The 57184-nt window shown below is 61.0% G+C and carries 52 protein-coding genes, 1 tRNA gene and 3 pseudogenes (2 of these 56 only partly in view); 18 read left to right on the top strand and 38 right to left on the bottom strand.

The genetic code is table 11. The features are described from left to right. Positions 1-827 carry the 5' portion of a CHASE3 domain-containing protein gene (locus JQ575_RS27810; protein ID WP_212036403.1) on the bottom strand. 667 nt of this gene lie to the left of the window's left edge, so 827 of the gene's 1494 nt are visible here — the first part of the coding sequence; the start codon lies at positions 825-827; its stop codon lies beyond the left edge, outside the window. 549 nt (positions 828-1376) lie between these two features. On the opposite strand from JQ575_RS27810, the gene JQ575_RS27805 reads away from it, so the two are divergent. From JQ575_RS27805 to JQ575_RS27800, 3 genes and pseudogenes are all read left to right on the top strand, one after another. Beyond that, positions 1377-1721: a response regulator gene (locus tag JQ575_RS27805; RefSeq protein ID WP_212036401.1), complete on the top strand. Its 345-nt coding sequence runs from the start codon at positions 1377-1379 to the stop codon at positions 1719-1721. A 224-nt stretch (positions 1722-1945) separates the two neighbouring features. Next, positions 1946-2192 (top strand): annotated as a pseudogene (locus JQ575_RS44945) (magnesium and cobalt transport protein CorA); the annotation flags it as partial. Between the two features lie 92 nt (positions 2193-2284). Beyond that, the gene (locus JQ575_RS27800; protein WP_212036399.1) at positions 2285-3220 is read left to right on the top strand and encodes a cyclase family protein; all 936 of its coding nucleotides are present in this window, start codon (positions 2285-2287) and stop codon (positions 3218-3220) included. Positions 3221-3499: 279 nt separating this feature from the next. Here the strand turns inward: JQ575_RS27800 and JQ575_RS27795 are convergent. After that, positions 3500-3817: pseudogene (locus tag JQ575_RS27795) on the bottom strand (integration host factor subunit alpha). Between JQ575_RS27795 and JQ575_RS27790 the strand changes: the two are divergent. Continuing rightward, a pseudogene (locus tag JQ575_RS27790) lies at positions 3792-4156 on the top strand (transposase); the annotation flags it as partial. The pseudogenes JQ575_RS27795 and JQ575_RS27790 overlap by 26 nt on opposite strands. Before the next feature lie 177 nt (positions 4157-4333). Here the strand turns inward: JQ575_RS27790 and pqqA are convergent. The 4 genes from pqqA to JQ575_RS27770 all read right to left on the bottom strand — a co-directional run bounded on the left by pqqA (position 4334) and on the right by JQ575_RS27770 (position 7314). Further along, positions 4334-4414: a pyrroloquinoline quinone precursor peptide PqqA gene (gene pqqA, locus JQ575_RS27785; protein ID WP_212036407.1), complete on the bottom strand. Its 81-nt coding sequence runs from the start codon at positions 4412-4414 to the stop codon at positions 4334-4336. A 187-nt stretch (positions 4415-4601) separates the two neighbouring features. Continuing rightward, positions 4602-4910 (bottom strand): c-type cytochrome, encoded by a 309-nt coding sequence (locus JQ575_RS27780; protein WP_212036398.1) that lies wholly within the window; start codon positions 4908-4910, stop codon positions 4602-4604. Between the two features lie 108 nt (positions 4911-5018). Further along, positions 5019-6299 carry a sorbosone dehydrogenase family protein gene (locus tag JQ575_RS27775; RefSeq protein WP_212036397.1) on the bottom strand — a complete coding sequence of 427 codons (1281 nt, stop codon included), beginning with the start codon at positions 6297-6299 and terminating at the stop codon, positions 5019-5021. Between the two features lie 769 nt (positions 6300-7068). Further along, entirely contained in the window at positions 7069-7314 is a 246-nt protein-coding gene (locus JQ575_RS27770; protein ID WP_212036396.1) for a hypothetical protein, read from the bottom strand. A 247-nt stretch (positions 7315-7561) separates the two neighbouring features. Here JQ575_RS27770 and JQ575_RS27765 point away from each other — a divergent pair, with 247 nt between their 5' ends. Continuing rightward, positions 7562-7807 carry a helix-turn-helix domain-containing protein gene (locus JQ575_RS27765; RefSeq protein ID WP_212036393.1) on the top strand — a complete coding sequence of 82 codons (246 nt, stop codon included), beginning with the start codon at positions 7562-7564 and terminating at the stop codon, positions 7805-7807. A gap of 58 nt (positions 7808-7865) precedes the next feature. Here JQ575_RS27765 and JQ575_RS27760 read toward each other — a convergent pair whose 3' ends face one another. The 3 genes from JQ575_RS27760 to JQ575_RS27750 form a co-directional block, all read right to left on the bottom strand. Further along, positions 7866-8423, bottom strand: coding sequence for an HD domain-containing protein (locus tag JQ575_RS27760; RefSeq protein ID WP_212036391.1), 558 nt, complete (start codon positions 8421-8423; stop codon positions 7866-7868). A gap of 328 nt (positions 8424-8751) precedes the next feature. Further along, on the bottom strand, positions 8752-9927 hold the full coding sequence (locus JQ575_RS27755) for a hypothetical protein (RefSeq protein ID WP_212036389.1): 1176 nt from the start codon (positions 9925-9927) through the stop codon (positions 8752-8754). Between the two features lie 248 nt (positions 9928-10175). Then, positions 10176-10814 carry a recombinase family protein gene (locus JQ575_RS27750; RefSeq protein WP_212036387.1) on the bottom strand — a complete coding sequence of 213 codons (639 nt, stop codon included), beginning with the start codon at positions 10812-10814 and terminating at the stop codon, positions 10176-10178. A 270-nt stretch (positions 10815-11084) separates the two neighbouring features. Here JQ575_RS27750 and JQ575_RS27745 point away from each other — a divergent pair, with 270 nt between their 5' ends. Beyond that, a complete protein-coding gene (locus tag JQ575_RS27745) occupies positions 11085-11570 on the top strand; it encodes a hypothetical protein (protein WP_212036385.1) in 486 nt (161 codons plus the stop codon). 8 nt (positions 11571-11578) lie between these two features. Continuing rightward, entirely contained in the window at positions 11579-13030 is a 1452-nt protein-coding gene (locus tag JQ575_RS27740) for an HD domain-containing protein (RefSeq protein WP_212036384.1), read from the top strand. A 242-nt stretch (positions 13031-13272) separates the two neighbouring features. Here JQ575_RS27740 and JQ575_RS27735 read toward each other — a convergent pair whose 3' ends face one another. The 8 genes from JQ575_RS27735 to JQ575_RS27700 all read right to left on the bottom strand — a co-directional run bounded on the left by JQ575_RS27735 (position 13273) and on the right by JQ575_RS27700 (position 22485). Continuing rightward, a complete protein-coding gene (locus tag JQ575_RS27735) occupies positions 13273-14046 on the bottom strand; it encodes a hypothetical protein (protein ID WP_212036382.1) in 774 nt (257 codons plus the stop codon). Positions 14047-14109: 63 nt separating this feature from the next. Next, positions 14110-14391 (bottom strand): hypothetical protein, encoded by a 282-nt coding sequence (locus JQ575_RS27730; protein WP_212036380.1) that lies wholly within the window; start codon positions 14389-14391, stop codon positions 14110-14112. A gap of 133 nt (positions 14392-14524) precedes the next feature. Beyond that, complete coding sequence (locus JQ575_RS27725) at positions 14525-17218, bottom strand: type I restriction endonuclease subunit R (protein WP_212036378.1); 2694 nt, start codon at positions 17216-17218, stop codon at positions 14525-14527. Beyond that, positions 17215-18483, bottom strand: a complete 1269-nt coding sequence (locus JQ575_RS46175) for a restriction endonuclease subunit S (RefSeq protein ID WP_312016038.1) — start codon at positions 18481-18483, stop codon at positions 17215-17217. Before JQ575_RS46175 ends, JQ575_RS27725 begins: the two co-directional genes overlap by 4 nt. 39 nt (positions 18484-18522) lie before the next feature. Continuing rightward, positions 18523-20358 carry a class I SAM-dependent DNA methyltransferase gene (locus tag JQ575_RS27715; protein ID WP_212036374.1) on the bottom strand — a complete coding sequence of 612 codons (1836 nt, stop codon included), beginning with the start codon at positions 20356-20358 and terminating at the stop codon, positions 18523-18525. Between the two features lie 112 nt (positions 20359-20470). Next, positions 20471-21406, bottom strand: a complete 936-nt coding sequence (locus JQ575_RS27710; protein ID WP_212036372.1) for a site-specific integrase — start codon at positions 21404-21406, stop codon at positions 20471-20473. A 4-nt stretch (positions 21407-21410) separates the two neighbouring features. Continuing rightward, positions 21411-22322, bottom strand: a complete 912-nt coding sequence (locus tag JQ575_RS27705) for a hypothetical protein (RefSeq protein WP_212036370.1) — start codon at positions 22320-22322, stop codon at positions 21411-21413. A 94-nt stretch (positions 22323-22416) separates the two neighbouring features. Beyond that, positions 22417-22485 (bottom strand) — tRNA-OTHER (locus JQ575_RS27700). A gap of 260 nt (positions 22486-22745) precedes the next feature. On the opposite strand from JQ575_RS27700, the gene JQ575_RS27695 reads away from it, so the two are divergent. Then, positions 22746-23210 (top strand): GNAT family N-acetyltransferase, encoded by a 465-nt coding sequence (locus tag JQ575_RS27695; RefSeq protein ID WP_212036368.1) that lies wholly within the window; start codon positions 22746-22748, stop codon positions 23208-23210. A 28-nt stretch (positions 23211-23238) separates the two neighbouring features. Here the strand turns inward: JQ575_RS27695 and JQ575_RS27690 are convergent, their stop codons facing one another. The 3 genes from JQ575_RS27690 to JQ575_RS27680 form a co-directional block, all read right to left on the bottom strand. After that, positions 23239-24885, bottom strand: coding sequence for a sensor domain-containing diguanylate cyclase (locus JQ575_RS27690; protein WP_212036366.1), 1647 nt, complete (start codon positions 24883-24885; stop codon positions 23239-23241). 277 nt (positions 24886-25162) lie between these two features. Further along, positions 25163-26620 carry an aspartate ammonia-lyase gene (aspA, locus tag JQ575_RS27685; protein ID WP_212036364.1) on the bottom strand — a complete coding sequence of 486 codons (1458 nt, stop codon included), beginning with the start codon at positions 26618-26620 and terminating at the stop codon, positions 25163-25165. A 763-nt stretch (positions 26621-27383) separates the two neighbouring features. After that, entirely contained in the window at positions 27384-28502 is a 1119-nt protein-coding gene (locus JQ575_RS27680; RefSeq protein WP_212036362.1) for a DUF6929 family protein, read from the bottom strand. Positions 28503-28806: 304 nt separating this feature from the next. Between JQ575_RS27680 and JQ575_RS27675 the strand changes: the two genes are divergently transcribed. Further along, positions 28807-29484: a response regulator transcription factor gene (locus JQ575_RS27675; RefSeq protein WP_212036360.1), complete on the top strand. Its 678-nt coding sequence runs from the start codon at positions 28807-28809 to the stop codon at positions 29482-29484. Then, positions 29481-31412, top strand: coding sequence for an ATP-binding protein (locus JQ575_RS27670; RefSeq protein WP_212036358.1), 1932 nt, complete (start codon positions 29481-29483; stop codon positions 31410-31412). The genes JQ575_RS27675 and JQ575_RS27670 overlap by 4 nt, the downstream gene beginning before the upstream one ends. Before the next feature lie 161 nt (positions 31413-31573). Here the strand turns inward: JQ575_RS27670 and JQ575_RS27665 are convergent, their stop codons facing one another. Further along, on the bottom strand, positions 31574-31855 hold the full coding sequence (locus JQ575_RS27665) for a hypothetical protein (protein WP_212036357.1): 282 nt from the start codon (positions 31853-31855) through the stop codon (positions 31574-31576). A 240-nt stretch (positions 31856-32095) separates the two neighbouring features. On the opposite strand from JQ575_RS27665, the gene JQ575_RS27660 reads away from it, so the two are divergent. Next, positions 32096-32350 (top strand): cysteine rich repeat-containing protein, encoded by a 255-nt coding sequence (locus JQ575_RS27660; RefSeq protein WP_249166926.1) that lies wholly within the window; start codon positions 32096-32098, stop codon positions 32348-32350. Between the two features lie 34 nt (positions 32351-32384). Here the strand turns inward: JQ575_RS27660 and JQ575_RS27655 are convergent, their stop codons facing one another. The 3 genes from JQ575_RS27655 to JQ575_RS27645 all read right to left on the bottom strand — a co-directional run bounded on the left by JQ575_RS27655 (position 32385) and on the right by JQ575_RS27645 (position 34281). After that, on the bottom strand, positions 32385-33044 hold the full coding sequence (locus tag JQ575_RS27655) for a hypothetical protein (protein ID WP_212036356.1): 660 nt from the start codon (positions 33042-33044) through the stop codon (positions 32385-32387). Between the two features lie 113 nt (positions 33045-33157). Beyond that, positions 33158-33829: a hypothetical protein gene (locus tag JQ575_RS27650; RefSeq protein WP_212036355.1), complete on the bottom strand. Its 672-nt coding sequence runs from the start codon at positions 33827-33829 to the stop codon at positions 33158-33160. A 206-nt stretch (positions 33830-34035) separates the two neighbouring features. Then, positions 34036-34281 carry a hypothetical protein gene (locus JQ575_RS27645; RefSeq protein ID WP_192735271.1) on the bottom strand — a complete coding sequence of 82 codons (246 nt, stop codon included), beginning with the start codon at positions 34279-34281 and terminating at the stop codon, positions 34036-34038. A gap of 123 nt (positions 34282-34404) precedes the next feature. Between JQ575_RS27645 and JQ575_RS27640 the strand changes: the two genes are divergently transcribed. Next, positions 34405-35058, top strand: a complete 654-nt coding sequence (locus JQ575_RS27640; protein ID WP_212036354.1) for a hypothetical protein — start codon at positions 34405-34407, stop codon at positions 35056-35058. On the opposite strand, the gene JQ575_RS27635 is transcribed toward JQ575_RS27640, so the two are convergent. Continuing rightward, entirely contained in the window at positions 35055-36038 is a 984-nt protein-coding gene (locus tag JQ575_RS27635) for a nitronate monooxygenase family protein (RefSeq protein WP_212036353.1), read from the bottom strand. The two genes, JQ575_RS27640 and JQ575_RS27635, sit on opposite strands and share 4 nt — an antisense overlap. 90 nt (positions 36039-36128) lie before the next feature. Here JQ575_RS27635 and JQ575_RS27630 point away from each other — a divergent pair, with 90 nt between their 5' ends. Beyond that, positions 36129-37691 (top strand): AMP-binding protein, encoded by a 1563-nt coding sequence (locus tag JQ575_RS27630; RefSeq protein WP_212036352.1) that lies wholly within the window; start codon positions 36129-36131, stop codon positions 37689-37691. Positions 37692-37700: 9 nt separating this feature from the next. Here the strand turns inward: JQ575_RS27630 and JQ575_RS27625 are convergent, their stop codons facing one another. The 8 genes from JQ575_RS27625 to JQ575_RS27590 form a co-directional block, all read right to left on the bottom strand. After that, the gene (locus JQ575_RS27625) at positions 37701-39692 is read right to left on the bottom strand and encodes an ATP-binding protein (protein WP_312016037.1); all 1992 of its coding nucleotides are present in this window, start codon (positions 39690-39692) and stop codon (positions 37701-37703) included. A gap of 59 nt (positions 39693-39751) precedes the next feature. Then, on the bottom strand, positions 39752-41269 hold the full coding sequence (locus tag JQ575_RS27620) for an ATPase domain-containing protein (protein WP_212036349.1): 1518 nt from the start codon (positions 41267-41269) through the stop codon (positions 39752-39754). Between the two features lie 210 nt (positions 41270-41479). Next, the gene (gene minE, locus JQ575_RS27615; protein ID WP_212036347.1) at positions 41480-41779 is read right to left on the bottom strand and encodes a cell division topological specificity factor MinE; all 300 of its coding nucleotides are present in this window, start codon (positions 41777-41779) and stop codon (positions 41480-41482) included. After that, complete coding sequence (minD, locus tag JQ575_RS27610; RefSeq protein WP_212036345.1) at positions 41776-42591, bottom strand: septum site-determining protein MinD; 816 nt, start codon at positions 42589-42591, stop codon at positions 41776-41778. Before minD ends, minE begins: the two co-directional genes overlap by 4 nt. Positions 42592-42610: 19 nt before the next feature. Further along, positions 42611-43318 carry a septum site-determining protein MinC gene (minC, locus tag JQ575_RS27605; RefSeq protein WP_212036344.1) on the bottom strand — a complete coding sequence of 236 codons (708 nt, stop codon included), beginning with the start codon at positions 43316-43318 and terminating at the stop codon, positions 42611-42613. Positions 43319-43538: 220 nt separating this feature from the next. After that, complete coding sequence (locus JQ575_RS27600; RefSeq protein ID WP_212036342.1) at positions 43539-44312, bottom strand: thioesterase family protein; 774 nt, start codon at positions 44310-44312, stop codon at positions 43539-43541. 121 nt (positions 44313-44433) lie between these two features. Further along, positions 44434-45171, bottom strand: a complete 738-nt coding sequence (locus JQ575_RS27595) for an SDR family NAD(P)-dependent oxidoreductase (RefSeq protein WP_212036341.1) — start codon at positions 45169-45171, stop codon at positions 44434-44436. 209 nt (positions 45172-45380) lie between these two features. Next, positions 45381-46469, bottom strand: a complete 1089-nt coding sequence (locus JQ575_RS27590) for a substrate-binding domain-containing protein (RefSeq protein ID WP_212036339.1) — start codon at positions 46467-46469, stop codon at positions 45381-45383. A 114-nt stretch (positions 46470-46583) separates the two neighbouring features. On the opposite strand from JQ575_RS27590, the gene JQ575_RS27585 reads away from it, so the two are divergent. Further along, positions 46584-48068 carry an aldehyde dehydrogenase family protein gene (locus tag JQ575_RS27585; RefSeq protein WP_212036337.1) on the top strand — a complete coding sequence of 495 codons (1485 nt, stop codon included), beginning with the start codon at positions 46584-46586 and terminating at the stop codon, positions 48066-48068. Between the two features lie 65 nt (positions 48069-48133). On the opposite strand, the gene JQ575_RS27580 is transcribed toward JQ575_RS27585, so the two are convergent. The 5 genes from JQ575_RS27580 to JQ575_RS27560 form a co-directional block, all read right to left on the bottom strand. Continuing rightward, positions 48134-49102: a nitronate monooxygenase family protein gene (locus JQ575_RS27580; RefSeq protein ID WP_212036335.1), complete on the bottom strand. Its 969-nt coding sequence runs from the start codon at positions 49100-49102 to the stop codon at positions 48134-48136. Positions 49103-49325: 223 nt separating this feature from the next. Further along, positions 49326-49928, bottom strand: a complete 603-nt coding sequence (locus JQ575_RS27575; protein WP_409364829.1) for a hypothetical protein — start codon at positions 49926-49928, stop codon at positions 49326-49328. Between the two features lie 68 nt (positions 49929-49996). Beyond that, positions 49997-50578 (bottom strand): YqaA family protein, encoded by a 582-nt coding sequence (locus JQ575_RS27570; RefSeq protein ID WP_212036333.1) that lies wholly within the window; start codon positions 50576-50578, stop codon positions 49997-49999. 63 nt (positions 50579-50641) lie between these two features. After that, positions 50642-51085, bottom strand: coding sequence for a phosphoribosyl-ATP diphosphatase (gene hisE / locus JQ575_RS27565; RefSeq protein ID WP_212036331.1), 444 nt, complete (start codon positions 51083-51085; stop codon positions 50642-50644). Positions 51086-51224: 139 nt separating this feature from the next. Beyond that, the gene (locus JQ575_RS27560) at positions 51225-51656 is read right to left on the bottom strand and encodes a hypothetical protein (protein ID WP_212036326.1); all 432 of its coding nucleotides are present in this window, start codon (positions 51654-51656) and stop codon (positions 51225-51227) included. A 257-nt stretch (positions 51657-51913) separates the two neighbouring features. Between JQ575_RS27560 and JQ575_RS27555 the strand changes: the two genes are divergently transcribed. From JQ575_RS27555 to JQ575_RS27540, 4 genes are all read left to right on the top strand, one after another. Continuing rightward, the gene (locus tag JQ575_RS27555) at positions 51914-52978 is read left to right on the top strand and encodes an ABC transporter substrate-binding protein (protein ID WP_212036324.1); all 1065 of its coding nucleotides are present in this window, start codon (positions 51914-51916) and stop codon (positions 52976-52978) included. 92 nt (positions 52979-53070) lie between these two features. Further along, a complete protein-coding gene (locus JQ575_RS27550; protein ID WP_212036323.1) occupies positions 53071-54849 on the top strand; it encodes a glucan ABC transporter ATP-binding protein/ permease in 1779 nt (592 codons plus the stop codon). A 226-nt stretch (positions 54850-55075) separates the two neighbouring features. Then, positions 55076-56539 (top strand): D-alanyl-D-alanine carboxypeptidase family protein, encoded by a 1464-nt coding sequence (locus JQ575_RS27545; RefSeq protein ID WP_212036322.1) that lies wholly within the window; start codon positions 55076-55078, stop codon positions 56537-56539. Between the two features lie 182 nt (positions 56540-56721). After that, positions 56722-57184 carry the start of a long-chain fatty acid--CoA ligase gene (locus JQ575_RS27540; RefSeq protein ID WP_212036320.1) on the top strand. The gene runs 1220 nt beyond the window's last position, so the window shows 463 of its 1683 coding nt (coding positions 1-463); its start codon is at positions 56722-56724; its stop codon lies off the right edge, out of view.

Below are 57184 nucleotides of genomic sequence, written 5' to 3'. Positions count from 1 at the left end.
TGAACGCCGTCTGCCAATTCGCTGGTGAAGCCGACGATGCTGACCAGGGGGGCTCGCATGTCGTGCGAAAGCAGATGAGCGAATTGTTGAATTTCTCCGTTGGCTCTGGCGAGTGCCGCGGTACGGGCACGAACCCTCTCCTCAAGCGAAAGATTGAGCGCCGTCACCTTGGCCTGGGTCTGCGTCAATTCCCTGGTGTACGTCAAAAGCGTTGCGGCGACCGCGCTGACGACGAGGACGATCAGCACCGCCGCCGCCACCGACGCCCAGCGCAAATTGGCCGCGTTCGTTCGCTGCTCGGCGACGCCAATGGTCAATCGATTATCCATCGACCGAACGATTCCAGACACGAACAAGTTTATTTCGTCCATCAGCGCCTTGCCGCGATTGGTGTTGATGATGGCCAGCGCTTCACTGTCCTTCCGCTCACCCTTCAGGGCGATGGTACGGTCCATCTCCTGGAACTTCTCCGCGAGAACCACGGTCAGGCGCTGTAACACAGCCTTGAACTGAGGATCGGCCCCGAGCATTCGCTTAAGATTGTCGAGCTGCCTGTTAGCAGACGCTTTCGTGGCGTCATACGGAGACAGGTAGATCTCGTTGCCCGTCAGAAGTAATCCCCGCTGGCTCGATTCAGCCGACTGAACAGCGGTACGTATTTCGACAGCGGAGACCCTGACATCTCGTGTGCTGATGACCTCATCGAAATGCTTGTTCGCGCGATCACCAAGTCTCACCGTCATTCCAACAACGGCAAGCAACGCCACGAACCCCGTGATGAGCAGGAGCAGTGAAAATGGAACAATCAAACGCTTTTCGATAAACATTCAGGGGGGACACCAATCAGTAGGATGATCCCATTAGCCGCTATCGTATCGATCCAAGTCAAGGACGAGGGGAGGGGACTGACTAAATTTTACAATACCTCCGCCCTGCTTCTAGAGGTGCGGCCGACCGCTGGTATTGACCCGGATCGAACTTGACGCGATTAGGTTTCGATCTGCGCACCTACTACAGCGCGGCCTGCGAGCATCCGAAGGCGCGATTGCGCCGGTCTGAATGCCCAAGCAAATCCTCGTGCCGGCCGGCGGAAATGCCCAACCGCACAAATGCGAGGTTTACGCAAGCAGATGCAGCACTTGGGCGACCTCACGGACAGCCCGACAATACTAGAGTTTTTACCGCTACGGATGCAACAATGTCACATCTGAGCCGGGTGAAGCCCGCATCCGAAGTAACGCGCAAAGTGAACGATCGGCTCAATTTTGTATCAATGTCAGGAACCGGACATGGCAGATGGCGTTGCATCCACTAGCATTCGGCCCCGATGGGTATGGGGTTCGAGCACAACGAACGGCCGTTCTTGAGAGGCTAATATGTTGAAGTTCATTGCACTTGTTGTGGAGGACGACCCGTTCCAGCGGTCGTTTTTGGCTGACCTTCTGAAAGATGAGGGTCTTCAAGTTGTTGAATGCGCAAGCGCTGAGGCCGCCGAACTGGTCCTCGTTTCAACAGGCAACGAACTTCGGGCGTTGATAACCGATATCAATCTCGCAGGCGACATGTCCGGCCTTGAACTTGCTCAGTTCGCCAAGCGCAGGTTTCCTGACTTGAATGTGGTGATGGTATCCGGTCGAGGTTCGCCCGATGTCCCGCACGACACCCACTTCCTCACGAAGCCTTATATGCCAGACCAGCTACTCGACGCAGTCCTGAAGTGACTTACTGACCCGCGGCGGCGCCTGGTCGTACAACCTTTTAGATATTCGAAGCCCTCAACCCCAGCATGTGCTCATCGGAGCCTCTGCCTTGGAGAAATCTTTCAACCTGCTACGGGCTTCCTGCCCTGGGTCGGCAGTGACCAGTGACGCGGACTATCATTCCATACGTAGTCATCACGTGCCGATTGCTTCCTTCATGGATTCCATTGGAACGCCACACATGAGACGCACTAAAAGCGAACCAGATGGCAAAGGTGGATGTTCATGGCGACCAACTGTTTGCAATGACACGCACGGCTCATCTTGAGCATGATCTTATTGCCTATGGTAAAACAGCAATCTTTGTCAGTTCGGCATGGCTCGGCGCGTGCGCATAGCCGGCTTCGCGCGCAACTCGAGGCGGCACCGAGCTTGCTAGGCCAAGGCCCAGACTACGTGCTCCACGCCATCCTCGACTTTATCGCTGATGGTTCTGTGTCGAAATCGTTGTCCGTTTGCTTCTGCTACGGTAGTCTAAAGGCTCTTAATACCAAACCATAACGTCAACTCTGGGAGGATCTGCGATGCGCCACGCGTTCGTGCTGTGCTGTTCGGCTGCCTTGTTGGGAACGTTTGGAACGGCAAGCGCTCAAGACTGGACGAAATCGAAATGGGGACCGAACGACGAGATCGGCGCCGCCAACTATATGACCCCGGAGCTCGTTGTGAAGGCGGCTGGCCTAGTCAAGACCGGCAAGACCTACGCGCTTGGCATTCCCGTCGACTCCACAACGCCGGCCTACCCGCCGCGCGCCTTCAAGATCACCATCGTTCAACCCGGTCAGGCCGGCATCCCGGGTCTCGGACCGAGCAAGATGACCTACAATGACGACATTATCGAAGGCTGGGTGGGCGTCGGCAGCCAGCTGGACGGTCTCGGCCATATCGGCGTCGAGCACGTCTACTACAATGGCAACAAGCTCGCCGATTTCGCCGATCCCACCGGACTGAAGAAACTTGGCGTCGAAAAAATCCCGCCGATGGTGGCCCGTGGCGTGCTTCTCGACATGGCCGCTCACTACGGTACGGACGTGGTGAAGGAAGGCACCGCCTTCAACGTCAAGGAGATCGAGGAAGTCGTCAAGAAACAAGGCGTCGAAATCCGTCAGGGCGACGTCGTGATATTCCACACCGGTTGGCTCAGCCTGATCGGCAAGGACGACAAGCGCTTTGGCGCCGGCGAACCCGGCCTTGGCGTCGAAGGTGCCAAGTACCTCACCGGCAAAGGCGTGGTCGCGGTCGGCGCCGATACCTGGGGGCTCGAAGCGGTCCCGTTCGAGACCAAGAACATCTTCGAGGTGCACCAGATCCTGCTGCCGATGAACGGCACCTACATTCTCGAAAACATGAACACCGCCGACCTCGCCAAGGACAAGGCCTATGAGTTCCTGTTCGTGCTCGGCCAGCCGCGCTTCAAGGGCGGCGTGCAGAGCATGATCAATCCCGTGGCGATCCGCTAACACCGCGTCGTGACCTGCGTGGCCTTCCTTTTTGGGACGCCACGTCGGCGGCGGTTGTATCCGAACCGGGCCAAAAGCTTCTACGGTTAGTACTGAAAATCCAAGCAGTCGGCTAAGGGGGTGTGTGGTCCGGCCGCGCTCCTGCTCCCATGCAGGGAAAGTGCGGTGCTGACGGCTCTCCATGTCGCATGTGGGTCAAAACGGACCTAAAATTGCCCTTGCTCAACGTCCGCTAGGACGTCAAGAGCGGCCGCAGAAGCGCTGAAGAGCCAAGCTCCGCTATCGTAGTGCCTTTGTTCCAGACGGATTGCCGTTGATCTGTTGTTTCAGGATCGCCGACGGTTTGAATACCACGACCCTACGGGGCGAAATTGTCGCCTCAGTTCCAGTCTTTGGATTGCGGCCGAGGCGCTGTTTCTTCTTGCGCACGATGAACGAGCCGAACGACGAGAGCTTAACGGTCGCCCTTCACCAAGGTGTCGGTGATCTCGTTGAGCATTAATTCAACCATGGCCAAACACTCGGATCGTGACAGGCCGCGGTCTGGTAAACGGCTTCGTAGAGATCGATGCGCGTGACGCGGCTGTGTGGTGAGATCGACGACAAGGTGAAGGCGTTCCTCGGCCGCCCGATTGAGGGCGATTGGCCGTATCTGTGGATCGATGCCACCTATGTGAAGGTGCGCCAGAACGCCGCATCGTCTTTGTCGCGGTGATTGTCGCGGTCGGCGTCAACAGTGACGGCCGGCGTGAAGTTCTCGTCATGGACATTGGCCCTTCCGAGGCCGAAACATTCTGGACGGCGTTCCTGCGCAAGCTTGCCCGCCGCGGCCTGCGCGGCGTCAAGCTTGTCGTCTCCGACGCCTACGAGGGCATCAAGGCCACCGTGGCCAAGGTGCTCAACGCCACTTGGCAGCGCTGCCGCGTCCACTTCATATTTATCAGAACCAGCCTACCGCAGCGCGTCGATCATACATATAAAATGAATCGTCGACCCCTGAAACCGGCGGGCCAGTGCGCGAATGCATCCTAATAGAATCGATCATTAATTCTCACAAAAAACCGCCCCGGTCAGGGGCGGCCTTCACGCGACGTTTCGTCGGCGAGCGGGGGTTTATTTACGGGCCGCGCAGGCATACATGTTGATTTCCATGCCAACCGGCAATTCAACTATCTTTGGGGTCTTCCAGGACATTTGAGCTCCTTGCTTTGGGCAAAACGGACGAATTTTTCGTCCTATGCGTTGAACTAATACAATTTATTTCAGAAGTCGAATCGAACTAGAAGCGCGGCGTGTGCAGTCTCCGTTATCGCCCAATAACAAACCGGGTAATTGCGAAAGACGCCGTGAATTGCGATGAGTCGTCGAGAAACGCGCGCGGTTATTGCAGTGATAGAATCCACTTCACCAGAGTTTCGGCTTCTGCCGGAGTGACGCTCGCTTGCGCGGGCATCGGCGTCTCACCCCAACTGCCTCCGCCGCCCTTGACCACCTTCTCACTTAGCTTAGTAACAGCCGCCTCATCCTTGGCGTATCGCTCGGCCACAGCCTTGTACGCCGGACCAATCATTTTTCTTTCCACGTGGTGGCAGGCGACACAATTTTTGCTTCTAGCCAGCTCAGGGCTGGCTAGGGCCGATGAGGACATGAGCAGAGCGAAGCCAGCAGTTATATAGCGGGTGTCAACCATCAGCAGAATTCCAATTAGGAGTGTTAAGGCCCTTGCGCTAGACCCTTGTGGAACTTCACGCACTCGGCCGCGCCGCCGAAGTGACGGCGCGGCCGACGCTGATCGCGCTCAGTTGGCCTTAAGCTGGTAAAGTTCGCCCGTGTCGGTGGACACGTACATGCTTCCGTCTGGACCTTGCACAACAGATCGGAAGCGGCCCGCTGGCATCGGGAGAGATACCGTCGTGCGGGTGGCTGACGAACCGTCCGGCGTGATGTCGAGCACGTCAAGGCGATTACCCACTGGCGTTCCGTGAATGCCGATCCCCGTAAAAGTTACCACCATTCGGCCGTTCCAGTCCTTCCACTGCGGGCCGTTCAGGAACGTGCATCCCATCATTCCCTGCGAAAGCGTGTCATTGTTCCAGGCCGGCTTCATCGCATTCGGATAGGTCTTGGTATCTGTCATCGGCATAAATGCCGCACGTTCTTTGGGGTCCATCGCGCCCAATTGATTGGGCGAGTATCCGCAGTATTTGTCAGGACAGTCACCGCGCCCACCAACGTTGGGGCGGGGATCCCATCCGGCGTTTCCGCCAGCAACAAGGGCCGTCACCTCATCGCTATGCCACGGTCCATTTTCGGACGTGAAGGGCTGATTATTACCGGGCCGGAAGCAGATTCCCTGCGGATTGCGGTGCCCGTAGGTGAAGATCCGAGGATCAAAGCCCTGAGGGGCATTATTGCCGGGCGCCGCTTTGCCGTCCCGGGTGATCCGAAGCACCTTGCCTCCCATGAGGGTTGGGCTCTGCGGCACCTCGCCGTTGTGGGTGTCCCCCGTTGTCACATACAAGAAGCCGTCCGCCGGCCCAAAGCGGAGGCGCCCCCCATTGTGCGCGCCAGGGTCGCCGAACGGATGGTCGCTCTTAAGGGGTTTGTAGGCGATGTCAGTGACAATATCCTGCCGGTCCGAAACACTGGTCAGATCGGGACTGACCGTCAGGCGCAGAACGCGGTTGCTCCCGGGGGCGGTCATGCTTGATGCCGAATACACGTAGATGAAACGGTTGGTCGCGAACTCAGGATCGATTGCCACCCCGGCCATGCCCGCCTGTCCGCTGCAAAACAGGTCCGAAGCCGTCTGAGTAAATCCTTTAGAGTCTTTGATCCCAAGGAGCGGGACAACCGTCCCAGAGGGCAACCGCACTGAAAGGCCGCCGCATCGCTCAGTGAAGAACATGGCGCGGTCAGGCAGAAACGCCATGTCCCATATCACGTTGTCTCGGTCCTTCAGCACGGTCGTGCTGCTCACGATGGGCGTTCCGCCGGAGCCTTGAGCCACCGCCGACCCGGGTAGGGCCAGTACGGCGAACAAAGCACAAGGCAACACGTAGCTCTTACGTCGCGTCATCGATGTTTCCTCCAATTATTTGAAATTCACGACCGTGCTGCGTCGGCCGCTCGCCTCGTTTTTTCCGGGCACTTAATGCTACGCCAACAACTCTGGGTGTCAATCGGCGTACAAAATGGGGCTGACGCGCAAACGCGCAAGCGGCTAGCTAGGTCGGGTTAAACAGCCTCTTCGTCTCCTGCTGGCACGGAACGGACCTGTGCGTGTAGCTTGGGGATGTGGGCTATCGGGGAGAGACCGGACGTGCCGCACCGAGGGTTCGAGGTCGCCTTTTGACTTGATGCGTAGCCCGGATTAGGGATGATCTGCGCGCCTTCGACCCGGCGACACCGCCGACCGGAGAGATGCGTCCGTCGACTAGGTAATTCACCATTTTCATCGTTCCATAGTTTAGTCAGAGAACGGTGAAACGATAGAAATGGTCTTTCGCTTCACGCTCCTTTTTTCTGCAAGCCATTCCTATGCTACAGTCAAGTCGCAAGCAATCAGAGAAGCCGCTTGACCTTCCGCCACTCTGACGGAATAGCTTTCCATCGGTCTGGCCAGGAAGCTCGCACTAAAGGCGAGGGATGATCAGATCTGAAAATGTTGAGCCCAGTGTTTAGAAGATAGGATCTCGCCTCGGCGGCTTTGCTGCCGACCAACATTACGGCGCGTAGACTGGGAAGCAAGTGAATTAATTCGACCGACCGGCTCTTACCTTCCAGCAGCTCCGATCTCTTAATCGCAAGTCTACCGTTCCACCAGGGGATGACGTTCCAGAGGATCGTCAGCTCGCGTGGTATTCCAGCCTGTCGCATGAAATTGAATACGGCTTCAGCGGTCGGATCATCATTGTCGCGGCTGATGAAGCCAGAACCTGGGCGTCGCCCTTTCCTACTGCCGCGGTCATGGGACCGGGTTTCTCGAACAAGAACAGCACCCGCGCTTCTATGCCGCCGTCTGCTGGATCGAAATCAGGAACCTCCACCCCCGGACGGCGCAGTCGCTCGGCGTAGCTCGCCAATTCAATCATGTGCGGCGATCGGAGCATCGCTCGTCGTTGTTCACGCACAGCCGGGTCGCGCATCGAACGTGGTTTAATGGCCTCAGACAACGGTAAGACCCGCTGGGCTTGCGCAGGCCATCACGGCTTCTCACGGGCGCGGGCTAGTCGCGGAAGCCAGCTTACCGATAACGTCCAAATCACATCCATTTGGCGAAATTATCAGATTTCAACAATTCCGATTATTTGTACTGCCCCTCGTTACTTCGGGCAGGCGATGTCGCGCACACTCCGGTCAAGCCGGCAAAAGAAGCTGATTGCGTTGATTATCGCTGAGAGAAAGGCGGCCGGACTGACACAGGCTGAGGTCGCCAAAAAGCTGCGCCGCTATCAATCCATTGTCGCCAACATCGAGAGTGGTGAGCGCCGGATCGACGTTGTCGAGTTTCTAGACTTAGCGGATGCGATTGGGTTCGACGCAGGAAAGATCATCGAAAATCTGCAGAGAGGACCGCGGGGCTGATCGCGTCGCACATTCGCCAACTCACTTGTCGTCTTGATGGTCAAACTACTCCGCTACATCAAACACTGGCCATCGGTGGTTCGAGTGACTTGATTGCCCTGTCGGCAGCCTCCTCGAACTGGCCTTCCAGCCAAGGCGAGGTACCCCTAAGCCCGGCCACCACCTCCGTAGCCCACGCGACATACTCTAGCCGACGTTTAACCGACCAATCGGCGGCAGGACTGAACGCAATTGTTCTGAGATTGCTGGTCTTATCGGCCAGCTTTATCAGCTTCGCCTCCCGACTTTTCTTAGGCGCGGTTTCGATCTGTTTACGTTTTCGCTCATCCTTCGGAAGTGCCTTGTCGTCTGTAACCTCCACTACGATATCGGCCACTCGCTTCCCGAATTCCCGGATGATCAACTGAATTGGCACCTCTTGGTCCTCATCAGCGTCGTGAAGCAATGCAGCAATTACCAAGTCGGGATCAGAACCACCGGTGGCTTCCGTCACTAAACTGGCGACTTCAAGTAGATGATTGATGTAAGGCTCCTGAGCAATCCCCTTCCGCCGCTGATGGGCATGCCAACGCGCCGCAGCATCCGCAGCTCTCAAGACAGATACCCATTCCTTCATGTTTATTTTCCTTTGCTGCAATAGGTCGACGTCAGAGCTCTAAGTCGTAATGTGAAATGTCGCCATCCAGGTACGCCTTTTGCGTTGGGGCAACAAATCCAGCATAGTTGTGGATTGGGCCGTCTCTATTGAATTCAACAGAGGGGCGCGGCTGGATGCAATAGCCTAGTTTCAGGCAGCGCGTAATGGGGGTGGATGTGGCCATATGTGGAACGAGCGTATCGTCGTTAGCCCATTACACCAATCTCGCAGGTCTTCAGGGTATTCTCGAAACTGGGCAACTATGGGCGTCGAATGTTGCATTCTTGAACGACCGCGAAGAGCTTCTTCACGGCGTTAACTGTGCAGGGCGCGCGCTATCCGCCATAATCAGGGACAGCAAGCTGGACTTCACCACGATGGATGAAGGAGCGGACTGCCTGCGCATCAAATCGACGATCCCCGTGCTCACGACAAGTGATGCGCGCACAGGAAAGGTGCTGCTGATGTAGATCACATTGTCGTAGTCGTACTTTGCCCCATGCACTTCTCGTGCAGCCTCAATAAACGAGCTTGTTGTACGCGGCGCATTACCCGCGCACCCACGGCAACCGGAACCACGTAAATGGTTCATGGGATTGTGCAGAAAGACCCCGTGGTCTAGATAGACTATTTCTATCCGCTCACTATTCCTCTTCGATTTGAACTTCACTCTTGAGTAATCGTATTTCTTTTCGTGAACGACTTGCGCTTCTCGAACAAATTCTTCCTGATAGATCGCAATCATATTCTTACGCGTCCTACCGCACTGCGGGCATCCATTTCCCTCGTAGTGGGCTCGCGCCTTTTGAACAAACGCGCCGTGCTCAGGGCAAACAATCGTCACGAGGTCGCTGACAGAGGTGAACCTCACATTATCGTAGTCGTATTTGCCGTTATGCCGCTTGCTGGACCGATTTATGAACTCGGCCAAGTCAACTTTTTTCGGAGCCCTTTTGCGAACTTTGGCACATGCGGAGCACCCTCGCCCCTGAAGATGACTTGCTGCATTCAGTTGGAAACGGCCATGAACCCGGCAAACGATCGTCAGTGGCTTCTGGCTGTGACCGTATTCAGTTTTGGAGTAGTCATAGGTATCCCCGTGAACGCTCTTAGCTCTCGCGATGTATTGCGCAGTGCTTAACTTGTGATTTCGAGGATTGTCCCTGTGACACGCAGGGCAACCTCGACCGGCCAAATGATTGCCGGGCATCTGCGTAAATGGACCATGTTCCCGGCAAACGATGGTTACAGGCTTGCGCTTAACTACATATACAGTCTCAGAGTAGTCATACTTCTCGCCGTGAACCGCTTTCGCGCGTGAAATGAACTCGTCTGCCGGAACCTGCGTTCTCTTTCGTTTGCTTACATAGCCACAGGAGGTGCATCCGCTTCCTCGGAGATGGTTGATAGGCTTTTGAGCTATCTCCCCGTGCTCGGAGCTCATGAAGGTAATGCGCTCGTGGCGAGATTTGTACTGCGACATGGAATAATCGTACCGGTTACCATGCACAGCCCTAGCTCGTGTTACGAATTCTTCGGTCGAAAACTTCTTGGCCATATCCGCAGTTGGTTGGGGGAATAAGCACGATGCCCCTACCGGCCTCGCTGGTCAGTAGGCGACGGAACGAAGACATCGATGTCGCATGCCACTTAGAAGGTCGCATTACAAGCCAAGCACGTGTTAAAAAACACTGATTGGGCGCGATGGATCATCATATCGTTGCGGCACCGCTATGCGGCCCAGCTTGCCAGCGCAGCTTCGGCAGATGCGCGGTCATCCCGGATGCGATAGATCGTCTGCCGACTGAGACCGGTGGTCGCCGCGATCTCACCGATACCTTTCGATAGGTCCAGCATGTTGCACACTGTCGAGAGCTGGCTTCGCGTGAAGCTGGGCTTGCGTCCACGGTACTTCGTCTTTGCATAATTCGCCTTCGCCAGCGCGATGCCGCCCCGCTGGGCCTCCTTGATGGCCTCGGCATTGGCCTGCGCTGTAGCCGCCAAGAAGCCAATCAGCGCGTCACGCACGGCTTGTTGCATCGGGTCGCTGGTTGCGCCGTCGAAGGTCAGGCCATTGATGACCGTGCGGACGACGACGCCGCGCCGCATGAACTCCTGAATGGTGTCCCGAACGTCGCTGTAGTTGCGGCCAAGACGGTCAACCCATCGCACCAGCAGCGTGTCCCCCTCGCGAAGAATGTCGAAAAGCCGCTTACCGTTTGGCCGCTCAGCGAACAACGTGCTGACGCCTGACACACCATGGTCCGCAACGACGCGGGCGATCTTGAAGCCCGCTGCTTCGGCCTGTGCCTGCTGATGTTCGATGTTCTGATCGACGGTTGAGACCCGTGCATAGAAGATGGTAGCCAACGTCCGCTCCTGTGTCCGTAAGGGTGATGACCATAGACAATCATGTCCGTTGGTCGAAGTCAACCCTAACGGACGGCATTCTTGGGCGGTTCGCGATGACCGCATGAGCATACCCATACGGACGGAGAGCCCTTGCGAGAATTTCTTATGTTTGACCGGAGCGCTCCGCGTCCGATAGACAGGGCTGCTTATTCGATTCGACTCTTAACCTGAGGTTAGAGCGAATCATGAATCGTAAGCTGGCCCCGCAAGGGCAAAAAGGACATCACCATGGATGGCCGACTCATCGTTCTAAAGCGCTTTGTTGAAGCGCTGGGCGAGCCCGCTGATATCAGCAGCATCGACAGCCGTAAGCGATTTCAGAAAGCGGTGTACTTAGGGCAATTGGCCGGTGTTGATCTCGGCTACCGGTACAGTTGGTATGTTCGAGGTCCTTACTCGACAGCCCTCACCAAAGACTATTATGCACTTGCTTCGGCACTCGCCGCGGGTGACCAACCCCCTGAAGACAAAAAACTCAAACCCGCGCTTCAGGAAAAGTTAGCGGCGCTGCGAGGTTTGTTTACGGTCCCGCCCGACGTCGGCTTGGACGAACCGGCTTGGTACGAACTCTTGGCCTCTTGGCACTATCTCTTGAAGGTCAGTGGGCTCGCTCCGCAGAAGGCGCAGGAAACGATGAGCAGTACCAAGCCTCATCTTGTCAGTTACATCAGCAAAGCTGATCAGGAGTTGCGTCAGCGGCGGCTGCTTGACTGAAAATAGGGATGGACGGTTTCCATTTCAGACGTCTCACTGATCCGGTCCACGGCACCTTTGGTATCAGTGAGCTGGAGTCGGATGTTCTATCCACTCCCGTATTCCAGCGGCTTCACAACGTGAAGCAATTGGGTCTGGCCCACTTAGTCTATCCAGGGGCTGGCTACTCGCGCTTCTCGCATTCCGTAGGTGCCTGCCATGTCGCAGGTAGGATGATGCGTGCCATCAATCAGAACTGCAAGCGCGAATGGGATGATCATGCTGTCCAACTCTACCGTCTTGCAGCTCTCTTACATGATGTCGGTCACTATCCATTCTCTCACGCCACTGAGCACGTACTGCAAAACCACTACAAAGCAGAGACCTATCTAACAGATGCTGCCGACGACGAGTTGATCGGACCAAACCCCGACATACCCGAAGATCCCGCCGCATATGATCACGAAACGCTGGGGCGAAAGATCATCGAGATAGACGATGATATCGGCTCCGTTCTGAAAAAACATGGATTCACGAGGGAAGAAATTCGGTCGGTGTTCAGTCGTGAACAGCCGGACATGCTCTCCAATCTTGTGAGTTCGGATTTGGACTGTGATCGTCTCGATTATCTGATGAGAACAGCGCATGGGGCAGGTATCCCGTACGGCGGGGTCGATGTGGAGTACCTCACTACACAGACGTGCGTGGATTCTGAAGGCAACCTGTGCCTCACAAGTAAGGCGCTCAGGGCCGCTGATCATTTCCTTGTTTCGCGATACTACGACTACACCCAGGTCGCTTATCACAAAACCGTCGTCGGCTTGGAAGAGGTACTGAAAGACGTCATTGCCGGGCTGGTCCGACGAGGGCTCGATTGCTCTGGGCGCGCCATGAAGCAAATGATCGTTGACGGCTCATTTGCTGCTTTCGACGATCAGGCGCTGATTTCCCGAATGCGAGCGGCACTGCAAGCTGCCGGCCCAGACGACGACATCTTTCGCCGCAAACTAAACTCGGTTTTGAAGCGGGAAGCGCCGAAGTTGATCGCTGCTTCCGAACGAATAGCACCGCGAACACAAGACAACGACTATCTCAACAATGTAGACCAGTTGAGAAAGGGCATTCCCGCCTGGGCCGGAGAGTTCGGTATACCGCCTGATCTATGGCACTTGTGGAAGGCAAAGCTGAATCTGAGCAAGATCGGGTCGACAATTTCCGTAGGGGATGCCGATGGAGATGGCTTTGAGGAGGAACGTCAGCAGGTGGTCCGTATCCTGACAACTCATCACCATGACGAGTGCAGCAAAAGTAAACCATTGATTGATCATGACTTCGCGCTAATGAAACAGTTGGCTAATGTGCGACTGTACTCGATGCGGCTCTATGTTCATTTGCCGGAGGATTGCAAAAATCCTGCAGAACTCAGAGAAGCGATTGGCAAAAAGATAAGGTCGGATCTGCCGCACTTCCCGTTTTCATGAATGGAAGGCGCGGGGCGACCATCAGGTCGAGGGGCCATGGGGGAAGTCGCCCGCCATTCCCTTCGAGCCACCCCTTTAGAGATTTTTGCCAACTATCGCGAACCTGGATGCATGCACCGCATCGCAAGCTGACGATAATCCCATTCGGGCGACGGTCGCCCGTTCTCGGATCAGCAATAGCGCGTTGATGGTCTCAGCCGTTGCTTCGAGCGTGATCGACAAACGCCTCACACAAGCAGGAGCTAATGAGATGATCCTGCAGCATCAGCCGTGCTGCTCAGGTCAGTTGTAAGATCGAGAATCAACTGCCGAATCACTGTCGCCACACCGATTTGCGCCAAACACCACGCCATAGAATGCATCAACGATGAAGCGTGCTGGACGGGCCCACCGCTCGTTGGCACCGGAATAATCTCTCCAAGCGCAGTAAACGCATAAGTGATGCTCGTTTGCGACGGATGAGTCCACTCCGACAGTGGGCCATAGAAGCCAACCGCGAGGTCCGTCGACAATGACGGCACATTCCGCCGTAAGAGGCGGTCTAACGCGGCAACCATTTGCGTCGGTTGCGGAACCTTTGGACGCTTGGTTCCATACTTCTCCCGAGCGGCAGGGGTCAGAAAAATATCGTCTGGCGCGACAGGATTCTTGAACTCTCTATTCTTCCAAAAACTGTGATTCAGAAACGTGACTGCCAGCTCACGCACTCGGCCTTCCTCGGAATCAACCGCAACCTGAAGCTCCTCCAAAAACAACGCCAGCATGCCGACATTCTCAAGAAAGGCGCGGACTACAATAGGTGCAACAAAGAGCTTTCTTGAATCGACGAGAGATCGAGCCTCGTCGTAGAGCATTACCGACCGATTGAAGGCCGCATTAGTCCAAGTAAGCACCGCATGGCTCGCGGTTGATGTCTGGTATGATACCGGCCCAGGCCCGCCAAGATCGCGGCGCACGCTATCCCCCGTTTCAAGCCATCGCGCAGCCTCAGCCAGGAGGTCGGAGTCGTTAGTCATGGGGGGCACGGGGGAAACCTTTGTGACTCAACAATCGACGGGCGGTTCACATTTTTACGCCAACTATCCGCGGTCCAATTCCTTCCCGCCTGCCTTGCCCCTCAAGGCTTCGTAGAGCTGGGCGGGTCCGAGCAACACCTCCTTCAACCCTTCACGAACTCTCTCGGAATCGATGGCCTGCTTGCTCATGGTGGTGTGAGCCGTCAGCGCGTCTATGACGGCGTTCATGATCTCTTTGGAGAGCGTGGGAGAGTTAGCGAATTGCGCTTTCGTGTTGTTGCTGGCCTGAAGAACCAGCTCTTGCGACTCCAGCAGCTTCCCCTTGATCACGTTGTTTACATACACGAGTTGATCGTCCTCGGTCAGATCTCCCTCGAAAAGGTCGTTGACCTTGGCGATGATCTCTTCCAGCCGGGCCTTCTCCTTCTCGTGCAGCGAGCCCGAACCTGCCTCCGAGAGTGGCGGTAGCTTGGGCGCTTCACCATCTCCCCTGATCCTTCAGGCTGTGATGCGTGAGCTTGACCTTCGAGAGGTCAATGCCTTCGCGCTCCCGGCCGAACTCCAGCAGCGGAATGAGGCGCCGGTAGAACATGAACCGTTTCTCAATGGCGGTGTTGCCGTAATCGAAGATCTGCGACAGGAAGCTGTACATGCGCTGGAACGCGCCCATGTCGACCTTGAAAAGGATCAGCGCATTGATTTCTCCGTTGGCTTCTTCGGCCGCCTTGTCGTCGCTCTTCGCTCGTGCTGCCAGTAGCTTCTCCTGCGCCTGCTTGAACCGCTTCAATAGTCGGCTCGCGACCGGCTCCAGCGCCGCGATTAGGTCACCCTGCTTGGCCTTGGGGTCCAAGTCCACGGCGACGACGCGGTCCACTTCAAACTCATCGTAATGACCCGAGGCGTCGAGCTTCGCCCGCAGGTCGTAGACGAGATTCGGGTCGGTGACACCCTCCAGCTCCGCTGTGTCGTAGTAGGTCTTGAACGCGGCCAGCACTTCCTCGGAACTATTAATGAAGTCCAGCACGTAGGTGGTGTCCTTGCCGGGGTGGGACCGGTTGAGGCGCGACAGTGTCTGTATAGCTTGAATACCCGCGAGACGCCGGTCCACATACATGCCGCAGAGCAGGGGCTGATCGAAGCCGGTCTGAAACTTATTCGCCACCAGCAGGATTTGAAACTCTTCGCCCTTGAAAGCGTCGCGGATGTCCCGCCCGTTTAGGCCGGAATTGAGTACCTTGCTGGTTTCCGTAAAAGCATCAGGCCCGGACTCGCTGTCATTGACCTCGCCAGAAAAGGCGACAAGCGTCCCGATCTTGTAGCCGCGAGACTTGATATATTTCTCCATGGCAAGCTGCCAGCGTACCGCCTCGACACGGCTACCCAACACCACCATGGCTTTGGCGCGCCCCTCCAGCAGAGCCGCGACGTTCTCACGGAAGTGCTCGACGACGATTTGGACTTTCTGGCTGATGTTGTATGGGTGCAACCGCACCCAGCGCATGATGCCCTTCAGCGCGGCATCCCGCTCCACCTGCTTGTCATCCCATTCCTTGCCATTGTTCGCGAGCCGGAAGGCCAGCCTGTAGGGCGTGTAGTTCTTCAGCACGTCGAGGATGAAGCCCTCCTCGATGGCCTGCCGCATGGAATAGACGTGAAACGGCGCGGGCAGATTGTTCTCGCTAACCGGCTGATCGGGCTTCGGTAGCCGCCCGAACAATTGAAGCGTCTTGGCCTTCGGGGTGGCGGTGAAGGCGACGTAGGTGATGCCGGTGTCGCTGGCGCGGGCTGCCATCTGCGCTGCCAGCATGTCCTCGGTGCTGACCTCCCCACCATCCTCCAGCTCGGCAAGCTCCTCGGGTGACAGCACCTGCTTGAGCTTGGCGGCGGCCTCGCCGGTCTGCGAGGAATGGGCCTCGTCGGCGATCACCGCAAAACGCTTGCCCTCGGTGGCCGCCAGCTTGCGGACCTCCGCCAGCGCGAACGGGAATGTCTGGATGGTGCAGACGATGATCTTCTTGCCCGCCGCCAGCGCCTCTGCGAGCTGCCCGCTCTTGCTGGCTCCCTCGGACTTGATGGTGGCAACAACGCCTGTGGTACGCTGGAAGTCGAACAGCGCGTCCTGAAGCTGGGCGTCGATTACATTGCGGTCGGAAATGACGATGACGGTGGAGAACAGCTTCTCGTTTTTGGCATCGTGCAAATCAGCGAGGAAATGCGCGGACCAAGCAATTGAGTTGGTTTTGCCCGAACCTGCCGAGTGCTGGATCAGGAACTTGCCCCCTGCGCCTTCTTCTAGAACCCTAGCTTGCAGCTTCCGGGTCGCGTCGAGTTGGTGATAACGCGGGAAGGTGATGGCGGTGATTTTTTTCTTGTCGTCGCGTCGGGTAACGAGATAGCGGCCTATGATTTCCAGCCAGCTGTCTCGCTGCCAAACCTCCTCCCAGAGGTAACTCGTCCGGTGACCGGTGGGGTTGAGCGGGTTGCCCTTCGCGCCCTGATCTCCTCTGTTGAACGGCAGAAAAATGGTATCTGCACCCGTCAGCAGCGTCGCCATGTGGACTTCGCTGTTGCTCACCGCAAAATGCACCAATGCCCCGCTGGGGAAGTTCAGCAGCGGCTCGACGCCCTGCCCCTTGGGACGCGGGTTGCGGTCGAAGCGATACTGGTCGATGGCGTCGGCGATGCTCTGGGTGAAGTCGGTCTTGAGTTCGCAGGTCGCCATCGGCAAACCGTTGAGGAACAGCACGAAATCGATGCAGTTTTCGTTCACCGACGAGTAACGCACCTGCCGCACCACCCGCAACCGGTTGGCCGCGTATCGCGCCAAGATGTCAGAGTCCATTGCGAGAGCGGGCCTGAATTGGGCCAGCGCAATCGGCTGTCGCAGCCCGATCAGTTCGACGCCATGGCGCAGCACATCGAGGGTACCGCGATCATCAAGCTGCTTGCGGATACGGTCCAGCAGGACAGGCTCGGCGGATGCGCCGTGGCTCTTGGTCAGTGTCTGCCATGCAGTGGACTGCGTCGTCTGCACCCACGCCACCAGATCGGAGGGGAACAGGGCGCGAGCGCGGTCGTACGACCCTGCATCGCCTTCCGCATAGAGCCAGCCGTGCGCGGCGAGACGCCCGCAAATCTCGTCCTCGAAGCTGATCTCCTTGTGCAGGCTCATGCAGCGACCACATCGGGAATAGATGCAGCAGCTTCAGTCTGTCCGCGCACGTCGATCTTGCCGGTGACAGCAGCAGAAATCAGGGCCCTCCGGCGCTGTAGAAGTAGATCGACCGCCTTCTCAGCTTGCCCACAAAGGTCGTCCGTATTCTTGACGAAGGATCGCAGATTGGTCGCGATCTCTCTCTGCTCTATCAGTGGTGGGAACGGTATCTTCAATTCTTTGAACCGATCTGGTTCGAGACGCCATTGATCAGGGCGGATGCCGTTTGATATCGAGCGATACTTATCCGGAAGAAGTCTGCAACGAAGAAGCCAATTGAGATATTCTGGGTCCCCGTTATGCGTCGGTTGAAACACGGCGTAGTCGGGACTGGTTATTCCTTCATGCGTCGAAATCCCAAGTGACCCTTGCCAGGCCTTCATCTTGTTCACGACCAAATCGCCCGGGTAAACTGTCTGATACGAAGTTAGATCGTCGGGAGTTTTATTGATGTTGTCGTTACGAGAGGCCTTCGTAATTACACCGTAGTCCCGGTAAACGGATAAGACCTCTAGCGCGTCACCATTCTGGCGCTTCACAAAGCGGAACAGGGCCCGAAGCGGAATAATGTCCCAATGATCGGGGACATCGCCAAGCCACTCGATCCCAGAGCGCTTCATCGGAACGTTGGCGCCGAGCCCCTTCGTGACTGCGCGGGAGACGGCGGCTTGCCGCTTCTCCTCTAGCAGCTCGATCAACCGCTGCTGCTCCTTCACTAACGCATCGATCTTGGTGGTCTCGCGATCGAGAAAATCGACGATATGTTGCATCTCTTGTGGCGGAGGAATGGGGACACGGATGCTGCCAATCGTGTCCGTGTTTAGGTTCAGCTGCGTTCCCAATTTGCCGAGACCGGCGTAACACTGCCCCGCCTCAAACACGCGATAGAGGAAATGCGGATCGATATCCAATCGCGGGAAATACACAAACCCATCGTGGATACAAACCTTGATTGCCGTGATGCAGGGCTTGCCAACCGTTCCGGCTATGCTGACGAATAAGTTTCCCGGCTCCAGCTTTACGCTCAGGGAGCTACCCAGCAAAGAAAGGCGTTGTTCCGCATCCCACAGCACGCCTCTCGATGATGAAACATCGGATATTCGCACCCAAGCGTACTCACCCTCCTCATCGAAATATCTCGGATCATCGATTGGTCGCGGAGATGCACCACGCAAAACTGGCGATAGCCACTTGATGGCCTTCGAGGTCCAATGAGATGGGATGTTGCCTACTTTGCTTGTAGCTGTCGTATTGGGGAAAGCTCATGCCGCCAGCCCTTCAATCATAGCCTTGATGAGGCCCGTGACCTGCGCAAGGTCAGCATCGATCTCCGTCAGCGGTCGCGGCGGCTCGAACACATAAAAAACCCGGGTAAACGGGATTTCATATCCAGTCTTGGTCCTCTCCTCATCGATCCATGCGTCGGGCGCGTGGGGCAGCACCTCGCGCCGGAAGTAGCTATCGATGTTTTCTGAGATCGGCACGTTTTCGGTATCGCGCAACGAGGCGTCGGCTTGCGGTTTGCTCTTGGCCTTGCCTTTGCTTCCGAGAATAGCTTTGCCCCTCGCATCGCGCAGCGGCCGCTCCACCGTGATGGTGCGGTAGCCGAAGGCCTCGTTCGAGAGGATGCGGGACAGCGGAGCGAGCTTTACCTTGCCGCCCTCAGGAGCGACCGGTGGTTTACCGCCCTCCTGCAGCGGCTGCCTCGCGATCTCCTTGCCCTCGGCGTCGAAGACCGTGGCGAGCTGCGCCTCGGCGAAGGAGCCGAACAGCGTCGTTACATCTGCGATATGGGCCTCACTCATCTCCTTACGCTTTGAGCCCAGGCTCTTGCGCATCCTCTGCCAGAACGTGGAGGCATCGATCAGTTGCACCTTTCCCTTTCGCAGCGACGGTTTGCGATTTGAGACAATCCAGACGTAGGTCGAAATACCCGTATTGTAAAACATGTCGGTCGGCAGCCCGATGATGGCTTCGACCAGATCATTCTCCAGCAGATAGCGGCGGATTTCGCTCTCGCCTGACCCCGCGCCGCCGGTGAACAGCGGCGAGCCATTGAGCACAATGCCGAAGCGGCTACCGCCATCCTGCGCCGGGCGCATCTTGGAGAGGAGATGCAGAAGGAACAACAGCGAGCCATCCGAGACGCGGGGCAGGCCTGGCCCGAAGCGACCATTGAACCCTTGGCTCTCGTGCTCCTTGCGAACCTCCTTTTCTACCTTCTTCCACTCGACGCCGAACGGAGGGTTGGACAGCATGTAATCGAACTTCGCGTGAGCGTGACCGTCTTCCGACAAGGTGTTACCCGCAACGATGTTGGCGACATCCTGTCCTTTGATCAGCATGTCCGCCTTGCAGATCGCGTAGCTCTCGTCGTTCAGTTCCTGCCCGAACATCGTAAGCCGCGCCTGCGGGTTCAGCGCCGCGAGGTGTTCGCCCGCCACTGACAGCATTCCGCCCGTGCCCGCCGTAGGGTCATATATCGTTCGCACCACACCCGGCTTGGACAGAACGTCGTCATCCTCGACGAACAGCAGGTTCACCATCAGGCGGATGACTTCGCGCGGCGTGAAATGCTCACCGGCCGTTTCATTCGACAATTCCGCGAACTTGCGGATCAACTCCTCGAACGCCAGCCCCATCTCATGGTTGTCGACGGCCTCGGGATGCAGGTCGATGCCCGTGAACTTCTCCGTGACGAGATACAGCAGCCCGCTCTTTGCCAGCTTGTCGATTTGGGCTGAGAAGCTGAACCGCTCGAAGATGTCGCGCACCGCGGGCGAGAACCCCTGCACACAGGCATAGAGGTTCTGGCTGATGTGGTCCTGATCGCCCATCAGCTTGCGCAGGTCCATATCGGACGTGTTGTAGAAGCTCTGGCCCGAGGAACGGAGCAGGAATGGGTCGGGGTTCAGGCCGGCCTTCTTCTTGGCCGCATATTCGGCGAGCACCTTCGCCTTGGTCGGTTCGAGAACGCAATCCAGGCGCCGAAGCACCGTGAAGGGCAGGATGACCTTGCCATAGTCGGACTGCTTATAATCGCCCCGCAGCAGATCAGCCACGGACCAGATGAAGGAAGACAGATTTTGGTGGTTCACGATGGAGGGCCCCGTTCATCATTTAGACGGGGCAATCCTCTAGAGTCCGATGAAATCGGCAAATCAGCCCCCGCGAAGCGTAGTGTGACAAGAGCTGCGAGGATAGACAATCTTAAATTGCTACTCCGCGGCTTGGATTTTTGGTTGCATGGTGGAGATAGGACAGGTCAAGGCCACGGTAACGAACCCTTTGTATTGACCTGTTCAGAGTGTCCAATGAAAGCCCGACTCCATAGCCGCGCCCGGCGTTTCGCCCTCGCGAGGCGTGTGACGTGAGCTGATCGTGGTGATCCTCAGGCACATCCGAGTTCCGGCAAGCGTCCTTGAAGGTATGCCGAAATGAATGGAACACCTTTAATGGGTCCACGATGCCGCATTCGTTTCGCAAGTAGCGACTGAACCACTTCGACCACGCTCCCGACCGCTTCTTCGCCCGATTGGGCTCGAAAAAAGGGAACAGTGGGGCGTGGAGACCGCCCTCGGCTTCCCGCTTCAAACGCCACTCGATTAGCCCCAGGTGAACAAGTTCAGCGTGAACCGGCACCTCTCGCCGATTCTTTGCAGCCACCTTGAGGCGCTGATCGTTGCCCACGTCTGTGATATTGAAGAACCATACATTCTCGTTCGGCACTTGCTGCAAGTCGCGCACGTAGAGCTGCGCTATCTCTTCAAGCCGCGCCCCAGCATACAGCGAGATCAGAGGGAACCAGGCGGCCGCCTCACCTCTACCTCCTTTCGGCCGCTTCCCTTCTGCATATACGGGCGACCCGAAGATGATTTTGAGGTCTGCGACGTTGAAGGGAAGCCTGTCATCTTCCCCATCTTCAACCGTGATTGCGATCTTGTGAAATGGGTTGCGCCAGCCGCCGGGTCGTTCGGCGAAATCGTACTCGTTCGCGACCGCATTGGTGATCGCGGATAGCAGGCGTAGAGATTTGTTGACTGTTCTCGCAGAACGCTTCTCCAGCCCTTCGGGCAGTTGTTCAAGCAGGCGCGGCAGCGGCAGCTTCTGAAGGGCATGAGGCAGGTGCTTCGGCAGCTTGATCATGGCATCACGAAACGATCGAACCTGCGCCCGTTTGATCGAGGACACCCGCAGATTGCCGTGCAGCTCCGCAAACCGCCTCACAGCAACCTCGGCTTCGCCGGCCGTATTTGCGCTCGGGAGTTTGCCGCCACGAACTCCACCGCCATCCTTCCAAAGGGCGAACGCCTGTTTGAGCGTCGGGTCTTGCGCTCCGGCTGGCGCGGTTGGCTCGCGTCGGAATGATCTCGCCGTCCAGTCGCGCCCGAATGTCACTCCAGGCACGCAGCTCGGCCTTGAGAACTTCGATTTCGATCTTCCGTCGCTCTTCGGGGGTCGGTTCCGCGCCGCGCTTCGCAAGCTCCTCCGCAACCCGCTGTTTGACAGCAGCCGGGGGCCTCATCCGCACCGCGGCCTCCTGCATCTCCTTGTGGACCTTCTCGGCGCCGAACCGCAGCAGACCTAAATCATCCTCCGTGAGACCGGGCTCCTCGGGTTCGGGCGCGATCGGCTGATCCACTGACGGGATGCGAAGAACATCGGCTGCACGAGGAAGGCGAAGGCCAATCCCTTGTAACCGCAACTGTTCGTCATGGGCGAGGCGATCAGCATGAACGCGGGCTACGATGGCGGCAATGTCCTCGTCACCGATCGCGGCGACCGGGCCACGCGCCAAGAGCAGACGTGCTTCGTCAATCAGGCTGGTGGTTTCTGCGATCTTGGCTGCTACGGCGCGCTTTGCTCGCTGTTCGTCCTTCTTGGTGAGTTCAAGCGATTTCCAAATCTCAATCTTGAACGTGCGACGCGCACTGTTGACGAGCGTTTTCAGGTCATCTGGCCAAGCATTGGGGATAGGTTTACCAGCCAGATCATCAGGTAGTTTGAAGCGAAAGTAGGCCCAGCCCTTCCGCCATACGAGGTGAGTCATCCGCACTGCCATGAAGCGCCCTGCCGTAGCACGTTTGTGTAGCAACGGCAGTCAATAAGCGCCTGATATATCGTGTTTATCGATATTTCAATGGGTTGGAGATCTCTGGCGCTCCCTAGGGGAATCGAACCCCTGTTTCAGTCTTGAGAGGGCCCAGTACCTGGGAGAGTGGCCTTATTGTGTCATCGGGATTCCATATTGTTGGTAGCGTTGCTGGTATGGGCGCATACGTTTAAAACATAACCCATTTATTTCAATGAATTGCACTTGCAATGTGGAGCCGGCCAGGGCACCACGCTTCGCCTGCGGCTTCGCGTGGCGCAGCCACGCCGCCGCGGACGAAGCGTGCCCGGCATAGCCTCTTGCGAAGCGAAGCGATCCCCTCGTAGCGTCTGTCAGGACTGCCACCTCGGTCAGAATCACCAGGGCCACCCGATGGACATGCTCGTCAAACTCTATGCGCTGCCGGATTCCCGGCCTGCGTATGACCGATTGCTCAACGCCGGAATCGTCATGCGCCGTGCGTTGGCCCCCGAAAAGCACAAGGTCACAGGCTGGGTGCGGCAGAATTTCAGCGAGGCATGGGCCAGCGAAACCGATGTCGCGTTCAGCCGCCAGCCGGTCTCCTGCTTCATCGCGGTCCGGGACAAAAACATCATCGGCTTCGCCTGCCATGATGCGACCTGTCCCAACTTCTTCGGTCCGACCGGCGTCGATCCGAAGGCCCGGCAAGGCGGGGTCGGAAAGGCCCTGCTGTTCGCCTGCCTCGAGGACATGCGGCAACAGGGCTTTGGCTACGCCATCATCGGCGGCGTGGGGCCGGCGGAGTTTTATGCGAAGGCGGTCGGCGCGGTGGCCATCGAAGGTTCGGAGCCGGGGATTTATCGCGGGCTGCTGTAGCGCCGCATTGCCCGTGGGCGGCTGACCGCTAGATCCGGGCGACCGCGGAAGATCGCGCTTGATCGGCTATCTGGGCAGCACTGCTCCCTTCACCGGAATACGCGCCGGCATCGGGCACGATCGAGCCCGCCTCGGTTTCCGCCAATTCGGTGCGATTGCGGCCAAGGCGTTTGGCCTCATAGAGCGCCTTGTCGGCGGCGGCGATGAGATCGCGATGCTTGCTTTCCGCGCCGGGCACCAGCGACGCGACGCCGATGCTCAATTTCGCATGGCCGCGCTGAATCTCGTCCGCGCCGCAACGAACGATCAGATCCTCGCGAATCCGCGCCGCCAGCGCTGCCGCATCGCCGAGCGACGTGTCCGGCAGCAGAACGGCGAATTCGTCGCCGCCATAGCGCGCCCCCATATCCGAAGGGCGCTTCACATTCGCCGCGATCGACGCGGCGATGTCCTGCAGCAATCTGTCGCCGGCCTGATGGCCATGCGCGTCGTTGTAGACCTTGAAATGGTCGGCATCGATCATCAGCAGTGCGACCGGCGTCCGGCTGCGCATCGCGCGGCGCCATTCATAGGCCAGCGCGCGGTTGAAATGCCGGCGGTTGGCAAGACCGGTGAGCCCGTCGATCGTGGCCAGAATGGTGAGCTTCTTTTCCGCGGCGCTGCGGCGCGCGAATTCGCGATGCAGGAAGGCGGCCAGCATCACCGTCACCGCGCACAGCACGGCCATCAAGACGCCGATCGCGACCGCCTGCCGCCACCACGCCGCAAGGACATCGTCGAGCGATTGGCCGACCACGACGATCAACGGCAAATTGCCGACCTGGGTATAGACGAACAGCCGTTTGATGCCGTCGGATACCGCCCTCGATTCATAGTGGCCGCTGGGAGCCTTCGGGAAGTGCGTGAACAGTTCGGCGCGCTTGATGCTGTTGCCGATGAAATCCTGGCGGAACGGCCAGCGCATCAGCACGATGCCGTCGGTGCGCGCCAGTGTCACCGTGCCATTGGGGCCGAGCGAAGCATCCTTGAACATCGCCTGGAAATGGTCCTGCAGCATGGCCGTGAGCACGACGCCGGCAAAGGTGCCGTCGGGATGCGACAGCCGCCGGCTGAACGCCACCAGCGAGAGGCCCGTGACACGGGATGCGATCGGACGACTGATGTACAGGCCGGCAAATTCATTGTCTCTGTGAAACTGGAAATAATCCCGGTCGGACATGTTGTGTCCCGGCGGGATCAGATTCTTGGAATCGTGGGTGATCCGTCCGGTGTCATCGATGACGAACATCGATGTCGGATGACGCGCGGTGGCGGAATAGTCGAACAGCACCAGCTGGCGCATTTCCGGACTGAGACGATCGAGACCGGGCAGCTTCAAATTGCTCATCAACCCCTCGAGCGAGAGATTGAGCAGGTCCACGTTGCGGGCGATATCGGCCTTGAGCGAGTTGGCGAGGCTGGTGGCGACCTCGGTGGCACGCGCTTCGGTCGCCCGCCGCGCCTCCAGCAGCACCCAGCCGCACACCGCGGAGAAGCTCAGCGCCAGCAGAATGACCGAAATGGTCATCCGGTGATGCGACTGCGTCCATGCCCAGCCGGAAGCGTCACCCGTCTCGTCGGGTTCGCGCGACCAGAGCGACTTCCACGCCGGTTTGCCCGCTTCCGCTATTGCCACGGAATTCACCTTGCAAGACGTTGCCTTCGCCTTTTGTGCGCCGATGGAACGAGTTCGGCGTTAAAGGCCAAGTGAATTCGCCCCATGTGGTTCACAAATTATTCGCGGAACAGGTTGAAATGGCCTGATCGGGCGACTTTTCCGTGGAAGTACGGACGCTTTCCGCGCCGCACACAAGCAATGATGAACAGCACAACGCGTCGCCAGCGCGGATCACGCCTGCGAACGGTCCCAACGCCTCAAGCAATCATGATCGAATCGACATGGGCATACGCCATCAGTCGATCTGACTGGGTCCTGCGGTCCCTACCTCCGCCTTGCCCTGTACCAACGTCACCGTAATCGCGCGTGGCCGGGTCAACACTTCCGGCTGCAGGATCTGGTCGAGCTGTTCCGGCGTGAGAAGTTTCCTGGCCAGCACCAGATCGTAGACGCTTTCGCCCGTGACCAGCGCCTGCTGCGCGATCTCGGTGGCGTTGGCATAGCCGATATAGGGATTCAGCGCGGTGACGATGCCGATCGAGTTTTCGACGCCGCGGCGCAGGTGCGCAGCGTTGGCGGTGATGCCGTTGACGCATTTCTCGGCCAGCGTCAGGCAGCCGGCGCGCAGATGGTTGACGCTCTTGAACAGGCTGTGCGCGATGATCGGCTCGAACGCATTGAGCTGCAACTGACCGGCCTCGGCCGCAAAACTCACCGTAATGTCGTTGCCGATCACCTCGAAGGCGATCTGGTTGACGACCTCGGGTATCACCGGATTGACCTTGCCCGGCATGATGCTGGAGCCCGCCTGCATCGGCGGCAGGTTGATCTCGTTCAGCCCGACGCGCGGTCCTGACGACAGCAGCCGCAAATCGTTGCAGGTCTTCGACAGCTTGACGGCGACGCGCTTGAGCACGCCGGAAAGCTGCACGAAGCTGCCGCAGTCCTGCGTCGCCTCGACCAGGTTCGAGGCGGTCACCACCGGAATGCCAGTGACGGAGCGCAGATGCCGGCACACCAGACCGGCATAGTCCGGGTGCGAATTGATGCCGGTGCCGATCGCGGTCGCGCCCATATTGATTTCGCACACCAGCAGCACGGCTTCCCTGAGCCGCTGCTCGTCTTCCCCCAGCATGACGGCATAGGTGGAAAACTCCTGACCCAGCGTCATCGGCACGGCGTCCTGCAACTGGGTGCGGCCCATCTTGATGATGTCCCTGAACTCGTCGGATTTGCGCTCGAACGCCTCGCGCAGCACCGCCATCGCTTCGACCAGCCGCATGATGCCGCCGTAAGCCGCGAGCTTGAGCGCCGTCGGATAGACGTCGTTGGTGCTCTGGCTCATGTTGACGTGCTCGTTGGGGTGCAGGAATTTGTAATCGCCCTTGGACCGGCCGAGCAGCTCCAAAGCGCGGTTCGCGATCACCTCATTGGCATTCATGTTGGTGGAGGTGCCGGCGCCGCCCTGAATAACATCGACCACGAACTGGTCGTGCAATTCACCCGATCGCACTTCCTCCGCGGCGGCGACGATGGCGTCGGCCAGTTTGGCATCGAGCAGTCCCAGTTCGCGGTTGCTCTTCGCCGCGGCGATCTTGATCGAGGCCAGGGCCGCAATGAGATCCGGATAGATCGAGATCGGGGTGCCGCTGATCGGAAAATTCTCCACCGCCCGCAAGGTGTGGACGCCGTAATAGGCCTCCGCCGGAACGTCGCGGTCGCCCAGGAGATCATGTTCGCGTCGCTTCGTCATCGGGGGACCTTTCGGAGCGGTTTGTGTGGGCTTAATAAGAGCAGGAGATGGAGGATTTTCCTAGTGTCGGCTTCCACACCAGGCGGCCGTCATACCCCGCGCATGCGAGATATCCAGTACGCCGCGGTCTACCTCCGTCATTGCGAGCGAAGCGAAGCAATCCATACCTCAACGCGGGGATAGATGGATTGCTTCGCTGCGCTCGCAATGACGAGTAGATGCAGTTTCGCATTCTCGCGGCCTGATACGCCCGAGCTATGCCAGAAATTCCTGCCCCCAAAATAAGAGGGCGCAAGGAAGACCGGGTGCGCGCTGCACCCGCGGTCTCGTGTGCGGTTTGCACAAAACAAGTTGCACACGAGCATACAGGGCAGCGGAGAACACCCGGCCTTCCCTGCGCAATGGCTTTACGGCTTATGCCGTGATCTCCCCGGAGACGAGTTCTTGGTTGACTCCGTCACCGCCGGTTCAGCTCACGCTTAGCCGACGGCTTGACGCCAGCAACGGGCGCCAGGACCACACGGTTTTGCCGTACGCTTATCCACGCCGTCGTCGAGGCGTAAACCAGCGTCCACCGCAACCCGCCCAACGTCCGTGACGACGGCCGACGCCCTTCTGAGTAGGACGGGATGGGCAAATATATGCACCTGATTTGGCCTGCTGTAAAAGCGAATTATTTTTTATTTTGGGGCTCGACATTATTTCTGTAAATCAGAAGCAGTCGTGACCGCCCGTCGCATGCCGCACCAAACGCCCTGCCGCGTTATTTCGGCCCCAGCCGGATATCGTACTGGGTCGGCTCGCCCTCATCGAGATTGTCGTAAAGCACGAGCACCTTCAGCCGGTCCGGGGTCTCCTCAAGGACGACAACAGTTTCCGCTTTGCCGGCTTCGCCATCCCCGCCTATCGTGGTTGTCGTAATCGTTGCGAGCAGGCTCTTCTTGGCTCCATCAACGGGCTTGTCCAATAGCCACAGCTTGTATTCCACGCCGGCCTGGTTTCCCGTTGGACCCGCAAGCACCAACAGCCGATCGTTGCCCAGCGCGGCGAGATCGCGAATCCCGGTATTCGCACCGAGCTCCACCCTAAAAGTTTTGATCCCGGCCTTCAGACGCTCATGGCCGGTCGCAAACAGATCCTCGACGGGCGCACTCACGATGAACGCCTCGGTCGAAGCGGTCGGCGTACGCAGTCCGGCATACAGCCGGCCCCCGGTCACGGCGATGCCTTCGATATTGATGCCTTCACCTTTCGGCTTGCCGTAAGCTTCCCTGACCTCCTTGACCTCGCTGCCGAGCAAGACATCTGCCAGCCGCCAGCTCCGTTCGAGAACCGGCTCCGACTCGCCTTTGAAGCTGGTGGCGTTGTTCGCCTTGAAACGCACCAGCAGGAAGCTCGACGGCTTGTACTTGCCGCCACCGGTGCAGGAGTGCGAACTCGCGACGTAGATCGCATCGCCGACAGTAGCGACGCCCTCCCCATCAAGCTCGTCGAATTTGCTCGGCTTCGCCACGACGCCCTTGTCCTTGCAGTTCGGATCCTGCGCCTCACCAAGCACGTCCTTGCCCGCCTCGCCTTTCTCTACGAACTTGATTGTCTTGCCGGTGGTGGCAACGCCCTCGTTGGTCAGGGTCACGATCTCGCCGAAGCGCTCTTCGTCATTGATGATGAGACATTCGCGGCTGGCGTCCGCCGGCTTGCCAAGGCATGTCATGCCGCTAATTCCGCGGGGCTTCTTGTCGTCCTCTGAGTTCGGCGCTGTGAACTTGCCGGCCACCTTGAGCCTGGTAATCACAGGAGCATCCGCGGCGAAGGATTCGCGAACGGTAAATGCGACAAGCATTGCCGACGCAATGAGGAGCGCCAGGGAAATATTTGACATTGCGGGTTTTGCGGACATTGTTCTTCCTCCGAAAGCCAGCGTGTCAGATACGGGTCCCGACAACGCAATTCCATTGACCGCGCGGCCCTCATACAATCTCAGGTTTTACAGGCCGTCAAACAATGAGTTGGACCGGGGATGGACGTATGGCCGCAGCCGTCGACATCTCTACCGAGGTGTCGGCGTCGCGGCGCAGGCTTTCCCTTCCGTCAAACCTCCCCCATAAACATGGCTGTCCCAAAACGCCGTCGAACGGTTAAACTCGCGCAGGGCCGCGCGGGGACAGGCGGCCGGAGCCAATTCCATGACGCCGTTGAGCGATGAACCGCTTTCGCAGGCCATTTCCGTTTTGCTGGTCGAAGACGACGCGCCGACGTTGTGGCGGCTGCAGGATGCGCTGACCAGGGCCGGCTATCAGGTGCGCGCGGCGGCGACGCTGGCCGAGGCCAAGGCCGGCCTGGCGCACGGTGCGCCGAAGGTGCTGCTGACCGATCTGCAATTGCCTGACGGGCACGGCATCGATCTGATCCGCGAGACGCGCCAGCGCTTTCCCGACACCGAAATCATGGTGATCTCGATCCTCGGTGACGAGGAGAGCGTGATCTCGGCGATCACCGTCGGCGCCACCGGCTATTTGCTCAAGGACGCGTTTCCGACCGACATCGCGGCCACCGTCCGCGACCTCGTGGCCGGGCATTCGCCGATCTCGGCCTCGATCGCGCGTTTCATCGTGCGCCGGACCCAGAACAATCCGGAGCCGCCGCCCGGCCCGCCGCTCAACACCGCCAAATTGACCCCGCGCGAGATCGATATCCTCTGGGGCATCGCCAAGGGCTTCAGCTACGCCGAGATCGCGGGCCATCTCGGCCTGTCGCGGCAGACCGTGCCCGGGCACATCAAGAGCATCTATCGCAAGCTCGAAGTGCACACCCGGGGCGAGGCGGTGTTCGAGGCGGTACAGCAAGGCCTGATCCGGCTGTGAGCGAGGACGCCGCAATCGAGGCTCCTCCCGGCGAGGTGCGGCGGCGGCTGCAGAGCTCCCGCCTGTTGCAATATGTGCTGCTGCAGGTGCTGATCGCCGCCGCCTGCGGCTTCATCCTGCGACAGCCGCTGCCCGCGCCGCCTGAAAAATATGCCGTGACCGAGTTCAGGCTGAGGCAAGGCGACACCGAGCGGTCCGTCACGTCGCCGCACTTCGCCAGCGCGCGGTCGCCTGCCGACGATCAGCCAACCTATTCCGGCCGGTTCACATTTCCGGCCGAGCAACCGCCGCGCGCCTGGTCGATCTACCTGCCGCGCTTCACCAATGCCGCCGAAGTCGCCGTCAACGGCGTCGTGGTGCTGGACACCAGGCGCGATCCGGTCGCCAACCGGCCTGACCGCTCCACGCCGCAGATCGCCGTGATTCCGTCAGCGCTGCTGCATGGCGGTTCGAACGAACTCACCATTCGCGTGCTGGTGTGGGGCCCGATCTCGGCGTTTCTCGACACGCCCTACGTTGGACCTGACGATGTCGTTCGTCCCTATTACGACCGGCGGGCGCTGCTGTTCGTCACGTTGCCGGTGGTGTTTTCGGCCTGGCAGGCGATCCTCGCGGTCATTCTGACCATCATGTGGGTGATGCGACGGCATGAACCGGCTTACGGCATGCTGGCGGCGGCGATGGCGGTCGGCGTCCTGCAGGCATTCCTGTCGACCCCGCTCGACGAACACCGCTACGCCACGCTCAATTCCATCGCGATCGCTTCCGCGCCGCTCGAGAGCGGGCTTGTTCTGGCCTTTGGCATTCTGTTCTTTGGCCGCAAATGGCCGCGCTGGGGCCTCATCATCTTCGCACCCAGCGTGATCCTTGTCGTTGCCGGCCTGATCGGCGGCCAGGCCTCGGTCCGGTCGCTGTATCTGTTCATCGGCACGCCGACGGTCGGGCTTTGTCTCGTGATGATGGCGCTGATATCGGGGAATGCGGTGCTGCGGCGGCAGGACGCCGCCAGCATCCTCCTGGGCTGCGCGGTCACCATCGTTTTGACCAGCTGGGTTCACGACATGCTCTCCGTGCTGCAGATCGTCCCTGACCGGCGCATCTTCTTCTCGCGCTTGTCCTATTCGGCGATGCTGGTGGCGATCGGCGCGGCGCTGACCTGGCGGTTCGCGCGCGCGCTCAACCAGGTCGACAGTTTTGCCGGCCGGCTCGTCACCCAGGTCCGCGAGGCCGAAGACAAATTGAAGGCCAGTTTCGCCCGCGAGGAAGAACGCGCGCGCGCCGCGGCATTGGCCCGCGAGCGCACCCGGCTGATGCGCGACCTGCACGATGGCCTCGGAGGCCAGCTCGTCAGCATCGTGGCGCTCAGCGAACGCGGCAATGATGCGAGCGCTGGTATCGGCGATGCCGCGCGGGCGGCGCTGAAGGATCTGCGGCTTGTCATCGACTCCATGGATGACATCGGCGGCGACCTGATGCTGGCGCTGGGATCGTGGCGCGAGCGCGCGATGGCGCAGTTGCGCCCGCACGACATCGAGCTCGATTGGCTGATAACGCCGCCGGGCCTGCCGGTACATCCGGAATTGCGTCCCTGGCATGTGATCCAGATCATGCGGCTGCTGGACGAAGCGCTGACCAATGCGGTCAAGCACGCCGGCGCGCGCCGCATCACGGTCAGCATCGGGACCTTGGGCGACGTAAACGGCCTTGAGCAGGGCTGCATCACGATTGCGGACGACGGCAAGGGTTTTGCGCTAGCCGCTGATGGCGACGCGCCAGCCGAGGGCACCAAAGCGGGACGCGGCCTGCGCAATATGCAAAGCCGCGCCGTCCGCTGCGGCGCCGGGCTGGATTTGACATCCGGCGCCGGCGGAACGCAGGTGCGGCTGACCTTGCCGCACCGCTTTCCCGACAGCGAGGCGAGTGGTTGAATGGTTCTCCCTCGCCCCGCTCTTGCGGGGAGAGGGTTGGGGTGAGGGGCCTCTCCTCCATTTCGATCTATCGATAGACCTGTACCCCCTCACCCGGATTGCTGCGCAATCCGACCTCTCCCCGCAAGCGGGGCGAGGTAAGACAAGAGCGCCGTCGTCGCTCACCGCCGCCCGACGCGGTTGACCGGGCCGCCACGATTCCACGCTGTTCCGGGGCGGACACCGACGCCGCGCGCGCCGACGCCAACGACGCCGACGCGGGGTGTGGCAACCGCTACCGCGGCCACCGGCGTCGGCCGCACCACGCAGCCCTGCGGCACGCCGGCCGTCTTGCAATAGACCACCGCCGCCTGGGCCGAGCCGGCATGAAGCGAAAGCGCTGCCACGGTCGAAAGCGCCGCCACGGTCAGACCGGCGCGCAGCCATCCAGAATTCCTCAACATGTAACCTCTCCTGATTTGCCGTGCAGCCTGCAATGGACCGACCGGTCACCGCAGCCGACGTGGAGAGGTACTTGGGCCAGACCGGCATGCGGCAACATCCCATGAAGATGGTGTGTCGATGTCGCGGGGCGGTTACAGGGGAATTTTCGCTGCCATGAACATGGCATGGACCGCGCAGCCAGCCTCGACGAGTTTCCGCGAACGCTCGTTCAACCCGTCAACGCCCCAGCCAGGTGATCCATGAAAAAGCCAGTTCAGAAATCCACGCCTGCCGCAACCGCCCTCGTCTCGCTGATCTTTCTGTTCGCGGGCAGTGGGCTGGCCTCAGCCCAATCCGGGCCGAGCCGCGAAGAGCAGATGGCTTGCCGTTCCGATGCCGGGAAATTCTGCGCCGAGCATATCGGCAAGCCGCCGCAGATGAACGCCTGCCTGCGCGACAACAAGTCGAAACTCTCCGACCCCTGTCGCAAGGTGGTGGAATCGCGCGGCGGATAGCTGTTGCGATCTGGATCGTCAGGTCGTGGATCGATCAGTCCAGATCGAACAATCTGACCCGTGGCGTCACCGGCTCGGTCGCAAAGACCTGCCGCGGCTCGGTCTCTTCGCGGACCTTCTCCTCGACCTCGCGAAGCTCCTGATCCTGCCGCGGCCGGCGTCGTTCAACCCAGTGCTCACGACGCTCGGCCTTGCGCTTCTCCTCGGCGGCGCGTCTTGCCTCTCGCCTGATATCGGCGTCGCGTGACTTCACGTCGGCGATGTCGCGCGCCCTGATATCGCTATCGCGCGTTTTGGCAAAAGCGGCTTCGGGCGTTTTGACCGGTTCAGGGTTTGTCTTTTCAGACGTTGCCGCCTGCGTCACGGGTGCCGCGGTCGTCGGTTGCGGTGACGCTGCGGGCGTGCTGGCTGCGGCTCCAGCGGGCTGTGCTTGCGTCGAGGTCGTCGTGACGGGTTCGTTCTGCGGCTGGGTCTGCGCTACATTCGGTGCGACCGCCGCCACGTTCGGTGCCGGTTCCGACGAAGCCTTCACCGGGATCGGCTTCTCCGACATCCGCAGCTCAAGCTTGCTCGTTTCGATCTTGGGCGCATGCGGGCTGACGATGTTCGAAATCAACATGCCGCCGCCAAGGCCCACGACAACAGCCGCGACCACGGTTCCCACGCCTGCGAAATATGCCGTCGAAATGCGCATTGGCTCGGCTCCTTAATCCACGCGGGAAAACGCGCGGGTAGGACCGATGTTCCGATACGGGAAAATGTGGAAACGGTGGAACCGGCGGCGTGCGCTGCGGCCGCCGCAATCGCTCAGATCATGGAGGCTACTTTTTCGAGCCCGATGATGCGGGCGAGCGAGCGCACTTCGCTCTTCTGGTCTTCGCGCAACTGGAACAACAACGGCATCGCCGCCGATTTCAGCTGCTGGACTTCTTCCGCTTCGGGATCGATCGGAATGCCACCCGCCGCATTGGGATCGGCCTGACGCTTTGCGTGGATCTTGCGGGCGACAGCCTTCAAAGCGGTCTCCACCGGCGGCCAGTAGGATTCCTGCGAGGCGGAAAGCTTGAGGCGCTCCTTGATCCCGGCGATCTGGATGTCGCTGAGCAGCGCGTAATTCTTCTGCGGGGCCGGCTTGGCGGCGGCTTTGGGCTTGGGCGGCGCGGCGGCAGGCGCCAGGGCGGGTGCGGCGACTTTCGGAATTCCAAGATCGGCCGGCGCGGTCGAAGCATAGGCTTGGCGCAGCGGCTCGCTCAGCACGGGCGCAGCCTGCGGCGGTTCAAACGCGGCCAGCGCCATCGTCGCAATGGCGAGCTTGTCCTTCTTGCTTTCCTTGTTCGAGACCGGAGTTTGGACCGCAGCCGGTGCGGAGGCCAGTTCGTACTGCGCACCGAACAGGCTATCGCGGCCGAGAATTGCGGTGGCGGCGGCGGCGACCACGAGAGAACAGGTCAACGCAACGATCGTAATGACTTTGGTCAACAACGTCTCCATTCCGCCGATCCCGGAGCCTGTCGGCTCCAGTCTTTTTGTTTTTGACGCGTTTCTTGACGCGAACCGGTATCCACCTCGCTCGAAAACGCTACCGAGGATGCCCGAAAGCTGGACGGTAATTAAGGCTTTACCATGCCGCTCAAGGGGTTAGTGCCCCCGGAAAAGTGCGAGAATCGCGCCGAATCGGCAAGAAATCAGGCCGCAGCGGCCAGATCGTAGGCTTCCTGGATGTCGGCGACGATATCGGAGGCCTCCCAGAGTGCATCGGGGGCGACCGAGCGCAGGCTGATGGTCCAGTTGCTTTTGCCGGTGCGGGGCATGCTGACGATGTCGAATTCGACGTTGCGGCAGAGCGGATGCCGGTCCAGCGCGCGGGTCACCCGCCACCTGATTTCGTCGATGGTGGCCGGGGTTTTGGCATAAAACTGATCGAAATCCATCTTGCGCCCCCTTATTTGCGGACCGCCCGGCCGTGGCGGCCGGCTATCCTGTGGTTCTATTGTTGGGGCGGATTTGGTTAACGGCCCGTTAAAGGGCGAAACGGCGGCGAGAACGGCCCTTTGATGACGGACGCGATACCTGAAACGACGACCGCCGCGGCCAAGCCGTCGGTCCGATCAGCGCTGCTGGCGGCCGCGGGCATTTCGATCGGCACGCTGCTGCTCGCGACCTTCGAATTGTCGATGGCCGAGTGGCCGTCCGCCCTTGTGCTGCTCGGCATCCTGCCGCTGACGGCGCTGATGTTCTTCGGCTGCTGCCTCTGGACGGCGACGCTGCTGCTTCGCATCCCACGGGGCGGCGCAAGATTCGCGATCCCGTTCCTGATGTGCGCGGCGACGCTGGCGCTGCTGGTCTACGCGCCGCTGCAGAAGGTCGCGCTGCAACGGAATTTCCACTGGCACCGCGCCGACCGCGAACGGATCGTGGCCCGCGTCGAGACCGGCGAGCTCAAGCCGAACGTCCCCTACAACAAATCCATGATCGCGCTGGGCGCAACCGAGCCCAACGTTTCCGCCGGCGGAAACGACATCGTCGTCGACACGGCCAAAGACGGCACCTACGTGCTGTTCCTGACCTCGCGCGGCCTAAAACACTATTTCACCGGCTTCCTGCACGTGCCGCCGGGCAGCGATCCCAAGGACTTCTTCGAGTTCGACGACAAGCCGCCGAGCCAGCTCGTTCACTACGACAAGAATTGGTATTTTGTGGCGAATTAGGTGATCTGAATTTTCGCCGTCGCAGCGCGGTACTCCGCAAGCGTCTGTGCCACGAGTTCATCGACGCCAAGCACTTCCGTCACCCCCGAGGTGGAATGGCCGGCGCTCCAGATGTCTTTCCAGCGCTTGGGGCGGCTTTCGCGCGCGCCGATGTCGATGTCCTTGCCGATATCGATGGCGCCACGCGCCGGCAGGTCGTCGGGATCGAGGCCGGCAGCCTCGATCGACGGCCGCAGCATGTTGGTCTGCAATCCCGTGAAAGCCGTGGTCAGCAGAATATCGTCGGCGCTGCTCGCCACCAGCATCTCCTTGTATCTCGGATCCGCCATGCTCTCGCGCGTGGCGATGAACCTGGTGCCCATGTAGGCGAGGTCGCAGCCGAGCGCCTGCGCCGCGCGCAAGGCGTGGCCGTCGCTGATGCCGCCGGCAAGCACCAGCGGCCCGTCGAAGAAGCCGCGTACCGCGCGCACGAACACGAACGGGTTGAGCCAGCCGGTCTGGCCGCCCGCGCCCGCCGTGAGCAGCACCAGCCCGTCGGCGCCGGCAGCGACCGCGCGTTCGGCGTGGCGGATGCTGGCGACATCGGCGAAGACGAGCGCACCGGCATCATGCAACGGCGCCGCGACCTGTGCCGGCGATCCGACCGAGGTGATGACGATCTCGGGCTTGTGCCGCCGCAGCACTTCAAGGTCCTGCTCCAGCCGCGCATTGGAGCGGTGGACGATCAGATTGGGGCAGATCGGCGCCGCGGGCTTGCCGCTCTCGTCCGAATGACGCTGCAAACGGCCTTCGATCTCGCCGAGCCATTCATCGAGCTGCTCGGGGCTGCGGCAATTCACCGTCGGAAACGAGCCGATCACGCCGTTGCGGCATGCGGCGACCACGAGCTCGACGCCGGAGACGAGAAACATCGGCGCCGCGATCAGCGGCAGGCTGAGGCGGTCGCGAAATCGCGAGAGCGGATCGATGGATTGCGTCATTGTGGCTTGAGCAGGTTCGTCGTTGTGCTAGCGTTGGAAAAACATTGGCACGATCGAAGGCCAATTACAAAAAGTTCGGGAGGATGAAAGATGGGCAATCCGCTCTACGCGTTTCCAGCCGTTTGCGAACAGACGCTGCGCGCGCTGGCACGGTATCCGGAGCGGACGGCGTTCAGCTGGCCGGGCGGATCGATCACCTATCAGGGCGCGACCGACCTCATCGGCCGCATCCAAAGCGTGTTCATGCAATTGAACTTCAAGCCTGGCACGCGCGTCGCGTTTCTCACCGCCAACCGCGCCGACACCTGGTGCGCCGGCGTCGCCGCGCAATTGTCGCAGCTCGCGATCACCTGGCTGCATCCGCTGGGCTCGCTGGACGACCAGCTGTTTCAGCTGGAGGATTCCGAAGCGCAGATGCTGGTGGTTGATGGCGCCAATTTTCGCGATCGCGGCGGCGAACTCGCAGCCAGAGGCACCGGCCTGAAGACGATCTTCACCCTCGGCCCCGCCCCTTACGGTGCCGACCTGTTGAAAGCGGTCGAGGCCGCAGGCAGCGCCACGGCACGCAGCTTCGCCGGGCCGGACGATATCGCGACGCTGAATTACACCGGCGGCACGACCGGCAAATCCAAGGGCGCGCTGCGCACCCACCGCGAGTATGGCGGCTTCGCCAGCGCGATCCTGGCCGATTTCGAAATCCCGGACCGGCCGAGCTATCTCACCGTGGCGCCGATCAGCCACGTCGCCGGCACAAAGGTGCTGCCGACCCTGATCCGCGGCGGCACCGTGCACATGCAGAAAGGCTTCGATCCCGAGGCCGTGTTCAAGACCATCGAGCGCGAACGCATCAATTTCACGCTGTTCGTGCCGACGATGATCTACGTCATGCTCGATCATCCCGCGCTCGACAAGACCGACCTCTCCTCACTCGAATTGCTGCTCTACGGCGCATCGGCGATGTCGCCGAGCCGCCTGGTCGAAGGCATCGAGCGGATCGGGCCGGTATTTTCGCAGCTCTACGGCCAGACCGAATGCTATCCGGTGTCGGTGCTGCGCAAGGCAGACCACGATCCCGGGACGCCGGAACTGTTTTTGTCCTGCGGATTTCCGATCTCGGCCTGCGACGTCAAGGTGCTCGACGACAACGACCAGGAGGTTGCGACCGGCGAGGCAGGCGAAATATGCGTGCGCGCGCCGCATGTGATGGCCGAATACTGGAAGCGGCCGGAGCAAACCGCCGAAACGCTGAAGAACGGCTGGCTGCATACCGGCGACATCGCTCGCAAGGACGAGCGCGGCTATATGTTCATCCTCGACCGCAAGAAGGACATGATCGTCTCCGGCGGCTTCAACATTTTTCCGCGCGAGGTCGAGGACGTCTTGTCGCAACATGCCGATGTCGCGATGGTCGCCGTGGTCGGCGTTCCCGACGACAAATGGGGCGAGGCCGTCACCGCGGTGGTCGTGGTCCGCGAAGGTGCGCGGCCCAGCGAGGATGAACTGATCAACCTCGTCAAAGCGAAAAAAGGCTCGGCGCACGCGCCAAAGCACATCAAATTCGTCACGGAGTTGCCGATGACCGGCGTCGGCAAGGTCGACAAGAAGGTGCTGAAGGCAGGCTTCTGGACCGGCCGCGACCGGATGGTGGGGTAAATTTCCGGCTCACGCCAGCAACTGATCGAGCCGCTCGCGCAACTGGTCCTGGTGATAAGGTTTTGCAAGCCGCGGCAGATCGAGCTGCGCGCCGTCGGGCAACTCCGCATAACCTGTTGCCAGCAGGATCGGTAGCGACGGCCGCACCTGACGCGTCGCAGCCGCGAGTTCAATGCCGGTCATCCCGGGCATCACGTGATCGGTCATCATCAAATCGATCGGCTGCTCGCTCCTGAGAATGTCGAGCGCATGCAGGCCCGAATTGGCGCCGATCACGTGGTGACCGAGGTCTTCCAGCATCTCCATGGTCGACATGGCAATCAGCGGATCGTCATCGACAAACAGGATCACGGCGGAGCGTCTGGTGCCTTGCGTCGCCGGCGCCGGAGCCTCGACCTCCGGTGCGGCGGTAGCTACCGGCAGCATCAGCGTTGCGGTGGTGCCTTTCCCAACCGCGCTTGCAAGCCGCAAAGCGCCACCGAGTTGCACCGCCAGGCCGTGGACCATCGACAGGCCAAGGCCGGTGCCCTTGCCGAGTGGCTTGGACGAAAAGAAGGGTTCAATCGCCCGCTCCAGCGTCTCCGATGTCATGCCGGTGCCGGTATCGACGACGGACAGCCTGAGATAACGGCCAGGCGTCAGCACCGCATCCCCGGTGATCTTCTGCTCGTCCAGCCTGATGTCGATCGGACCGCCGTCGGGCATCGCATCGCGCGCATTGATCGCCAGATTGAGGATCGCAAGCTCAAGCTGGTTGGGGTCGATGCGCGCCGGAGGCAGGCCGTCCTTGATGTCCAGCCGCACTTCCACGCGCGGGCCGAGCGACCGCTCCAGCAGGTTGGTCATATCCTGAATCAGCGAACGGAGGTCGACCGAGATCGCGCGCAAATCCTGCTGACGCGCGAAGGCCAGAAGGCGCTGGGTCAATGACGCCCCCCGTTCCGCGCCCTGCATGGCGCCGTCGACCAGGCGGTGAAGCCGGGGATCGTCCGGCATGCGCTTGCGCAACAGATCGAGGTTGCCCATCACGGCCATCAGCAGATTGTTGAAATCATGCGCCACGCCGCCGGTGAGCTGCCCGATCGTCTCCATCTTCTGCGCCTGGCGTAACTGTTCCTGTGCCTTTTCACGCGCGGCGACTTCTTTCATCAGATCGGCGGTACGTTGCTCGACGCGCTGTTCGAGAGTGGCGGTCAATTCGGCCAACGCGGTGCGTTCGGCGGCGAGTTGCGCGAGCAGCGCCTCACGCTCGATTTCCGCAATCTTGCGCGCGGTAATGTCAGAGCAGACGCCGACCAGTGACTTGATGCTGCCGTCCGGCAGCCGCACCGCGCGGGCGCGGGTGTCCACCCAATGCTGCGAACCGTCGGGCCAGATAATCCGATATTCGATGCGGTAGTCCGCTCCGGTCTTGATCGCCTGATCGATGGCTTCAAGGCGGCGCTCCCGGTCGTCGGGATGAACCGCGGCCGACAAGTCCTGAAAAGTAAAAGACTCGCCCGGCTTGCGGCCGAAAAAGCGCGCGCAGGTTTCCGATGCTTCGAGTCTGTATTCCGGCAAATGCAGTTCAAGCGCCCCGAGATGACCGGCATTCAACGCCGTCTGCAGCAGGCCTTCGCTTTCGGTGAGATCGGCGAGGATCGAGCGGGTCTGGTACTGGCGGCGCCTGGCCCGGACTGCAGAACCGACAATGCTGACAAGCGTCGTCGGATGGAAAGGGCGCTCGATGAAGGTGACATTGCCCAGGATTTGCCCGAGCCGCATCGCGTCCGGATTGCGCTCGGGACCGCCACCCTGTCGCGTCAGCAGCACGATCGGGAAATCCGACCATGGCGGCTGGCTGCTCAGCCAATCCACCAATCCCCGGAGATCCGCGGTTTTGATCGCCTCGTCAGCGACGACCGCAAGGCCAGCCCCGCTTTCGATCTCATGGATCAAGCCGGCAAGATCGCTGCAGGTATTGGCGTAATACCCCGCTTCCTTGATGAGCGTAGCGGCCACGGACGAATCGCGCCCGGTCGGTGCGAGAATGACGGCGCGCTCAGACGATGCGCCCGGTTTCACCGCTCCTGCTCCTCGAACAAGTGGCGTTCTTGCAGCAACGGCTGGCCTTCGCCAACATAAACCGGAACGCCACGCAGAACGCCATGGAAACCGTCCAGCGGTTCACCGATCGTCAGTCCGCGATTGCCGATGCGATATTCGCGAATCGTCGATTCGTGCATGCCGGTACGCTTCTTGATGACCGACATCGCACGCCGCACGCTGCCCAGCGCTTCGAAATAGCGCAGCAGCACAACCGTATCGGCAAGGTACGTGACATCCACCGGCGCCTTCATATCTCCGATCAGTCCATGCTGTGCCACCGTCATGAATGTCGCAGCACCCTGGCGGTTCAGATATTGCAGCAATTCATGCACGTGCAGGATCAGGGAATTTTCTTCGGGCATGGCGGCCTGATAGCCGTTGAGGCTGTCGATCACGACGGTCTTGATCTGGTCGTCGTCGACCCGCTTGCGGACGCGATGCGCGAATTCACCGGGCGACAGCTCCGCGGCATCGACCTGCTCGATGAACAGGCTGCCGCTGCGCTGCATTTCCTCGAGATTGATGCCGAGCCCGATCATCCGCGAGAACAACAGCCCGAGCTCCTCGTCGAACACGAACAACGCCGCCCTTTCACCGCGCGCGATCGCCGCGACAATGAAGGTAATCGCGGCCAGCGACTTGCCGGTTCCCGCGGGCCCGAGGATCAGGGTGCTCGACCCTGACTCGACACCGCCACCCAGCAGCCTGTCGAGCTCGGCGATGCCGCTGGACATCGTGGTTCGCTCAACCGCCCTGCGAAACTCCGAGGCCACCAGCCGCGGAAAGACATTCATCCCGCCGGTGGTGATGGTGGCGTCATGATAGCCGCCGCGAAACTTCACGCCACGATATTTGACGACGCGCGCCCGCCTTCGCTCTGCGCCGTAGGCCGGCGCCAGCTCCTCCAGCCGCACCACGCCGTGTGCCACACTGTGGACGGTCTTGTCCGCGGCCTCGGCGGTCAGATCGTCTAGCAGCATGACGGTGGTATTGAACTTCGCGAAATAATGCTTGAGCGCCAGGATCTGACGCCGATACCGCAGCGAACTTTGCGCCAGCAGCCGGATTTCGGAAAGACTGTCCAGAACCACCCGGGCCGGCCGCGTGCGTTCCACGGCTTCGAATATCTGCTTGGTGGTCTCGCCGAGTTCGAGATCGGACGAATAGAGCAGGCTCTGCTGCTGTTCGGAATCGAGCAGGCTCTCCGGCGGCAACAATTCAAAGATGTCGATACGCTCATCGAGCGCCCAGCCATGGGACGCCGCGCCCTCGCGCAGCTCACGTTCGGTTTCGGACAAGGTGACGTAGAGGCACTTTTCGCCGGCCCGCGCGCCTTCCATCAGGAATTGCAGCGCAATGGTGGTTTTGCCGGTGCCGGGCTCACCTTCGAGCAGAAACAGATGGCCACGCGTAAAGCCGCCAGACAGGATGTCGTCCAGGCCCCACACGCCCGATTTCGCCTTGTCCGTGAGTATTGCAGCTGCGTTCATGAGGCCCCCTAACGGAGGGCAACTCCGGCGATATCAGGGGGTTCCCCGGGGATGGAACCAGCAAGGGGAAATTCCGATCACATCGCGCCATTTTCCGGCCAGCAGCCGGAAATTCCTTGGTGACATGGCCAGCGTTGGACGGCCGGGCTTCACGCAAGCGGGGAACGGCGCTCCCCGCCGCAGCGCCATGGCGCGGCTACCAGGCCGGTATCAAGCCGCCCCTGCTCGCCTTTCAGCGTGAGCCTTGGTCTTCTCGAAATTATTCGGCACTTCGATATCGACTTCGAGCGTCGACACAGCCGGGCCGCGGTCAAGCTTGACCGTGACCTTGTCGGGGTCGAGCTGGATGTGCCGCGAAACCACGGCGAGGATCTCCTCGCGCAGCGTCGCCAGCAGGTCCGGTTGACCGCGCAGGCCGCGCTCGTGCGCCAGCAGAATCTGTAGCCGCTCCCGCGCCACCGGGGCGGTTGCCTTGCGGCCGCTGAACAGGCGAAGCAGATTCATACTCATGCCGCCCTCCGTCCGAGCAATCGGTTCATAAATCCCCTGCGTTCGGTGGGGACGACCATGTCGACGGTTTCGCCCATCAGGCGGCGGACCGCGTCGGTATAGGCGCGGGCCGGCGCACTGGCCACATTGTTCAGGGTGACGGGAGAGCCGACATTCGAGGCGCGAAGCACATCCTGGCTCTCGGGGATGATGCCGAGCAGCGGCGTGGCGAGAATTTCCAGGATGTCGTCGATGCTGAGCATCTCGCCGCGCGCCGCGCGCGCCGGATCGAACCTTGTGATCAGGATGTGCTTGGTCACCCGCTCGCCCTTTTCCGCCTTGACGGTTTTCGAATCGAGCATCCCGATGATGCGGTCGGAGTCGCGCACCGAGGAGACTTCCGGGTTGGTGACGATCACGGCTTCGTCCGCATAACGCATCGCCAGCATCGCGCCGCGTTCGATGCCTGCGGGACTGTCGCACAGGATCCAGTCGAACTTGGTCCGCAGCTCAGCGATGACCCGGCCGACGCCTTCGTCGGTCAGCGCGTCCTTGTCCCTGGTCTGGGAAGCCGGCAGTAACCACAGATTCTCCAGGCGCTTGTCGCGGATCAGCGCCTGCTGAAGCTTGGCGACGCCCTGCACCACGTTGATGAGGTCGAACACCACGCGCCGTTCCGCGCCCATCACCAGATCGAGGTTGCGCAGGCCGACGTCGAAGTCGATGACGACGACCTTCTCGCCGGCCTGGGCCAGCGCCGCACCGAGCGCGGCCGTGGACGTCGTCTTTCCAACGCCGCCCTTGCCTGATGTAACGACCAGGACCTTTGCCATAATTGATCTCCGTAGCCGATTAATTCAGCGGTGTAATTTTCATAGTGTCGCCTTGCAGCCAGGCCTGGGCCGGGCGGTTCCGCAGCGAGGCGTCGATTTCTTCAGCAGTCTGGTAGTAACCGTCGATGGCGAGCAGTTCCGCCTCGATCTTCTGGCAGTAAATCCTGGCCGACGAATTGCCGTTGACGCCGGCCATCGCCCGGCCGCGCAGCGTGCCGTAAACATGGATCGATCCGCCGGCGACGATTTCCGCACCCGAGCCGACCGAGCCCAGCACGGTGACATCGCCATCGGTGAAGACGATCGACTGGCCCGAGCGGACCGGACTTTCGAGCAGCAGCGAGTTCGGCTTCGGCTTGGCCTCGACCTTTTCTTCGGGCTTTTCCACAGGCTCGGTTCGCGTGATGACGCAGGAACGACCGCCGGTCAGCAGCGGCGGCATGCTGGTGGTCAGCTTTTCGGCATCCACGCCCTCGATCCCCAGCACGCGGATGTTGCGTTCTTCCAGATTATTGACGAGGTGGGTGATGGCCGCGCGGCTGAGGTCCAGCGCCGCCAGATCGAGCACGACAGGCTTGCCGACGAAGAAGCCCGGCGAACGCGCCAATGTCGCATCGATCTCCTCGAGCCAGCCGAGAATCGGAATCTCCGGCGTGAACACGAAGGCGACATACGAGCGGCCCCGCATGCGAACCAATTGTCGCGTTGCCCCCGCTGTTGCCTGCATGGTGGATCCACCCATTCCTGGTTACTGAATAATTAAGGATGGGACTGATTTGGTTAATGGTTGATTAATTATGACAACTCATTCAGCGGCCGCGTGGCGCCGGGAGAACGACACGGGAGCTACCCGAAGTTACAGGCGAGCGGTGGCGGTCACCGAAAGTGGTGGCAATTTGATCGGTTTGCGCCGAGCCAAATCGGCTGACCGGCCGATCGCCCTCGCCTCAACGCCGCTCGATCACCAGGCTCTGGACGGCACGGCCGAAATAGCCGTGTTCATCGGCCAGCCGCGCCATCGCGAGGCCCGCGCCGTCGGGACCGATCCAGGATTCCGCGTCGAGCAGCATCCAGTCACCGGCCGGCTGGCGCGCGAAATTGACGGTGAGGTCGGCGTTGAGAAACGTCCATTGCCTGAAATCCAGCACCGCCGAAGTACCGTTGCAGAAATCCGCGGCCACCATCGCCCGCATTGCCTGAGAGACCGCCGCCCCTTCGACGATCGGCCGGTCGACGCGATACCAGATCGCGCCCGGACCGGGGACGCCGAACCGGCCGCGCGCGGCGCGCAGCGACATGCCCGCCACGAACGGGCTGGAGGAAAAATCCGCGGGCTCGACCCGCGATTGCTCCGGTCCCGGCAATGTTACCGGTTCAATCTCGGCCTCCGGCGGCAGTTCGTTGGCCTGCAGCTTGATCTTCAAAATAGTGGCGGCGACCACGACGACGCCGTTGGCGCGAAGTTTTACCGCGCAGAGCTGGATCTTGCGGCCTTCGCGCAGAATCTCGGTCTCGATCGTCAGCGGCGCGACCGGCACCGGGCGCATCAAATCCACCGTCACCCGCGCGATCCGCATCGGTACCGGCGTCGGCAACGCTTCTGCCGCCCAGACTACCAATGCTGCCGGCGGTGAGCCGTGCTGCATGCTCGGGTCCCACGGCCCCGCCGCGTGGGGACTGGTCAGGACGCTGTTGCCGTCCACGCGAAAGATAGCGTCCATCAGTCAATGATCCCCTGAGAAGAAGGAAAGCGCTTTTCTGCCCGCTCCGCTTGCGCGAGTCGAGAGCTCGGCGGCACAGAGCCCTGTGCGCCATTCGCACGCAACGCACTCACGCCTTACGTCAAATGAAGGCCATGCCGCCATTGAGGATAATGGTTTGCCCGGTCATGTAGTCGTTGCCGAGTACCATCGCGACGGCCTGCGCCACTTCCTCAGGTTGCCCCATTCGGCCCAGCGGAATATTGCGCGCAAGATCGGTGCGGCCGCGCATCATGTCGGTTTCGATCAGCGACGGCGCGACATTGTTGACCGTGATCCCTTCCTTCACCAGCCGCGCCGCGTACCCTCGCGTCAGTCCCTCCATGCCGGCCTTGGAGGCGTTGTAGTGCGGGCCGATGGCGCCGGCGCCGCGCGCGGCACCCGAGGAGATGTTGACGATGCGGCCCCATCGGCGCGCCCGCATTGCCGGCAGCACGGCTTGCGTGCACAGGAAGACCGACTTCAGGTTGACTGTGATGGTGCGGTCGAAATCAGCCTCGGAAAGTTCGTCGACGCTGCGCACGATCGCGATGCCGGCATTGTTGACGAGAATGTCGATCGGGCCGAGATCGCGCGCGACCTGTTCGACCATCTTTGTGACGGCGGCGGCCTGCGACACATCGGCGGCAACGGCGATGGCGTGGCCACCACCGGCCTTGATTTGGGCGACGACAGCTTCCGCGTCATCCGCGCGCTCGCGATAATTGACCGCGACCGCGGCACCTTGCTCGGCAAGCATCAAAGCAATCGCCGCGCCGATGCCGCGCGAGCCACCCGTCACCAGTGCTACACGCGCGCTTAGATCCTGTTTGGTCGTCATCGATCCCATCCGTCGGAAGCGTGGATGGGCGTAACGATATCATCTTGTGCCTCGTCATGCCCGGCCTTGTGCCGCGCATCCACGTCTTAGCTTCGCCTAAGCAAGAAAGAGGTGAATGGCCGGGCATAGGCGAGCGGAAGCGACGCCGTCCTTCAGACGGCTATGCCCCGCCATGACGGGAAGGAGCGCGTCGACGTTCGCGAAAGTCCTCACGCCGCTCCGCTACCCACGCTCTCCAGAAACGCCTTGACGTTGCTGACCGTGCCGGTGTCGGTCGCGACATAGCCGGGCAGGCTCGCCACCTCGCGCTGGAACTCGCGGCCCTTCATGATGTCGATGACTCTGCGCATCGGCTCGGTCTCCAGGAACGCGCGCTTGCAGACAAAGAAATAATCCTCGGTCAGCAGCCGGATGAAATCGAGCCCGAACTGCCGCGCGGCCGCCTCGACGCCAAAACTCACATCGGCCATGCCGCTGGCGACGTAGGCGGCGACCGCCGCGTGGGTGAATTCCATCTGCTGGGCGCCGTTGATTTTCGCTTCGTCGATCCTGTGCAACACCAGCAACTGATCGAACAGCAGCCGCGTTCCGGAATCATGGTCGCGGTTCACGAAGCGCGCCTTGCTATCAACGATATCCTTGATGGATGCAATTTTGAGCGGGTTGCCCGGCTTGACCATCAATCCCATTTCGCGCGTCACGAAACTGATGACGCGGTCCTCGCGCGGATCGAGCCATTCCTTGCAGGCACGGATGCCCTGCGCCCGCAACTCGCCGCGCGGCAGATGCACGCCGGAGAGATCGCAGGCGCCCTGCGCCAGCGACAGCAGCGAATTCTGGTTGCTGACATAGCGCAGGTCGACGCCGATGCCGGGTTCGCGGTCGAGCAGTTCGCGCAGTTTCGAAACCGCAAAACCATGGCTGGCGTGGACGCGGATCACGGACGGACGCTGCTGCAGGAACGGCTTGATCTCGGTCGCAAGCTCCTGCGCCAGATTTTCAAGCTGCGGCCCGAGACGGGCCTGCATCCGCTCACCGGCCCAGACCAGCTTTTCGCCGAACGCGGTCAGCGTCGTGCCCTTGCCGCGATGGGTCTCGACCAGCGGCACACCGAAAAACTCCGACCATTGCTCGACCAGATTCCAGACATGGCGGTAGGACAGATGGGCGTGCGTGGCCGCGCTGGTGAGTTTTCCGGTTTTACGGATCTCGTTGAGAATTCCGAGCATCACCACGGCGGTCTGCGGGCTGCCCTCCTTGTGAAATCGCCAGACGGTTTCGATCTCGATGTGGTGCATTGGCGCTCAGCCTATGAAATCTACTGCATATCTTTGCAGCCCATAGGCAGATCATATCATATTTACTGCGGCGAATATCCTCTTAGTTTGAGATATAGAAACGGAGGAAATATGATGTCTATTGCATATGATTACGCCGCCGCTGAGCCCGCGATTGCGGCTGCCAAACCCCGCTTGCTGCTGATCGGCGGACAGCACGTGCCTTCGATCACCGGACGCACCTTCAAGACGCTCAATCCAGCCACCGAACAGGTCATCGCCACTGTGGCGGAAGGCAACGAGGCCGACGCCGATCGCGCCGTGGCCGCGGCCCGCCGCGCCTTTGAAGGCCCCTGGCGCAGCATGCGCGCCTCCGAGCGCGGGCAGATCCTGCTCCGACTTGCGGAGCTGATGAAGAAGCACGCGGACGAAATCGCAGCGCTCGAAAGCCTCGATGCCGGCAAGCCGATTTCAGGCGTGCTGCGGCAGGATTTGCCAGCCGCCATCGACACGCTGACCTACTACGCGGGCTGGGCCGACAAGATCCACGGCGAGGTGGTGTCGACGCGGGACGACGCGCTGACCTACACGGTGCGCGAGCCGGTCGGCGTGGTCGCGGCGATCGTTCCCTGGAATTTTCCGCTGATGATCGGGATGTGGAAGCTGGCGCCCGCGCTCGCCTGCGGCTGCACCATCGTGATGAAGCCTGCCGAACTGACCTCGCTGTCGGCGCTGCGGATCGGCGAGCTGGCGCTCGAAGCCGGATTGCCGCCTGGCGTGCTCAACATCGTGACCGGCCCCGGCCGGGTCGTCGGCGACGCGCTGGTCAATCATCCTGATGTCGACAAGGTCACCTTCACGGGCTCGCCAGGCGTCGGCCGCGGCATCCTGCGCGGTGCCGCCGGCAACTTCAAACGGGTGTCGCTCGAACTCGGCGGCAAGTCTGCCAACGTGATCTTCGACGACGCCGATATCGAGGCGGCCAGCAAGGCGGCAGCGTCAGGAATATTCTTCAACGCCGGACAGGTATGCTCGGCCGGCTCCCGCGTACTGGTCCATGAGAAGGTCTACGACGAAGTGGTCGAACGGCTGACGCAACGCGCCCAGTCGATCCGCATCGGCGATCCCGGTGATCGCGCGACGGCGCTCGGGCCCGTGATCTCTGAAAAGCAGATGAAGAGCATCCTCGATTATGTCGATATCGGCCAAAAGGAAGGCGCGCTGCTGATCACCGGCGGGATACGCGTCGGCACCCGCGGCTATTTCATCAGCCCCGCCGTGTTCGCCAATGTCGAACACGAGATGCGCATCTCGCAGGAGGAAATTTTCGGACCCGTCGTCAGCGTGATCAAGTTCAAGGACGAAGCCGATGCGCTGCGGATCGCCAACGGCACGGCCTACAGCCTCGCGGCCGGGGTGTGGAGCCGCGACATCGGGCGGGTGCAGCGTTTCGCAAGGAATGCAAAGGCCGGGACGGTCTGGATCAACACCTATGGCTATACCGACGTGCGGTTGCCGTGGGGCGGCGTCCGCGATTCCGGCTTCGGCCGCGAACACGGCTCGGCCGCGATCGAGAATTTTACCGAGCCGAAAGCGGTGTGGATGAATTTGAACGTGTGATGGTGGCGCTGCCGATCAGCGTCGCTTTCTTCCCCTCTCCCCTTGTAAGGGGAGAAGGAAGAACATCACAGCGGCGGATCGATCGCCTCGGCGTATTCCTTCTTGAACCTTGCGATCAGTTCGGCGGCCGGCAAGACTTTTGCCACGCTGCCGACGCCCTGGCCGCTGCCCCAGATTTCCTTCCAGGCTTTTGGCTTGGCGCGCTCACCCGAAGCATCGGTGCCGAAACTCATCTTCGACGGATCCGAGGTCGGCAGATTGTCGGGATCCATGCCGGCGGCGACGATCGAAGGCTTCAGATAATTGCCATGCACGCCGGTGAACAGGTTGGAATAGACGATGTCTTCCGCGGTCGAGGCCGTGATCATCTGCTTGTAGCCTTCCACCGCATTGGCCTCCGCGGTGGCGATGAAGGCTGAGCCGATATAGGCGAAGTCGGCACCCAGTATGCGTGCCGCACGAATCGCCCGGCCGTTCGCAATCGCGCCCGACAACGCGATCGGACCGTCGAACCATTGCCTCGTCTCGGCCACGAAGGCCAATGGCGAGATTTCGCCGGCATGGCCGCCGGCGCCGGCCGACACCAGCACCAGGCCATCGGCGCCCTTCTCAACCGCCTTGTGCGCGAATTTCTGGTTGATGACGTCGTGGAACACGACACAGCCCCAGCCATGCGCCGCCTGGTTGAGCTCTTCGCGCGCGCCGAGCGAGGTGATCATCATCGGCACCTTGTGCTTCTCGCAAAGCGCCAGATCCTGATCGAGCCGGTTGTTCGACTTGTGCACGATCTGGTTGACCGCGAACGGCGCCGAGGGCGCTTCCGGATGTGCCTTGTCGTGAGCCGCGAGTTCTTCCTTGATCCGCGCCAGCCATTCGTCGAGCAGCGCCGGTGGCCGTGCGTTCAGCGCCGGAAACGATCCGACCACACCCGCCTTGCACTGCGCGATCACCAGATCAGGCACGGAAATGATGAACAGCGGCGCACCGATGACGGGGATCGACAGACGGCCCTTGAACAAGGCTGGCATGGACATTCGAAGCAATCCTTATGCGTGTTCCGGAACTGGCATTGGCATAACCCGAGAGTCTCAAGAGATGCCAGACGTCATACCAACAAGGCAATCTTTCCAGTGTCAAGTATTGCGTTTTGGCGCTATTTTTTTGCGCACGATTCCGGGCAAACGCTCCCGCGTTTGTCCCGAGCAAAACCGGCGCCCGCTGTTGCGCTGACGCGGCCCTGCGGGTCCGCATCATACGCTATTGGCATATCGCGCGGGTCACGTAATTTTCGGTCTTGCAGTCGCCCGGTTCGCGCTTGCGGCCCGGGATGAACACTTTCGGCGAACATTTCTCGGCCGCGTCGGTGTCGAGGCTCTTGCCTTCCCTGTAACCCTTGGTCTGGCACAGCCTGTCGGCCCCCGCCTTGCAGTCCGGCGCGCCATTGGCCGACACCAGGCAGGCCGCGCGTCCTGTGACCATGATCGACGGAAGCGCCATGTTCGGCCGGCTGTCGCCGGTATCCTTTGCAGCATCCTTTGCAGTATCCTGGGCGCGGGTGTTGGGGTCGGTCTCGCCTGGGCTCTTCAGGCTCGGCAGGATCGATTTGGACTTCTCGAGCAGCTTGCCGATTTCATTGATCAGGCCGGGATTTTCCGGCTGCTGCGGCGGCGGTTCGATCTGCTGCGGCGCCGGTCCTTGCGGCACCGGCTGCTGGGCTGGTGACTGGACACCGAGCGAGGGCTGAGGTGCACCTTGCGACCAGCCGGCGTCCGACGCGAGCGCCAGCATCGACAGCGCAAGGCAAGGGGCCGCGAACGCCGTCCCGAATGACTTGAAAAGATGGCCGATTCGATCAGGCATGGAGCGAGCGTAGCCGGAAGCGGGCGTCGTCTGAAGTCTTTCGACCGGCAGAGCGCCCCGCGCGCAGGTCAGACCAATTTGACCGCAATGACGAACCCGAGCACCAGCACCACGGCCCCGATCGCGACCCAGAGGCCAAGCCGCTTTTCCAGCTCGCTGCGAATGAGGTCGCCGTAACGGTTGAGCAGGATCGCGACCACGAAGAACCGGCCGCCGCGCGCGATGATCGAGCACACGATAAACAGCCAGATATTGTAGCCGGCGAACCCTGACGTGATGGTGACAAGCTTGTACGGGATCGGGGTCAGCCCCTTGCCGATAATGATCAGCGCGCCCCATTCGGCATAGGACTGCCGGAACGCTTCGACCTTGCCGCTGAGACCATAGATGTTGATCAGCCACTGCCCGAGCGAGTCGTACAATAGCGCGCCGATCGCGTATCCGACCACACCGCCGGCAACCGAGGCGATCGTGCACACGGTCGCGAACCACCACGCCCGCTTCGGCCGCGCCAGTGACATCGGCAGCAGCATGACGTCGGGAGGAATCGGGAAGAACGAGCTCTCCGCGAACGATACCGCGGCCAAAATCCAGAGCGCGTAGGGCTTGTCGGCGGCGCCGATGAACCAGTCGTAAGATCGTTTAAGCATGGCCGCATGAACCATCATGGAGCGGATTTGTCCATGCCGGCAACCGACCGAATTTTGGGAGATTTAGTGCCGCTTTCGCAGGCTGCGGCCTTCCAGCGCGACAATTCGTCGCCGAACCGCCGGTGGTGGCGCCGCTTTTGGCAACGCCTTGGCGGGGGCCGCCTTGGCAGGAATTGTTTTGGGCGGCTTGACCGTCGATTTCGGCAACTTCTCGGCAATGCCGAGCATATGCTCGCGCCGCGCCATCTCACGCCAGACGTCCTCGGGCTTCACACCGGCGGCTGCCCACAGAACGGTCAGGTTGTAGAGAAGGTCGGCGCTCTCGCGGACCACCGCATCGGTCTTGCCGTTGACGGCGTCGATCACAACTTCGATGGCTTCCTCAGCCAGCTTCTTGGCCATCTTGGCCGGGCCGCGCTGAAACAGCCGGGCGGTACGCGACGTAGCCGGATCAAGATCCCTGGCCGCGATCACCGCCTGATAGAGCCGCTCGAGCGAATCACTCATTCTTCGAACCTAGTGGAAAGCCGTGGCCAGCGTGTTAACGGCCGGGCTCACAACCAAAAAAATCCACCGGCCGGATGCGGCCGGTGGATTCGTGTTTAACAGCCGCCTTAGCAGCGCGCGCAATTACCGGACGTTGGAATTACCAGGCGTTCGGATTCGTGTAGCCGCCGTAGGACCGGTTACCGTAGCCGTAGTAGCCACCGCCATAGTACGGGCCGCCGCCATAGTAAGCCGGGGGAGCAGCGTAATAGGCCGGGCCCCCGTCGTAGTAACCGTAGCTGTCACCGTAATAAGCCCGGCGGTTCTGGGTGGCCGCAATCGCGATGCCGGTGCCGACGATGCCGGCGAAGGCCGCAGCCGCCGCAGCGCCGCCGCCGCCGCCATAATACCTCCTGCCGCGCGAGCTGAAGTCCGTCGCGTCGCTGGTGCCGGTCGTGGCCGTCACGCCCTTGGCGGGCGCGGAGCCGGCGAAAGCTGCCGACGGCTGGTAGGCCGTCAGCGCTACCGCGACAACCGTCGCCACCGCGCCGGCGCGGCCGATCGATGAAAACACTCCTGTTCGTGCAAACATCTCAATATCCTCCGTGGGAGCTTGGCCTGACAGGCCTCGAATTGCTAACCACTGAGCGGATATTAGGTTCCCCAAACCAAATGCAAGCTGAACGATCTCTGGCCAAATCGTGGCAGTCATCGCCCGTTCACGTTGGATGCGACAGAATGCCTGCCTTTAACGCTTGTAATGCCGGCGTTCTTGTCCTGAAACAGACCTGCGATCCAACAAACCTGGCCCACGCGGCAACTTGTCCCATCTCCCAGTGACGTAAGCTCATGCGTGCACGCCGAACCAACGCCCTTCGCTCGATGCTGGCCTTGCTTGCAGGCCTTTGCGGAGTGGTGTGCTTTGGTGCGGGAGCGAGCCTTGCCGCGGACGAACCGCGGCCGCCGCTCGCGATCCAATTCTCGCTCGACCGCCCCATCGATGCGACGGACGCGCCGTTCGTGATGGCGGCCACCGGCGGCCTGTTCACCGCCGAGGGGCTCGCCGTCACCATCAACATCGCCAGCGGATCGCCGGATGCGATCGCGCGGGTCGCCGCCGGCACCAGCGATTTCGCGCTGGTCGACATCAACGCGCTGGTGCGTTTTCGCGACAAGGACAAGCAGGGCGTCCCGCCGGTCAAGGCGGTGTTCGTGCTGTTCAACAAGGCACCCTACGCCATCATCGCCCGCAAGAGCCGCGGCGTCCGGGCGCTGTCGGACATCGAAGGCAAGAATCTCGGCGTCGCCGAGGGCGATCTTTCGATCCGGCTATGGCCGGCGGTGGCGAAGCAGAACGGCATCAAGATCGCGAGCGTCAAGCAAAGCAATATCAGCGCCGCGGTGCGCGAGCCGATGCTGTCGGCGGGCCAGATCGATGCCGTCACCGGATTTTCCTATCTGTCGGCGATCAACCTGAAAGACCGTGGCGTGCCGGCCGACGATCTGGCGGTCTTGAAATTCGCCGACTATGGCTGCGACGCCTACGGTTTCGCCATTGTCGTCAACCCGGCGCTGGCGGCCGCCAAGCCGGAAGCCGTGAAGGGATTTGTGCGGGCGGTGATCGGCGGCACGCACCTGGCCATCAAGGACCCCGCGGCCGCCGTGACCGAGATCGTCAACCGCATGGACGGCGGCTCGCACGACCTGGAGCTCGAACGGCTGAACGCCATCCTGCGCGACAATATCCTGACCGGGGAGGTCAGGCGCAATGGCATCGGCGGCATCGATATTGCGAGGTTCGAGCGGTCGATCGATCAGCTCGCGGAAGGCTTCAAATTCCAGAAGCGGCCGGTAGCTGCTGATATTTTCGATGACCAGTTCCTGCCCCCCGTCAACGGCCGGCTGATCAATTGAGTAAAAGTCGCGCGGACGCTGGTTCTCGGCGGCGATCCCTGATTAGAATGCGGCTCGACTGATCGCCCCGTTGCCCCTCCAGTGCTTGCGGCATGTCCATGATTCGCCTTTACACCCGCGTGCTCGAGCTGCTCGGCAAAGAGGCGCGGCTCGGCTGGATTCTGGCCGGCGCCAATCTGCTGCTGGCCGGCGCGCAATTCGCCGAGCCCGTGCTGTTCGGCAAGATCATCGACGTGCTCTCCGGCAAGCCGCAGACCGGCCCGCTGGCCTCGAACTCGGCGTGGCCGCTGCTGGCGGCCTGGGTGGGGTTCGGTCTGTTCACTATCGCCTGCAGCGCCCTCGTCGCGCTCCATGCCGACAAGCTGGCGCACCGCCAGCGCCAGGCGGTGCTGACCGACTATTTCGAGCACATCATGCAGCTGCCGCTGACCTTCCACACCGGCACCCATTCCGGGCGGCTGATGAAGGTGATGCTGAACGGCACGGATTCACTGTGGCGGCTCTGGCTCGGATTCTTCCGCGAGCACTTTGCCGCGATCATGTCGCTGGTCGTGCTGCTGCCGCTGTCGCTCTACATCAACTGGCGGATGGCGATCCTGTTGTTCCTGCTGTGCGTGATATTCACGGTGCTGACCACGCTGGTGGTGCGCAAGACTTATGGCATGCAGAGCGAGGTGGAGGAGCATTACTCAAACCTCTCTGCGCGCGCTTCCGACGCGCTCGGCAACGTCGCGCTGGTGCAGAGCTTCGTGCGCATCGACGCCGAGGTGCAGGGCCTGCGCTACGTCGCCGACAAGCTGCTCGCGGTGCAGATGCCGGTGCTTGGCTGGTGGGCGCTGGTCACCGTGATCACCCGCGCCTCCACCACCATCACCGTGCTCGCGATCTTCACCGTCGGCATCTATCTGCATCAGCAGGGACTGACCACGGTCGGCGAGATCGTGATGTTCGTTTCTTTCGCGACGATGCTGATCCAGAAGCTCGAACAGGTGGTCAGCTTCATCAACAGCGTGTTCATGGAAGCGCCGCGCCTGCAGGAATTCTTCGACGTATTGGACGCCGTGCCCGCGGTGCGCGACCGGCCCGGCGCTGTCGACACCGGGCGGCTCTCGGGCCTGGTCGAGTTCAACGACGTCTCGTTTTCCTATGACGGCAAGCGGCCCGCGATCGAGGATCTTTCCTTCACCGCCTTGCCCGGCCAGACCATCGCGCTGGTCGGCCCGACCGGCGCCGGCAAATCGACCGCGATCGCACTGTTGCATCGCGCGTTCGATCCGCAGTCCGGCATTATCAAGATCGACGGCATGGACATCCGCGCCCTCAAGCTGACGGCGCTGCGGCGGAATATCGGCGTGGTGTTCCAGGAGGCACTGCTGTTCAACCGCTCGCTCGCCGACAATCTGCGCGTCGGCAAACCGGACGCCACTGAAGAGGAAATGCGCGTCGCGGCGTCGCGGGCGCAGGCGCTCGAATTCATCGAACGCAGCGACAAGAAATTCGAGACCCATGCCGGCGAGCGTGGCCGCATGCTGTCCGGCGGCGAGCGGCAACGGCTGTCGATCGCGCGCGCGCTGTTGAAGGACCCGCCGATCCTGATCCTCGACGAGGCCACCAGCGCGCTCGACGCGGTCACCGAGGCAAAAGTCAACGCCGCTCTCGATGAAGTGATGAAGGGCCGCACGACCTTCGTGATCGCGCACCGGCTTTCGACCATCCGCAACGCGACGCGCATCCTGGTGTTCGACAACGGCCGCGTGATCGAAAGCGGAACTTTCGATGAACTGGTGGCCAAGGGCGGCCGCTTTGCGGAACTCGCGCGGGCCCAGTTCATGGTGCAGGCCGACGCGCGGGCCAGCATTGAGACACAATAGCCTCCCCTGCGCCGCTATCCGCATTGAATTATCGGCGAAATTGCGCCTTTTTTCGTCCACGATTTAATTGCCCGGCCTCTGTTCTCGATCACCAAGCCGGTATAGGTTTGCAGCCGCCGTGAGCGACGGCGCAAATTAGGTTTCAAGATCGCACGCTTGAAACCCGAACGTCAGATTTCAGGACCTCCTTTTTCGAAGGTGGGTCTCAAAGGACCGGAACGCAAAAGTGCATTTTCTTCGCCCGCTGCTTCGCCATCCATTGTTGAACCTGATCCTGCTCGTCGCCGCGCTTGCGGTCGCAACGCCCCGCGCCGCGTATGCCGAGGCGTTGCTGGTGGTCGAAGCCGAAACCGGCAAGGTGTTGCAGGCCGAAAATGCGACGATGCCCTGGTATCCGGCATCGGTGACCAAGATCATGACGGCTTACGTCACGCTCAAAGCCGTCAAGGAAGGCCGCCTGCGCCTCGACAGCGTGCTGACGGTTTCGCCGGTGGCAGCCTCGCAATCGCCGTCGAAGATGGGATTCAAGCCGGGCACGCAAGTCACCGTCGAAAACGCCCTGGCGATGGTGATGGTGAAGTCGGCCAATGACATGGCCGTGGTGCTCGCCGAAGGCGTCGGCGGCTCCGTCGACGGTTTCTCGGGGATGATGAACGCGACCGCACAGCGGCTCGGCATGACGCAGACGAGCTACGTCAATCCGAACGGCCTGCCCGCCGATGGCCAGATCACCTCGGCGCGCGATCTTGCGATTTTGGCGCGTGCCGTGATTCGCGATCTGCCCGAATACGAATATTTCATGCACATCCCGGCGATCCGTTTCGGCCGCCGCACCACCAACAATTTCAACAAGCTGATCGGCCGCTATGCCGGCGCCGACGGGTTCAAGACCGGCTTCATCTGCGCGTCCGGATACAATCTGGTGGCCTCGGCGACGCGCGACGGCAAGCGGCTGATAGCGGTCGTGCTCGGCTCGACCTCCGGCCAGGCGCGCGCGGTGCGCGCCGCCCAGTTGCTGGAGCGCGGCTTTGCCAGCAACGGGCTGGGATGGCTGCGACCCTCGCTCGGCACGGTCGACAATCTGGTGCCGATCGACGCTACGCCGCCGAACCTGCGCGAGGAGATGTGCAACGGCAAGCGCAAGCGCCCCGCCACCGACGAGGATGCGGACACGACAGTGGCCACCGGTGCGGGCGAAAGCCCGGCGCTGGCGTTCTTTTCCGCAGGACTGCAGGCGCCGACGGCAAAGCCCTCGGAGCTGCTCGCGACGGCGTACACCGCTGGCGAGCCCATGGTGGTCTATACCGGCCCGAAGAAGACCGGCACGGAGTTGATTGCCGCCGTGGCCGCGGATGACCAGAAGCAGATTACGCGACGCGGAAAGAAATCGCGGGTCGCGGTCGCGGCGAAGAAGCCGGACGCGGATAAGGCCAAGTCTGAGGCCAAGACCGCAGCCTCAAAACCCGCGGCCAAGCCGGCCGCGGTCCGGCACGCGAATGTCAAACCGGACGCCGCCGCAAAGCCTGCTGCCGCAGCCAAGCCTGTGGCAGCTGTCAAGCCTGCCGCAGCTGCCAAGCCCGCCGCCAGGCCGGCCGAGAAACCTGCCGCTTCGGGCGATAAGCCGGCCGCAAAGCCAGCCAAGCCCAACGCCGCCGCAAAACCTAAGAGCGAATCCAAACCGGCTGGTTAAGAGCCCGGAAAGCCCCGCAATCAGGCGGTTTTCGCGCGTTCCGAACGTAGACTTGTCGATTCCCAATGCGTCGATAGCGCGCAGCCGCTTGCCATCGGCGGCGGCATTCACAATACTGCCAAAAACGAGGCATCCCGGCCCAAGAATTCGAGAAATCGGGAACTAACCAGAGGGGAAATACCATGGAGCGGATCTGGCTCAAGCATTATCCGGCCGGCGTGCCCGCCGATATCGACATCACCCAGTACTCATCGCTGGTTGAGCTGTTGGAAGAGAGCTTCAAGAAGTTCGCCGACCGCAAGGCGTTCATCTGCATGGACAAGTCGATCAGCTACCGCGACCTCGACCAGATGTCGGCGGCGTTCGGCGCCTATCTGCAGAGCAAGGGCCTGCAAAAGGGCGCCCGCGTCGCGCTGATGATGCCGAACGTGCTGCAATATCCGGTCGCGACGGCGGCGGTGCTGCGCGCCGGCTACACGGTGGTCAACGTCAACCCGCTCTACACCCCGCGCGAGCTCGAACATCAGCTCAAGGATTCCGGCGCCGAGGCGATCGTGGTGCTGGAGAATTTCGCCACCACGGTGCAGCAGGTGATCGCGAGGACCGCGGTCAAGCATGTGATCGTCGGCAGCATGGGCGACTTGC

Source organism: Bradyrhizobium sp. JYMT SZCCT0428, from assembly GCF_018131075.1.
Lineage (GTDB): Bacteria > Pseudomonadota > Alphaproteobacteria > Rhizobiales > Xanthobacteraceae > Bradyrhizobium.
This window is presented reverse-complemented; position numbering and strand designations above follow the sequence as displayed.

Excerpts from the sequence above, each read along its gene's own strand:
- JQ575_RS27805 (WP_212036401.1), top strand. The coding sequence starts at position 1,377 with ATGTTGAAGTTCATTGCACTTGTTGTGGAGGACGACCCGTTCCAGCGG.
- JQ575_RS27800 (WP_212036399.1), top strand. The coding sequence starts at position 2,285 with ATGCGCCACGCGTTCGTGCTGTGCTGTTCGGCTGCCTTGTTGGGAACG.
- pqqA (WP_212036407.1), bottom strand. The coding sequence starts at position 4,414 with ATGTCCTGGAAGACCCCAAAGATAGTTGAATTGCCGGTTGGCATGGAA.
- JQ575_RS27780 (WP_212036398.1), bottom strand. The coding sequence starts at position 4,910 with ATGGTTGACACCCGCTATATAACTGCTGGCTTCGCTCTGCTCATGTCC.
- JQ575_RS27775 (WP_212036397.1), bottom strand. The coding sequence starts at position 6,299 with ATGACGCGACGTAAGAGCTACGTGTTGCCTTGTGCTTTGTTCGCCGTA.
- JQ575_RS27770 (WP_212036396.1), bottom strand. The coding sequence starts at position 7,314 with ATGATTGAATTGGCGAGCTACGCCGAGCGACTGCGCCGTCCGGGGGTG.
- JQ575_RS27765 (WP_212036393.1), top strand. The coding sequence starts at position 7,562 with ATGTCGCGCACACTCCGGTCAAGCCGGCAAAAGAAGCTGATTGCGTTG.
- JQ575_RS27760 (WP_212036391.1), bottom strand. The coding sequence starts at position 8,423 with ATGAAGGAATGGGTATCTGTCTTGAGAGCTGCGGATGCTGCGGCGCGT.
- JQ575_RS27755 (WP_212036389.1), bottom strand. The coding sequence starts at position 9,927 with ATGTCGCAGTACAAATCTCGCCACGAGCGCATTACCTTCATGAGCTCC.
- JQ575_RS27745 (WP_212036385.1), top strand. The coding sequence starts at position 11,085 with ATGGATGGCCGACTCATCGTTCTAAAGCGCTTTGTTGAAGCGCTGGGC.
- JQ575_RS27740 (WP_212036384.1), top strand. The coding sequence starts at position 11,579 with ATGGACGGTTTCCATTTCAGACGTCTCACTGATCCGGTCCACGGCACC.
- JQ575_RS27735 (WP_212036382.1), bottom strand. The coding sequence starts at position 14,046 with ATGACTAACGACTCCGACCTCCTGGCTGAGGCTGCGCGATGGCTTGAA.
- JQ575_RS27725 (WP_212036378.1), bottom strand. The coding sequence starts at position 17,218 with ATGAGCCTGCACAAGGAGATCAGCTTCGAGGACGAGATTTGCGGGCGT.
- JQ575_RS27710 (WP_212036372.1), bottom strand. The coding sequence starts at position 21,406 with ATGATCAAGCTGCCGAAGCACCTGCCTCATGCCCTTCAGAAGCTGCCG.
- JQ575_RS27705 (WP_212036370.1), bottom strand. The coding sequence starts at position 22,322 with ATGGCAGTGCGGATGACTCACCTCGTATGGCGGAAGGGCTGGGCCTAC.
- JQ575_RS27695 (WP_212036368.1), top strand. The coding sequence starts at position 22,746 with ATGGACATGCTCGTCAAACTCTATGCGCTGCCGGATTCCCGGCCTGCG.
- aspA (WP_212036364.1), bottom strand. The coding sequence starts at position 26,620 with ATGACGAAGCGACGCGAACATGATCTCCTGGGCGACCGCGACGTTCCG.
- JQ575_RS27680 (WP_212036362.1), bottom strand. The coding sequence starts at position 28,502 with ATGTCAAATATTTCCCTGGCGCTCCTCATTGCGTCGGCAATGCTTGTC.
- JQ575_RS27675 (WP_212036360.1), top strand. The coding sequence starts at position 28,807 with ATGACGCCGTTGAGCGATGAACCGCTTTCGCAGGCCATTTCCGTTTTG.
- JQ575_RS27665 (WP_212036357.1), bottom strand. The coding sequence starts at position 31,855 with ATGTTGAGGAATTCTGGATGGCTGCGCGCCGGTCTGACCGTGGCGGCG.
- JQ575_RS27660 (WP_249166926.1), top strand. The coding sequence starts at position 32,096 with ATGAAAAAGCCAGTTCAGAAATCCACGCCTGCCGCAACCGCCCTCGTC.
- JQ575_RS27655 (WP_212036356.1), bottom strand. The coding sequence starts at position 33,044 with ATGCGCATTTCGACGGCATATTTCGCAGGCGTGGGAACCGTGGTCGCG.
- JQ575_RS27645 (WP_192735271.1), bottom strand. The coding sequence starts at position 34,281 with ATGGATTTCGATCAGTTTTATGCCAAAACCCCGGCCACCATCGACGAA.
- JQ575_RS27640 (WP_212036354.1), top strand. The coding sequence starts at position 34,405 with ATGACGGACGCGATACCTGAAACGACGACCGCCGCGGCCAAGCCGTCG.
- JQ575_RS27635 (WP_212036353.1), bottom strand. The coding sequence starts at position 36,038 with ATGACGCAATCCATCGATCCGCTCTCGCGATTTCGCGACCGCCTCAGC.
- JQ575_RS27630 (WP_212036352.1), top strand. The coding sequence starts at position 36,129 with ATGGGCAATCCGCTCTACGCGTTTCCAGCCGTTTGCGAACAGACGCTG.
- JQ575_RS27620 (WP_212036349.1), bottom strand. The coding sequence starts at position 41,269 with ATGAACGCAGCTGCAATACTCACGGACAAGGCGAAATCGGGCGTGTGG.
- minE (WP_212036347.1), bottom strand. The coding sequence starts at position 41,779 with ATGAGTATGAATCTGCTTCGCCTGTTCAGCGGCCGCAAGGCAACCGCC.
- minD (WP_212036345.1), bottom strand. The coding sequence starts at position 42,591 with ATGGCAAAGGTCCTGGTCGTTACATCAGGCAAGGGCGGCGTTGGAAAG.
- minC (WP_212036344.1), bottom strand. The coding sequence starts at position 43,318 with ATGCAGGCAACAGCGGGGGCAACGCGACAATTGGTTCGCATGCGGGGC.
- JQ575_RS27600 (WP_212036342.1), bottom strand. The coding sequence starts at position 44,312 with ATGGACGCTATCTTTCGCGTGGACGGCAACAGCGTCCTGACCAGTCCC.
- JQ575_RS27595 (WP_212036341.1), bottom strand. The coding sequence starts at position 45,171 with ATGACGACCAAACAGGATCTAAGCGCGCGTGTAGCACTGGTGACGGGT.
- JQ575_RS27590 (WP_212036339.1), bottom strand. The coding sequence starts at position 46,469 with ATGCACCACATCGAGATCGAAACCGTCTGGCGATTTCACAAGGAGGGC.
- JQ575_RS27585 (WP_212036337.1), top strand. The coding sequence starts at position 46,584 with ATGTCTATTGCATATGATTACGCCGCCGCTGAGCCCGCGATTGCGGCT.
- JQ575_RS27580 (WP_212036335.1), bottom strand. The coding sequence starts at position 49,102 with ATGTCCATGCCAGCCTTGTTCAAGGGCCGTCTGTCGATCCCCGTCATC.
- JQ575_RS27575 (WP_409364829.1), bottom strand. The coding sequence starts at position 49,928 with ATGCCTGATCGAATCGGCCATCTTTTCAAGTCATTCGGGACGGCGTTC.
- JQ575_RS27570 (WP_212036333.1), bottom strand. The coding sequence starts at position 50,578 with ATGCTTAAACGATCTTACGACTGGTTCATCGGCGCCGCCGACAAGCCC.
- hisE (WP_212036331.1), bottom strand. The coding sequence starts at position 51,085 with ATGAGTGATTCGCTCGAGCGGCTCTATCAGGCGGTGATCGCGGCCAGG.
- JQ575_RS27560 (WP_212036326.1), bottom strand. The coding sequence starts at position 51,656 with ATGTTTGCACGAACAGGAGTGTTTTCATCGATCGGCCGCGCCGGCGCG.
- JQ575_RS27555 (WP_212036324.1), top strand. The coding sequence starts at position 51,914 with ATGCGTGCACGCCGAACCAACGCCCTTCGCTCGATGCTGGCCTTGCTT.
- JQ575_RS27550 (WP_212036323.1), top strand. The coding sequence starts at position 53,071 with ATGTCCATGATTCGCCTTTACACCCGCGTGCTCGAGCTGCTCGGCAAA.